Annotated in this window: 51 protein-coding genes and 3 pseudogenes (2 of these 54 cut by a window edge); 20 read left to right on the forward strand and 34 right to left on the reverse strand. The window is 60.5% G+C overall.

The genetic code is table 11. The features are described from left to right. Together D3879_RS13310 and D3879_RS13315 are read right to left on the reverse strand one after the other, a co-directional pair. Nucleotides 1-487, reverse strand: the beginning of a protein-coding gene (locus D3879_RS13310) for an alpha/beta fold hydrolase (RefSeq protein ID WP_119954693.1). Its footprint begins 533 nt before the window's first position; 487 of the gene's 1,020 nt are visible here — the first part of the coding sequence; the start codon lies at nt 485-487; its stop codon lies beyond the left edge, outside the window. A 420-nt stretch (nt 488-907) separates the two neighbouring features. Next, nucleotides 908-2,086: pseudogene (locus tag D3879_RS13315) on the reverse strand (5-methyltetrahydropteroyltriglutamate--homocysteine S-methyltransferase); the annotation flags it as partial. 225 nt (nt 2,087-2,311) lie between these two features. Between D3879_RS13315 and metR the strand changes: the two are divergent. Next, the gene (gene metR, locus D3879_RS13320) at nt 2,312-3,229 is read left to right on the forward strand and encodes a transcriptional regulator MetR (protein WP_119954694.1); all 918 of its coding nucleotides are present in this window, start codon (nt 2,312-2,314) and stop codon (nt 3,227-3,229) included. 116 nt (nt 3,230-3,345) lie between these two features. Here metR and D3879_RS13325 read toward each other — a convergent pair whose 3' ends face one another. Both D3879_RS13325 and D3879_RS13330 read right to left on the reverse strand, forming a co-directional pair. Further along, nucleotides 3,346-4,446 (reverse strand): polyamine ABC transporter substrate-binding protein, encoded by a 1,101-nt coding sequence (locus D3879_RS13325; RefSeq protein ID WP_119954695.1) that lies wholly within the window; start codon nt 4,444-4,446, stop codon nt 3,346-3,348. Between the two features lie 123 nt (nt 4,447-4,569). Then, a complete protein-coding gene (locus tag D3879_RS13330) occupies nt 4,570-5,385 on the reverse strand; it encodes a carbon-nitrogen hydrolase family protein (protein WP_119954696.1) in 816 nt (271 codons plus the stop codon). 135 nt (nt 5,386-5,520) lie between these two features. Between D3879_RS13330 and D3879_RS13335 the strand changes: the two genes are divergently transcribed. Continuing rightward, nucleotides 5,521-6,315 carry a helix-turn-helix transcriptional regulator gene (locus D3879_RS13335; protein WP_119954697.1) on the forward strand — a complete coding sequence of 265 codons (795 nt, stop codon included), beginning with the start codon at nt 5,521-5,523 and terminating at the stop codon, nt 6,313-6,315. A 267-nt stretch (nt 6,316-6,582) separates the two neighbouring features. Next, nucleotides 6,583-6,954 (forward strand): nuclear transport factor 2 family protein, encoded by a 372-nt coding sequence (locus D3879_RS13340; protein WP_119954971.1) that lies wholly within the window; start codon nt 6,583-6,585, stop codon nt 6,952-6,954. A 337-nt stretch (nt 6,955-7,291) separates the two neighbouring features. Here the strand turns inward: D3879_RS13340 and zapE are convergent, their stop codons facing one another. The 5 genes and pseudogenes from zapE to D3879_RS13360 form a co-directional block, all read right to left on the reverse strand. After that, entirely contained in the window at nt 7,292-8,419 is a 1,128-nt protein-coding gene (gene zapE / locus D3879_RS13345) for a cell division protein ZapE (protein WP_119954698.1), read from the reverse strand. Nucleotides 8,420-8,963: 544 nt separating this feature from the next. Then, complete coding sequence (locus D3879_RS13350) at nt 8,964-9,641, reverse strand: transglutaminase-like cysteine peptidase (protein WP_119954972.1); 678 nt, start codon at nt 9,639-9,641, stop codon at nt 8,964-8,966. 572 nt (nt 9,642-10,213) lie between these two features. Further along, nucleotides 10,214-10,561, reverse strand: a complete 348-nt coding sequence (locus D3879_RS26305) for a hypothetical protein (protein ID WP_147411140.1) — start codon at nt 10,559-10,561, stop codon at nt 10,214-10,216. A gap of 85 nt (nt 10,562-10,646) precedes the next feature. Continuing rightward, nucleotides 10,647-10,724, reverse strand: a pseudogene (locus D3879_RS13355) (hydrolase); the annotation flags it as partial. A gap of 38 nt (nt 10,725-10,762) precedes the next feature. After that, a pseudogene (locus D3879_RS13360) lies at nt 10,763-11,041 on the reverse strand (pirin family protein); the annotation flags it as partial. 226 nt (nt 11,042-11,267) lie between these two features. Between D3879_RS13360 and D3879_RS13365 the strand changes: the two are divergent. After that, entirely contained in the window at nt 11,268-12,512 is a 1,245-nt protein-coding gene (locus D3879_RS13365; protein ID WP_119954699.1) for a flavin monoamine oxidase family protein, read from the forward strand. A gap of 199 nt (nt 12,513-12,711) precedes the next feature. Here the strand turns inward: D3879_RS13365 and D3879_RS13370 are convergent, their stop codons facing one another. Together D3879_RS13370 and D3879_RS13375 are read right to left on the reverse strand one after the other, a co-directional pair. After that, on the reverse strand, nt 12,712-13,497 hold the full coding sequence (locus tag D3879_RS13370) for a TOBE domain-containing protein (protein WP_119954700.1): 786 nt from the start codon (nt 13,495-13,497) through the stop codon (nt 12,712-12,714). A 324-nt stretch (nt 13,498-13,821) separates the two neighbouring features. Next, nucleotides 13,822-15,180 (reverse strand): OprD family porin, encoded by a 1,359-nt coding sequence (locus D3879_RS13375; protein WP_119954701.1) that lies wholly within the window; start codon nt 15,178-15,180, stop codon nt 13,822-13,824. A 590-nt stretch (nt 15,181-15,770) separates the two neighbouring features. Between D3879_RS13375 and D3879_RS13380 the strand changes: the two genes are divergently transcribed. Genes D3879_RS13380 through modC form a run of 4 tightly spaced genes read left to right on the forward strand, consistent with a single transcriptional unit; the run spans nt 15,771 to nt 18,602 of the window. Further along, entirely contained in the window at nt 15,771-15,929 is a 159-nt protein-coding gene (locus tag D3879_RS13380) for a TOBE domain-containing protein (protein ID WP_119954702.1), read from the forward strand. Nucleotides 15,930-15,975: 46 nt separating this feature from the next. Then, nucleotides 15,976-16,731, forward strand: a complete 756-nt coding sequence (gene modA, locus D3879_RS13385; protein WP_119954703.1) for a molybdate ABC transporter substrate-binding protein — start codon at nt 15,976-15,978, stop codon at nt 16,729-16,731. A 19-nt stretch (nt 16,732-16,750) separates the two neighbouring features. Next, on the forward strand, nt 16,751-17,431 hold the full coding sequence (gene modB / locus D3879_RS13390; RefSeq protein ID WP_119954704.1) for a molybdate ABC transporter permease subunit: 681 nt from the start codon (nt 16,751-16,753) through the stop codon (nt 17,429-17,431). Between the two features lie 37 nt (nt 17,432-17,468). Further along, a complete protein-coding gene (gene modC, locus D3879_RS13395; protein WP_119954705.1) occupies nt 17,469-18,602 on the forward strand; it encodes a molybdenum ABC transporter ATP-binding protein in 1,134 nt (377 codons plus the stop codon). 32 nt (nt 18,603-18,634) lie between these two features. Here the strand turns inward: modC and D3879_RS13400 are convergent, their stop codons facing one another. After that, nucleotides 18,635-19,510, reverse strand: coding sequence for an NmrA family NAD(P)-binding protein (locus D3879_RS13400; protein WP_119954706.1), 876 nt, complete (start codon nt 19,508-19,510; stop codon nt 18,635-18,637). Nucleotides 19,511-19,685: 175 nt separating this feature from the next. Between D3879_RS13400 and D3879_RS13405 the strand changes: the two genes are divergently transcribed. Continuing rightward, a complete protein-coding gene (locus tag D3879_RS13405; protein ID WP_119954707.1) occupies nt 19,686-20,672 on the forward strand; it encodes an AraC family transcriptional regulator in 987 nt (328 codons plus the stop codon). A gap of 104 nt (nt 20,673-20,776) precedes the next feature. Here D3879_RS13405 and D3879_RS13410 read toward each other — a convergent pair whose 3' ends face one another. The 4 genes from D3879_RS13410 to D3879_RS13425 form a co-directional block, all read right to left on the reverse strand. Then, nucleotides 20,777-21,598 (reverse strand): aldo/keto reductase, encoded by an 822-nt coding sequence (locus tag D3879_RS13410; RefSeq protein WP_119954708.1) that lies wholly within the window; start codon nt 21,596-21,598, stop codon nt 20,777-20,779. Between the two features lie 78 nt (nt 21,599-21,676). Beyond that, nucleotides 21,677-22,111, reverse strand: a complete 435-nt coding sequence (locus D3879_RS13415; protein ID WP_119954709.1) for a VOC family protein — start codon at nt 22,109-22,111, stop codon at nt 21,677-21,679. 248 nt (nt 22,112-22,359) lie between these two features. Beyond that, complete coding sequence (locus D3879_RS13420; protein ID WP_119954973.1) at nt 22,360-22,758, reverse strand: VOC family protein; 399 nt, start codon at nt 22,756-22,758, stop codon at nt 22,360-22,362. 225 nt (nt 22,759-22,983) lie between these two features. Then, on the reverse strand, nt 22,984-23,664 hold the full coding sequence (locus D3879_RS13425) for a class I SAM-dependent methyltransferase (protein ID WP_119954710.1): 681 nt from the start codon (nt 23,662-23,664) through the stop codon (nt 22,984-22,986). A gap of 162 nt (nt 23,665-23,826) precedes the next feature. Here D3879_RS13425 and D3879_RS13430 point away from each other — a divergent pair, with 162 nt between their 5' ends. After that, nucleotides 23,827-26,934: a transglycosylase domain-containing protein gene (locus D3879_RS13430; RefSeq protein ID WP_119954711.1), complete on the forward strand. Its 3,108-nt coding sequence runs from the start codon at nt 23,827-23,829 to the stop codon at nt 26,932-26,934. Between the two features lie 446 nt (nt 26,935-27,380). Here D3879_RS13430 and D3879_RS13435 read toward each other — a convergent pair whose 3' ends face one another. The 4 genes from D3879_RS13435 to D3879_RS13450 all read right to left on the reverse strand — a co-directional run bounded on the left by D3879_RS13435 (nt 27,381) and on the right by D3879_RS13450 (nt 34,066). Then, nucleotides 27,381-27,671, reverse strand: a complete 291-nt coding sequence (locus D3879_RS13435; RefSeq protein ID WP_119954712.1) for a GYD domain-containing protein — start codon at nt 27,669-27,671, stop codon at nt 27,381-27,383. Nucleotides 27,672-28,040: 369 nt separating this feature from the next. Beyond that, nucleotides 28,041-29,558, reverse strand: a complete 1,518-nt coding sequence (putP, locus tag D3879_RS13440) for a sodium/proline symporter PutP (protein ID WP_119954713.1) — start codon at nt 29,556-29,558, stop codon at nt 28,041-28,043. Nucleotides 29,559-29,779: 221 nt separating this feature from the next. Further along, complete coding sequence (putA, locus tag D3879_RS13445) at nt 29,780-32,950, reverse strand: bifunctional proline dehydrogenase/L-glutamate gamma-semialdehyde dehydrogenase PutA (RefSeq protein ID WP_119954714.1); 3,171 nt, start codon at nt 32,948-32,950, stop codon at nt 29,780-29,782. Between the two features lie 363 nt (nt 32,951-33,313). Continuing rightward, the gene (locus D3879_RS13450) at nt 33,314-34,066 is read right to left on the reverse strand and encodes an AraC family transcriptional regulator (RefSeq protein WP_119954715.1); all 753 of its coding nucleotides are present in this window, start codon (nt 34,064-34,066) and stop codon (nt 33,314-33,316) included. A 157-nt stretch (nt 34,067-34,223) separates the two neighbouring features. Between D3879_RS13450 and lon the strand changes: the two genes are divergently transcribed. The 6 genes from lon (at nt 34,224) to cmoB (ending at nt 40,978) form a co-directional block, all read left to right on the forward strand. Next, nucleotides 34,224-36,617 carry an endopeptidase La gene (gene lon / locus D3879_RS13455; protein ID WP_119954716.1) on the forward strand — a complete coding sequence of 798 codons (2,394 nt, stop codon included), beginning with the start codon at nt 34,224-34,226 and terminating at the stop codon, nt 36,615-36,617. 149 nt (nt 36,618-36,766) lie between these two features. After that, the gene (locus tag D3879_RS13460) at nt 36,767-37,165 is read left to right on the forward strand and encodes a protease inhibitor I42 family protein (protein ID WP_119954717.1); all 399 of its coding nucleotides are present in this window, start codon (nt 36,767-36,769) and stop codon (nt 37,163-37,165) included. A gap of 504 nt (nt 37,166-37,669) precedes the next feature. Further along, nucleotides 37,670-38,308, forward strand: coding sequence for a lysoplasmalogenase (locus D3879_RS13465; protein ID WP_119954718.1), 639 nt, complete (start codon nt 37,670-37,672; stop codon nt 38,306-38,308). An 84-nt stretch (nt 38,309-38,392) separates the two neighbouring features. Continuing rightward, on the forward strand, nt 38,393-38,965 hold the full coding sequence (locus D3879_RS13470) for a hypothetical protein (RefSeq protein WP_119954719.1): 573 nt from the start codon (nt 38,393-38,395) through the stop codon (nt 38,963-38,965). A 313-nt stretch (nt 38,966-39,278) separates the two neighbouring features. After that, nucleotides 39,279-40,022 (forward strand): carboxy-S-adenosyl-L-methionine synthase CmoA, encoded by a 744-nt coding sequence (cmoA, locus tag D3879_RS13475; protein WP_119954720.1) that lies wholly within the window; start codon nt 39,279-39,281, stop codon nt 40,020-40,022. Then, the gene (gene cmoB / locus D3879_RS13480; protein WP_119954721.1) at nt 40,019-40,978 is read left to right on the forward strand and encodes a tRNA 5-methoxyuridine(34)/uridine 5-oxyacetic acid(34) synthase CmoB; all 960 of its coding nucleotides are present in this window, start codon (nt 40,019-40,021) and stop codon (nt 40,976-40,978) included. The genes cmoA and cmoB overlap by 4 nt, the downstream gene beginning before the upstream one ends. Before the next feature lie 66 nt (nt 40,979-41,044). Here the strand turns inward: cmoB and pdxJ are convergent, their stop codons facing one another. The 11 genes from pdxJ to rpoE form a co-directional block, all read right to left on the reverse strand. Next, nucleotides 41,045-41,791, reverse strand: coding sequence for a pyridoxine 5'-phosphate synthase (gene pdxJ / locus D3879_RS13485; protein WP_119954722.1), 747 nt, complete (start codon nt 41,789-41,791; stop codon nt 41,045-41,047). Further along, nucleotides 41,784-42,482, reverse strand: coding sequence for a DNA repair protein RecO (gene recO / locus D3879_RS13490; RefSeq protein ID WP_119954723.1), 699 nt, complete (start codon nt 42,480-42,482; stop codon nt 41,784-41,786). The genes pdxJ and recO overlap by 8 nt, the downstream gene beginning before the upstream one ends. A gap of 3 nt (nt 42,483-42,485) precedes the next feature. Then, nucleotides 42,486-43,388, reverse strand: a complete 903-nt coding sequence (gene era, locus D3879_RS13495; protein WP_119954724.1) for a GTPase Era — start codon at nt 43,386-43,388, stop codon at nt 42,486-42,488. Then, entirely contained in the window at nt 43,381-44,070 is a 690-nt protein-coding gene (gene rnc / locus D3879_RS13500; protein ID WP_119954725.1) for a ribonuclease III, read from the reverse strand. Before rnc ends, era begins: the two co-directional genes overlap by 8 nt. Beyond that, complete coding sequence (locus tag D3879_RS13505) at nt 44,067-44,444, reverse strand: DUF4845 domain-containing protein (protein WP_119954726.1); 378 nt, start codon at nt 44,442-44,444, stop codon at nt 44,067-44,069. Before D3879_RS13505 ends, rnc begins: the two co-directional genes overlap by 4 nt. 105 nt (nt 44,445-44,549) lie before the next feature. Continuing rightward, nucleotides 44,550-45,404, reverse strand: coding sequence for a signal peptidase I (gene lepB, locus D3879_RS13510; RefSeq protein WP_119954727.1), 855 nt, complete (start codon nt 45,402-45,404; stop codon nt 44,550-44,552). Nucleotides 45,405-45,409: 5 nt separating this feature from the next. Then, on the reverse strand, nt 45,410-47,209 hold the full coding sequence (gene lepA / locus D3879_RS13515) for a translation elongation factor 4 (RefSeq protein WP_119954728.1): 1,800 nt from the start codon (nt 47,207-47,209) through the stop codon (nt 45,410-45,412). Nucleotides 47,210-47,361: 152 nt separating this feature from the next. Beyond that, a complete protein-coding gene (locus D3879_RS13520) occupies nt 47,362-48,792 on the reverse strand; it encodes a DegQ family serine endoprotease (protein ID WP_119954974.1) in 1,431 nt (476 codons plus the stop codon). Between the two features lie 487 nt (nt 48,793-49,279). Further along, nucleotides 49,280-50,233, reverse strand: coding sequence for a MucB/RseB C-terminal domain-containing protein (locus D3879_RS13530; RefSeq protein ID WP_119954729.1), 954 nt, complete (start codon nt 50,231-50,233; stop codon nt 49,280-49,282). 8 nt (nt 50,234-50,241) lie between these two features. Then, nucleotides 50,242-50,844: a sigma-E factor negative regulatory protein gene (locus D3879_RS13535; protein ID WP_119954730.1), complete on the reverse strand. Its 603-nt coding sequence runs from the start codon at nt 50,842-50,844 to the stop codon at nt 50,242-50,244. A gap of 31 nt (nt 50,845-50,875) precedes the next feature. Then, on the reverse strand, nt 50,876-51,457 hold the full coding sequence (gene rpoE / locus D3879_RS13540; RefSeq protein WP_119954731.1) for an RNA polymerase sigma factor RpoE/AlgU: 582 nt from the start codon (nt 51,455-51,457) through the stop codon (nt 50,876-50,878). 378 nt (nt 51,458-51,835) lie between these two features. Between rpoE and nadB the strand changes: the two genes are divergently transcribed. Continuing rightward, nucleotides 51,836-53,452, forward strand: a complete 1,617-nt coding sequence (gene nadB, locus D3879_RS13545) for an L-aspartate oxidase (RefSeq protein WP_119954732.1) — start codon at nt 51,836-51,838, stop codon at nt 53,450-53,452. On the opposite strand, the gene D3879_RS13550 is transcribed toward nadB, so the two are convergent. Continuing rightward, entirely contained in the window at nt 53,421-53,873 is a 453-nt protein-coding gene (locus D3879_RS13550) for a protein YgfX (RefSeq protein WP_119954733.1), read from the reverse strand. The two genes, nadB and D3879_RS13550, sit on opposite strands and share 32 nt — an antisense overlap. After that, complete coding sequence (locus tag D3879_RS13555; protein WP_119954734.1) at nt 53,857-54,111, reverse strand: FAD assembly factor SdhE; 255 nt, start codon at nt 54,109-54,111, stop codon at nt 53,857-53,859. Before D3879_RS13555 ends, D3879_RS13550 begins: the two co-directional genes overlap by 17 nt. Nucleotides 54,112-54,234: 123 nt before the next feature. On the opposite strand from D3879_RS13555, the gene ygfZ reads away from it, so the two are divergent. From ygfZ to D3879_RS13570, 3 genes are all read left to right on the forward strand, one after another. Then, nucleotides 54,235-55,176: a CAF17-like 4Fe-4S cluster assembly/insertion protein YgfZ gene (gene ygfZ / locus D3879_RS13560; RefSeq protein WP_119954735.1), complete on the forward strand. Its 942-nt coding sequence runs from the start codon at nt 54,235-54,237 to the stop codon at nt 55,174-55,176. A 71-nt stretch (nt 55,177-55,247) separates the two neighbouring features. Then, entirely contained in the window at nt 55,248-56,084 is an 837-nt protein-coding gene (locus D3879_RS13565) for an HDOD domain-containing protein (protein ID WP_119954736.1), read from the forward strand. 70 nt (nt 56,085-56,154) lie between these two features. Next, entirely contained in the window at nt 56,155-56,910 is a 756-nt protein-coding gene (locus D3879_RS13570; protein ID WP_119954737.1) for a substrate-binding periplasmic protein, read from the forward strand. Here the strand turns inward: D3879_RS13570 and D3879_RS13575 are convergent, their stop codons facing one another. After that, on the reverse strand, nt 56,911-57,324 hold the 3' portion of the coding sequence (locus D3879_RS13575; protein ID WP_119954738.1) for a sensor histidine kinase. Its footprint extends 984 nt past the window's final position; 414 of the gene's 1,398 nt are visible here — the last part of the coding sequence; the start codon falls outside the window, past its right edge; the stop codon is at nt 56,911-56,913. It abuts the gene before it with no gap.

Here is a 57,324-nt window from a genome sequence, read left to right on the forward strand (position 1 = left end):
GCACCCGACCAGGAGCCATATCGGCCATGTGCTGGGCGATCATGCCACCCATGCTGGCACCCAACACATGGAAGTTTTGCACGCGCAGCGCATCCATCAGGCTCAGCGCGTCGCTGGCCATATCGCTCAGTTGATACGGCGCCGACACCGACAAACCGACCCGGTAACGCAGCACTTCATACGTCAGGTTGATCGTCGGGGCTGCGTGTGTCCAGGTCGACAGGCCGACATCGCGATTGTCATAGCGGATCACCCGGAAACCTTGCTCGCAGAGGGCTGCGACCACTTCATCCGGCCAGTGAATCAATTGCCCACCCAGGCCCATGACCAGCAACAGGGCTGGGTCAGAGTCGCGACCGATACTCTGGTAGGCGAGACTCACCTCGCCCAGGTCGGCCAGTTGGGTCGGTACATTGACCTCACAGCGAGATGCCGCAAAAGACGGCACGCCGCACACCAGTGCAGCCAGGAAAAGTAGCGCACGCATAGAAAACACCAAAACGCAGAACCCCAGTAGGACGCGAGTTTGGTGATATTCATTCGGGCGCGCTGCCACAGAACCATGACAGTTTGATGAAGATTGCCGAATGGTCATTCCGGCAGTGATTCTGTAGGGCGTTAAAACCTGTAGGAGCAGGCTTGCCCGCGAAGCTTTTGCTTGAAGGGCTTCGCGAGCAGAGCTCGCGCCGACAAGAGCAGCAGCCATGCTCAACGTTTTTATTTGCGCCGGTGCCTGACTCCGTAGGCTGGGTAGAGCGCAGCGAAACCCCGCGTCGTGCAATGCTGGGTTTCGCCAAAGAACGGCTCTACCCAGCCTACGAGCCTGCTGGATTCCCACCTGCGCGGGGAATGACGGTCAAGCCACTTGGCTGCGCAATTGCCGCGCCGCCGCGACCATGTTGATCAGCGCTCGGCTCGCCTGCACCGCACGGCTTTCGGCCAAGGCCGCTTGCACGGTGGGGTCTTCCGGCGCGCTCAGCGCCTTAGCCAGTACGGCGACCTCGCTACACTTCTGCACAGCGAAGGCCAGCCAACTGCTCAGTTCGGCATCCAGCCGATCTTCACGGTTCAGATCCACCGGGCTATGCAACAACGAGCAGGAACCAGCCACCCAGAGGTTAGCGCCGAAGCGCAGTTGTGCCTCCTGCAGTTGCGCCAGGGCCTTTTCCAGATCGCAGCGCCAGACGTTGCAGCCATTGACCACGCCCAGCGACAAGACTTTGTAGTTCGGCAGCCGATCGAGCACCACCGCCAGTTGCTCCGGCGCGCGTACCAGATCGATATGCAGACCTTGCACCGGCAGCCCTACGGCCAGCCCGAGGTTGTCTTCCAGGCCGCCGAAATAGGTGGCGATCAGCTTTTTCAGCGGTGAGAACTGCAACAGGTGATAGGCGCGCTCGAAGGCGTTTTTCCAGTCTTGCGGCAAGTCCAGCGCGAGGATCGGCTCGTCGACCTGCACCCATTCCACTCCCTGCCCGGCCAAGCGGCCGAGGATTTCACCATAGAGAGGCAGCAGGCGCTCGAGTAGATCCAGCTTGTCGAAGCTGTCGCCTTTGGCTTTGCCCAACCACAGGTAAGTCAGCGGGCCGATCAGCACCGGCTTGACGCTATGGCCCAGCGCGTGCGCCTCTTCGACCTCTTCGAACAGCTGTTCCCAGCTCAGCTGGAACTGTTGGTCATGGCTGAATTCAGGGACCAGGTAGTGGTAGTTGCTATCGAACCACTTGGTCATCTCTTGCGCATGGGCGCCGCCGCAGGTTTGGCTGCTCTTGTTACCAACAGCGCCGCGCGCCATGGCGAACAGGGTATCCAGGGTCGGCAAGCCGGCTTGCGGGCGAAACCGCTCGGGGATCACGCCGAAGCACAGCGAGTGCGTGAGCACCTGGTCGTACCAGGCGAAATCGCCCACCGGCAGCAGCTCGATGCCGGCGTCTTTCTGAACCTGCCAATGGCGGGCGCGCAACTCACGGCCCACCGCACGCAAGCCGGCTTCGTCGAGATCGCCTTGCCAATAGGCTTCCAGCGCCTTTTTCAGTTCACGGTCGCGACCGATACGAGGGAAACCAAGGTTGTGAGCCAGGGCCATGACAAAACACCTCCATGCAAATGATGGAAGCATTGTCGACAGGCACCGCACCATGAGACAAACTCAACGTATTCGCGTTGATCGATAGATTAATTCATGATTAGCTTTTTTTAACCCGTAGGAGCGAGCTCTGCTCGCGATGCTTTTGCGTTGCCTGCATTCGCCAGCAGACCTGGCTCCTACAAAGAGCTCGACGCATACCCATATCACCATGAGGTTCGCTGCATGCTGGAATTTCGCCACCTCAAAACTCTGCACGCCTTGCGCGAGGCCGATAGCCTGGTCGATGCCGCCGAGCGCCTGCACCTGACCCAATCCGCCCTCTCCCACCAGTTCAAGGAACTGGAAGAGCGCCTGGGCATGCCGTTGTTCGTGCGCAAGACCAAACCTGTGCGCTTCTCCAGCGCCGGCTTGCGCCTGCTGCAATTGGCCGATGCGCTCTTGCCACAGTTGCGCGCCGCCGAGCGCGACATGGCGCGACTGGCGGGCGGCACCGCCGGGCGTCTGCACATGGCGATCGAATGCCACAGCTGCTTCCAGTGGCTGATGCCGACCATCGACCAATTTCGTGATGCCTGGCCGGAAGTCGAGCTGGACCTGGCCTCGGGCTTCTCCTTCGCGCCACTGCCGGCCCTGGCTCGCGGCGATCTGGATCTGGTGGTGACATCGGACCCACTCGAATTGGCCGGCATCACCTATGTGCCGCTGTTCACCTACGAGGCCATGCTTGCGGTGGCCAACCAGCACGGGCTGGCGAACAAGCCGTACATCGTGCCGGGCGACCTGGCCAAGGAAACCCTGATCACCTATCCGGTGGAACGCGACCGTCTGGATATCTTCACCCGCTTTCTCGAACCGGCCGATATCGAACCGGCGCAAGTGCGCACCTCGGAGTTGACGGTGATGATGATGCAGCTGGTGGCTAGCGGGCGTGGTGTGTGCGGCCTGCCGAACTGGGCGCTGCATGAGTACAGCTCGCGTGGCTACGTGACAGCCAAACGCCTCGGCGACAAAGGCCTGTTCGCCACGCTGTACGCCGGCATCCGCACCGACATGCTGGATGCGCCCTTCATGCGCGACTTTCTACTCACCGCCAAGGACACCTCCTTCTCCACGCTGGAAGGAGTCAGCGCGGCGCGATAATGGCTGACCGGCCGTGAAGCCGTGGCGGATGGGTTAAGCCGCAGGCCGTACCCATCCTTGCGCGCGGAATGATGGGCGTCGCTGCGCTCAACCCATCCTACAAACTGGCAGGCCAATCAGTTTCCGGTCTTAACCCTGCTCCAGACGCGGGTGCGCACTCGCTCGGCCTTGTGCGGCAGGGGCTCAAGGGCGAACAGCGTGTCCATGACCGCTTTCGAGGGATATACCCCCTGGTTCTCGCGGATCTCCTGGGAGACCAGGGGTGTGGCGTCCTTGTTGCCGTTGGGGTAGCCGAGGAAGTTGGAGGTATCGGCGATCACATCGGGGCGCAGCATGTAGTTGATGAACGCCTTCCCCTCCTGCGGATGCTGCGCATCCTTGAGCAGTACCAGGTTCTCCACCCAGACCGGCGCGCCTTCGCGCGGGATGCGGTATTCGATGCGGCGCCCGTTCTTCGCATGCTTGGCTGTCTGCTGCGCCTCGAATACGCCACCGGCCCAGCCCAGTACGACACAGATATTGCCATTGGCCAGATCGGAGATGAACTTGGAGGAGTCGAAGTAGCGAATGTGCGGGCGCAGCTTGAGCAGGAGCTCCTCCGCCTTGCGGTAGTCCCCCGGGTTGGTGCTGTTGGAGGGCAGGCCGAGGTAGTGCAGCGCGATGGGCACGATATCGCCAGGGCCGTCGAGCATGGCCACGCCGCACTGGCTCAGCTTGGACAGGTTGTCTTCCTTGAAGATCAGGTCCCAGGAATCGACAGGCGCACCCTCGCCGAGAATCGCCTTGACCTTGTCCACGTCATAGCCGATGCCGGTGGTGCCCCACAGATAGGGAACCGCGTAGCGATTTCCGGGATCGTTGACCTGCAGTTTGGCGAGGATTTCTGGATCCAGATGGGGCCAATTGGGCAGCTGGTCGCGATCCAGTTCCATCAGCACGCCGGCCTTGATCAGGTTCGGCAGGGTGCTGTCGGTGGCGACCACCACGTCATAACCACTACCGCCGGTCATCAGCTTGCTCTGCATCAATTCGCTGCTGTCGAACACGTCATAGACCGTGTTGATGCCCGTCTCTTTCTGGAAATTCTTCGTCACGTCCGGGCCGATGAAGTCGTACCAGTTGTAGATGTGCACGGCCGGGGCATCGGCCAGGGCCGTGCTCAGGCCGAGGCTGAACAACGAAGCCAGGGCGAATTTCATACTGCGGGTCGGGTTCATTTGGATCTCCTGAGCGGTAGCTTGATCTGGCGGGCCTTGCCGAGGGCTGCCCTCCAGATTGGCTACTGCTGCTGCGCATTGTTGGTTGTGGTGGTGGAGCCGAAATCGGCGCAAAGCCTGGGCTCAGGGAATCAGCAGTTCGCGGCGGCCATCGGCATGCTCGATGCGCTCGCCGGGCAGGATCAGGCGCTGGTCGTCCAGGTAGTCGTAATCACGGCGGGCGGCCTCCAGCTGGCTCAGATCGAGCTCGACGCCGAACTGGCACTCTTCGCGGCCGGCTTCGCTGAGCATCCGGCCAAAGGGATCGACCACTGCACTGCCGCCGGCGAAAACCAGGCCGCCATCGCCCTCGCCCACCCGATTGACCATCAGCGCAAAGGCTTGGTTTTCCTGGGCGCGCGCCATGATCGCGGTGCGGTGCGTGGGACCATAGGGGTCCATGTTGCCGTTGGTGACTATGATCAGCTCGGCGCCCAACTGCGCCAGCGCACGGGCAGATTCGGGGAACTCGATGTCATAACAGATCAACATCCCGACCCGCAGACCGTTCCACAGGCCGGTGGAGTAGCGATCCCCCGGAGAGACCAAACCACGCTCGTCAGGCCACAAATGAGTCTTGCGATAGCGCAGCGCGATGCCTTCCGGGGTGATCAGCAGCGTGGTGTTGTAGTAGCGGCCGGCATCCACCTCGGCGACACCGATGACCACGGCGACATTGCGCTCGCGCACGGCGCGTTGCACCGCCTGTACGGTCGGCCCATCCAGCGGCTCGGCCACCTGGGCGACGGTCTCGGCACTGGGAAAACCCATCAGCTGGGTTTCCGGGAAGACGATCAACTGGGTATCGATCGCACTGGCGGCGATGGCGTCCAGGGCGCGTTGCAGGTTGTAGGCGGTATCAGCGTCACGACCGGCAAGCTGAGCGAGTTCGACCTTCATGGGTATACCTTCTTGTAGTTATTCAACTCAATGACCCGCGCCGGCCTCGCCAGAACCGCAGGTATGGAGGCAGTATGCGCATCAGGTGCGCACGGGGTAATTACGCGGGCGTGGTAACCCAACAGGGGTAGAGGTATGACTCTCTCGCTACAGGACATCGCCTGGCATCGCTCGGTCGGGCAACTGATCGAGGCGTTGGACAAGCCGAATTTCTGGACGTTGCTGGTACGTCTGCTCGGCCAGTATGTGACGTTCGACAGCTGGGTGGTGCTGCTCTTCAGCTCCGAACTGCGGCCCCAGGTGTTCGCCGAATGCCCAGGCGTTGGCGGTGGCCCCGATCCGCTGTTTCAGGATTATCTGAATGGTCTGTACCTGCTCGACCCCTTCTATATCGCCAGCCGCGAACAGGCGCAGACCGGTTTCTTTCACCTTGCCGAAGTGGCCCCGGAATACTTCGAGCAGACCGAGTATTACCAGCGCTACTTCCGCCTGAACGTGGTGGCCGATGAGATTCAGTTGAACTGCCAACTGGATGCCGACCGCACCCTGTGCCTGTCGCTGGGCTCGACCCAGCGATTCACAACCGAACAGATCGCCTTGCTCTCGCTGATTCAGCCCTGGGTGATCGCCCTGCTGCGCCAGCGCATGCCGTTCGAGGAACTGGCACCCACTCAGCAGCCACAGCCCGCCGCGCACTGGCGAACGCAGTTGGAAGCATCGGTCAGCCAGCTCAAAGGCGCGCAACTGACCGTCCGCGAGTTGGACGTCGGGCGCCTGATGCTCAGTGGCTGCTCGAGCAAGGAGATCGCCCGCAAGCTGGATATCTCCGTGGAAACCGTGAAGGTCCACAAAAAGCACATGTACAGCAAACTCGGCATCAAATCGCAGTCCGAGCTGTTCTCGATCTTCCTCCAGGCACAGGGCGCCTGACAGGGTTAGGGGTTTCACCCGTATATGGACGCCTCCCGGTTTGCGCGGGCAGTTTAAGTAGGCCGGGGGCAACCCCAGCTGGCCTGGATCACGTGCCCATGTCTCTTACGCACGGCTATCGGTCAAAAGCGACGTGACCTCATTTCACCAAAGATCTTTCGCGCACGATGCTAGTCTTTCAGATTGGCCAGTCCTTGGAAGGACTGTCGATCAACCTTAAAGACACAGTGCTTGGCGAGAGCACCCAGGATGTCAGGGGTGAATGAAATGACTATTCACACGACAGACAAAGAAGACATTAACCTCGTGGTCCGCAATTACGTAATAGGCATGGTATCAGCAGACGAAGCCTTATTGCGGCAAGCCTTCCATCCCTCTTGTTACATCATCGGCCACTATCATGGAGCGCTTGAGTGGTTATCCCTTGATGACTTCGTTAGCGCCATCAAGATTGAAGGCCCAGCCGCAAGTGATGCAAAACCCTTTTGGGAGATAAAATCCGTAGATATCACGGGCGATGCCGCCGCTGTAACAGTAGTCGATGATTATATCGGGATGAGATTTACAGATTACTTATCGCTGCTAAAAATAAATAATCGCTGGGTCATTATCAATAAGCTTTATTACTACCATGACTGAGAAACCCAAAGCAAACCGAATAAAAGATCTCAAGATCATGACTTTATACAAGTCCTAGCAACTCTCTGAAAGCCAAGACCGGCGTCTTGGCTTTTTTATGCTCCGGCTAACCAACCAGCGTTTAATGACCTTTCGATCGACCGCATCGAAATACAACTTTTGGCATCTGCTCGCATAGCGACATATGCGATAAGCCGAGGTAATACCAGCCTGAATTCCAAAGAGAAAGAGCCAATACCGTATCTAAGACAGTGCGCGTCGATAGTTCCCACGCTCTGGTGTGGGGACTGTAATAGGTGCGACCGAAGCTGGCTAAGATCTTTAAGTGAAAGCCGGGTCAGGCTCTACAAAATCGTTGTAGCTGCATTTCCCGCAGGCGACTGAGGGTGCGGCGGAACGGAAAGGACAGATACCCCTGGGTGTACAGTTCCCCCAGCGGCACCTGGGCTTCCAGGTAGAGCGGAACCCGGCGGTCGTAGCATTCATCCACCAGCGCAATGAAACGCCGCACGCTATCGTCATGCACGGACAGTTCGGGCAGCTGACGATCACCGGCAACCACCCGCTCTACCCCATCTTCAGTGCCTCGGGCAATCTTGGCCGCTCTTTGCCGGCCACTCAGATTAGGTACATCGCTAAGCAAAATGGCCGAGAAGCGATCGCACAAGACAATGAAATCCAAGGCAGACAGTGGCTGCTCGCACAGGTCGGCATAGCGACACCAGATCACTTGCTCACTGTGCTGCATCACTGAAATGGGCCGGCGCCCAAGTACAAGGGGCTCGGCAGTAGCCTGCCGGCCTGCGGTCAACCGCCTGAAAACCTCAGTCAACACGCTTGGTTGGCCTGGATTTGCGACCCAATAGCGCTGATGTTCTGCGCCCGGATGCAAGCGGTGATCCTGCCCGCCATCTACACCAACAACCTGCATATAACGGTTAATGGCGGCAATGGCCGGCAGAAAACGCTGCCGATTGAAACCATCGGCATACAAGTGTTCTGGTGGCTGGTTTGACGTCGCGACCAGCACCACCCCCTGCTCGAACATCACCTGCAGCAGCCGACCTAGGATGATTGCGTCGCCAATGTCACTGACAAACAACTCGTCAAAACACAGCACGCTGACCTCTTCACTCAGCTCGCGGGCCAGCGCCTGCAAGGGATCTGCCGTGCCGGTCAACTGGAATAGGCGCAGGTGCACCCAACGCATGAAGTGATGAAAATGCTGCCGCCGAGCAGGTACGCGAAGGCTCTGGTGAAAGCGATCCATCAGCCAGGTCTTGCCGCGCCCGACCGGCCCCCAGAGATAAACCCCGGCCACCGACTTCGCTCGGCTGCCGTCCTGATGTAAGGCCTGATGGCAGCTTTGCAGCAACCTCGCTGCCTGCCATTGAGCTTCATCCGACTTGAAGCCATCCTGGTCAATGGCCTGCTGATAGGCAGCCAGGGGGGACACGACATTCATATTGAAAAGTAACCGCTCAATAATCCCCACCTGTTGATAGCGGGGGTAGTGTTTTACAGGGCCGCGACTGGCATTCACACCCACGGCGGCAACGCTACTTGGTACTTAGCAAACCCGCCACTGCAACGCGAGACAATTACTGCGCGACCATGATTTCGCGCGAGCGGCGCTGCTATTCCTCGTAAGTCAGAGTGTCACGGTTGAGTCGCTAGGTAAGCCAGCCTCGCGACGGGGACTGTTGAAAACATGCAGGGCGGCCTCTCAGCACGCCAACGAGTCTCTACCTTGTAGAAACTCCTACTACAGCCTCGAGGCAGTATCCGGTCTTATTCACCTAGGAAAGGTCGGGAACAGTGCGTTGGGCTTCAGGCCCAATACCCAGCGCAACCAGGCTCCGAGCGAAGCACCAAAGACAATAAGCCCGGAATAGGCTGGCGCCATTACCACAAGAAACTTCACGATATCGGTCGTCGAACTGAGAGTGCTATTGAGCTAGCCCGCCAAGTGACAGTGGACAAGTTAGGTCATCCCTACTTATGGAGACTCAACCCTGCTCCGCAGTGAAGCCCTCTTGCCGCATCTTTTGCAGCAGCGCCTGCCAATAAGGCAGGTGCTCCGTATCTCCAACGCGCTTAAGACCTTCTGCCTTAACAAAATAGAGCCCTTTGGCATCAAAGGCATAGAGCAGCGACAAATCCTGTCGTTCAGAAGCGGGGAGGATGCTATTGATCAGGTTGTCCAGCACTAGAGGCTCGGCGGCCGGCGTTGCGTGGTAGGTCACCACCATGTGCGCCTGGTTCAGCTTCAGTGCTTTGGCATAGGTGATCCGCAGCTTTTCCTCGGGTACACCCAGTTGGCGCAGGGTGAAATACTTGACCAAGGAAAAGTCCTCGCAGTCCCCAGCCCCTTTGACCAAGGTCTCGATCGGCGTCGCCCAATAGTCGCTCTGCTTCCAGAGAACGATGTCGCCACTGAAACGAACATGACGGTTGAAGTACTGGTTCACCGCCTTCAGTTTTTCCATTTCAGGTAGGTGCCGACTGCTCTCGATCAGGTCGCTCCAGGAGAGGAGGTGATCCGTGGCTGGACTCATTCGCCCGTAGCGCTTTTCCGCCTTGCGAAGGATCTTTTCGAAACTCCAGCTTGCCTTAGCTTCGGCCGTGCCAAAGAGCAAGCTTCCGCTAAGAGTCGTGACTACGACCGCCCGCCACAAAGCACACATGTATTTGGACTGAGAGACTTGCTGGAGCAACAGGATAGATCTCCGTGAATGCGGCCATGGCCGGGTTCAACTTAGCGGATCAATCCATTGAGATAATGATGAGGATCGTGCTTTCTCAAACAGTTCTGTGGCGGGTCTACCGTCCAGAACACTGCCATTTTTCCTCAACAAGCCGACTCACGCGCCGCGTGTCTACGCACCTGAGTAAGGTAATTGGTTAAAACTTGATCACAATAGCGTCATTTCAAGCTATTGATCAACATTCCACCGTCGGATTGACGATGGGGCGAGTGGTTTGCAGAACTCATCGAGCTGCAGGGCTGCGCTCTAAAGTAGGGGCTGGCGGAAGCACAGCCGTCCTGGCCGCCGGAAATCCCAAAGCCTGGGTCTAGCGGCGATCCCGCACCACGCTGATCCACATGGAGCTGAGTCTGGTGTTGTCGCGCAGGCCATGTTCGCGCAAAGCTCCTTCTGACATGCTCCAAGATCGGCTTGGTTAAGCCTCGGTCAGATTTTACCGCTCCAGGCGCTCGGAACTCGCTCTGAGCGCCTGGAGCGCTAAGTCTCCTCACTCAATGCCCGTATTCGATCCTCTGTTGGTGGATTAGAGATTTGTACTGGGGTGCCGGTCCCTTGATCGGCTGTGCATCATCGGGCTCAACCTGCGGGCCGGCAGCAGTGGGCTGCTCTTCGAGCAGTTGGGTAAAGCGCTGACTTTCATCCTCTCTTGCTCGAGCTTGGGCAACATCATTATTAAGCATGCGATATTGCAACAGGCGATCACTGCCGTTTTCCGCCAGTAAGTAGGCAGGCTCCTGCTCGAACGATGGGAGCGGCGCGCTGGTTGCTTGCCCCGAGGTGGTGGCTGCAAGTGCCACCAATAGGCCGCTGAAGGCCGTTACGCTGAATATCGACTTCATGGTGTCATCCTCCATTCCCCCCCTACCCCTGAAATTAGACGGATGAATGAGGGGGTTTGTTACAAACCCATTTCGCGGTCTGATGGGCGGTACTCCTCCAGGCCAAGCACACACTGGTGAGAGTGCCGGCGATGACCAAGGTCTTCTTTCCGGTCGCTTTGACTGGCCTGGCGCAGCCATCTTGTCGCGGGTCAACTCGGCGGAGTGGAATTCCTCGTGCAGGATTCCTGAGGTTGCCGCCATCCACTGCACGTCACCAGGGCCGATCAGGCCGCCACTGCCTGTCGAGTCACTGTGCTCCAGTTCGCCTTTGTAGACGATGGTGACCGTCCCGAAGCCGCGATGAGGGTGCTGGCCAACACCACGCGGGCGCTGCGCCGGGGCGGAGTCCTGTGGCCCTGCATAGTCGAGCAGTCGAAAGGGGCGAATGTGTTTGCCGAGGCTGTCGCAGGAAGACCGAGGCTGTGTAAAAACGTAAATCCTGGATGTTTTAGGGGGTACTTGCCCCCATACCCAAGTGGAGAAAATCGCTTGTAGCGCCTTACAGGAGGTCGGTTTTCTACCAAGTTGATCTCTCTGGGCGTTTTTACACAGCCTGGGCCATTAGCAGACACTCACCAAATCAGGCTGCAGACTAGGCATCACTCTGGAAAAGCTCTGCATAGGCGCCTAAGGTCAGTGACCTTTCATCTCGCTGGTTGACCACATGAAGACGCTAGCTCGTATCCCTACGGCGTGGCATGTAACCCGCTGGTATGCAGATCCCTATAGTCGTGGCGCCTACAGTGCGCTCTTGCCTGGCTGCCGAGCTGAGCATAGAGAGATACTTGCACGCCCCGTTGATGGCCGCCTCGTATTGGCAGGTGAGGCAGTAAACCCACAGAACCCTGGTATGACTCATGGCGCCTGGGACAGTGGTGTGGCTGCTGCCCAATGCGCCCTCGCCGCCGGAGCTCGCCGAGTTATTGTCATAGGTGCCGGCTTTGCAGGGCTTGCCGCAGCGTCGAGCCTATCGGCAAAGGGGGTTCAGGTAATCGTACTGGAAGGGCGTGATCGCCTAGGTGGGCGAGCACATACGGCATCTTTGGGGCAGATGCGGGTGGACGTCGGCGCGGCATGGCTACAACAGTTCGAGCACAACTCGCTTGCTCGGTACGCGGAGTCTCTGGGTCTTGCGATGGTTGAAACGGACTTTTCCCAGCCTCTCTCGGCGGCATCTGATGGCTACCTGCCGGATATCGATGCGGCCTACGAGGCCCTCAAGGCTGGGGTTGATCGCAGCCTGCCGCTGAAAGATGGCGTTGCTCAGTACCTGACTTCGCTTTCAGCCGCCGAGTGTCGTGCCGCTCGGTATGCCATTGATGCGAACCTGATTTCGGAAGCAGGGCTGCCACTCGACCTGCTCTCTCCGGATGCCTTGGACGAGCCGGGTGTGGGAAACGGCGATCGCTATCTGCCTCAGGGATACATCCAACTCGTCGAGCATGTAGCCAGGGGACTCGATATACGGCTTGAGCGTCCGGTGAGCAGCATCTCCTGGAACGAGCAAGAGGTTAGGGTTGAGGGCGAAGTGGGTGATTTCTGCATCTGTACTGTTCCTGCCGGCGTGCTGAAAGATCTGAAGTTCACACCGGGATTACCCACCGAACATCAGCAGGCGCTTTCCTTTCTTGGCATGGGGATGATTGAGAAGGTCGTTCTCCAGTTCGGCGAACGCTGGTGGCCGGTATCTCAAAGCGGTTATCTGCGCTGGTTCGACACCCCGGCCAATTGGGGCGAATGGCTTGATCTGACTGATGGCGTGGGCGTTCCAACGGTGGCCGGACTGATTGCGGCGGATGGGGTTGCTCGTCACTACCATGCGCAAAGCGACTATCAGGTTGCCTTGGCTGCTGCTGAGAAGCTTTCGGCCTGGGCAGACACTCTGAACTCGGCGATGCCGGGCGGGTAAAACCCGCATCGTTGCCTATGCGCGATTTTGCAGGGTCGATTTCTTCCTCTCAACCTGAGCGGGCGGTAAAAGCGAGCTTTTCAACACTCGCCCCAAGGTGGACGTTCGGAACTCCTCGCGCGGGGCCAGGCATGCGCCGTATCGACATCGATGATGTTGGCGAATGAGCGCTACGCTCACGCCCAATGACTAAGTCGCTCTAAAACCTGCCCAGAATGATATGAGAAGCCTTGATAAGGGCTGCTACCGGCTTGCCGATGCTGAGTTCAAGGCCATCTGCATGCTCATTGCTCAGTACCGCGGCAATGTGCGCCCCGCCCGGCAGTTCAATCTCCACCTCGGTTTCAGCGGCGCCCCGTATTGTCTGCCTGACTTCGCCGCGCAGCAAATTGTCCGATGGATCATTGGGTGCAAAGTCGGAGTCAACCAACAGGACCCAAGAGGCTTTTATCAGCGCGTAGATGGCCTCCCCTACCTCGAGTCCAAGACGTTCCGTGCTGTCGTTCGTAATCGAAGCGAGCAAACGATCACCGCTGTCTAAATGGAACTCAACCTGATCATTGACCTCGCCTCGCTGAATCGAGCTGACCTTGCCGAACAACTGGTTACGCGCACTGGTTTTCATGCGCAACCGCTCCATGATCTCGAGAAAGGATGAGATCCCGGCATCCTCACCCAAGCGTTCGAGAAAAAGCTGATGCTCTCGCTCATAGCGATGGAAGGCTTCGATCAAGGCATGTCCGGCTGGCGTCAAGCGGGTCCCGCCACCGCCCTTGCCACCGGCACTGCGCTCGACGAGCGGGCTGCCGGCGGCGGCATTCATGGCATCGACAGAGTCCCAGGCGAACTTGTAGCTCACGCCCACGGCTTTCGCTGCCTGGCTGATTGAGCCTGTGCTGTCGATCCGCGACAGCAATGCGATACGCCTTTCCCCGGCCAGGTCCTTGCCGTTGTGCGTGATCCAGAAACGCCCTTCCAGCTTCATCGTATGTCTGCGAGTAGTGGTCCCGCTGGCATCTTACCACCGGGACCCGTACTTACTTCGCGATGGATGGGTGCCTCACATCCGATAACCTTCCGCCCTCTTTTTCGCCCTACCCGTTGCGCGCTCGAACACAGTACCGGTCAACACATTGGCATAAAAAAACCGGGCCCTGGGGCCCGGCGGGGATGATTGGTAGGGTGGGCTTCAGCCCACCGATACAGGGTGCGTGGTGGGCTGAAGCCCACCCTACTCCACTCGATTTCACGCTTGGAAGCCCGGCCTTGCGGGCCGGTTGTTGGGCATCGTCTTCGGCTCAGCAGCAACCTACAGCAGGGGCAGGGTATAGCTGACAATCAGGCGGTTTTCATCCTGATCGTTCTGGGTCGCCACGCTGCTGCGCAGGACCGCATTGCGCCAGGAGAAACCGACCCCTTTGAAGGCGCCACCCTGCACCGCGTAGTCCAGGCGGAAGTCGCGCTCCCACTCGGACTGATCACCGGTTTTCGAGTCGATGTGGTCGCCCTTCAGGTAGGTGATCACGGCTTTCAGGCCCGGCGCTCCGGCCTTGGCGAAGTCATAGGCATACTCGCTCAGCCAGGTGCGTTCGCCCGCGCGCGCGAACTTGCCGATCTGCCGGTCGGTGATCAGGTACGCCGTCGCCCCGTCGCCCTGATCGAGGTAGGGGAAGTTGCTGTCGCCGGCGACTTGCTGATAACCGGCGCTGAGCGCGTGGCTGCCCAGGCTGTAGGTGAACAAGCCACTCCAGGTGCGGTTGTCGACTTCGCCGCTGTGGCGGTCGCCGGTGTTCCAGAAACCACTGCTTTTGAAGCCCTCGTTACGACCGCTGAGGCTGCTGTTCTTGCCATCGGAGCTGCTGTTGAAGTAGCGCAGGTCGGACTTCAAGCTGCCCGCCGGCAAGGCCAGGGTGTGGGTCAGGCCGAGGAAATGCTGTGTGTAGAAATCTTCCAGGTTGCCGTAGTAGTACTGCGCCAACAGGTCCTTGCTGATTTTGTAATCCGCCCCGGCGTAGTAGAAGGTGTTGCTGAACTGCGGATTATTGGTGCGGTTGTTCGCCCCGCCGATCGACAGGCTGTCGCTGTTGCTCGAACTACGGCCTTTGGCATGTTCCAGCTGGCCGCCGATCAGGGTCAGGTTGTCGATCTCGCCGGAGCTGATCTGGCCACCTTCGAAGGTCTGCGGCAACAGGCGACCGTCGTTGTAGGTCACCACCGGCAGCTTCGGCAACAGCGTGCCGAGCCGTGCTTCGGTCTTGGAAATCCTCGCCTTGCCGGTCAGCCCGAGGCTGCTGAAATTGTCCACCGCCTCGCCATTGCTCTCGGTCGGGAACACCGTGCCGCTGTAGCTGCTGCTGGTCGGGTTGTAATGCCTGCCTTTGCCGGAATCCAGTTTGACCCCGAGCAGGCCCAGGGCATCGACCCCCACCCCGACGGTGCCTTCGGTGTAGCCGGAGGTGTAGTTGAAGATGAAGCCCTGGCCCCACTCTTCCTGCTTGTTCGGCGTGGTCGCGGCCTTGTTTTCCCGCGCGACATTGCGGTTATCGGTGTTGATGTAGAAGTTACGCAGGCCGAGGCTGGCCTTGCTGTCTGCGATGAAGCCGGCGGCAGTGGCCTGTTGAGTCAGGATGCCGAAAGCGATGGCCAGCGCCAGGGTGGATTTTCTCATTTCTAAAGCTCCAAAGTTCTTATTGGTGTGTCCTGGCTACAAGCCTTTCCCCTGCACACCACCCGCTGTCGTGCAGCAACCCTGGCGAGGCGGCGGCCTCAGAGGGGGCACGATGCTCAGGTTGTTTTCCTATCGCTATATCTTGTTGAATATAGCGATAGACAAACGCCATGATCGCTGAGGTCTCAGCTGTCACTGATTAGGGATGGTTACGAGCGCTTTGAACGCTCAGAAAGTGCCAACAAGCGCAGGACGGCGTGCATAACGCCAAAACTTGACTTTAAAGTCAATTATTTTCAAGATGCGGAAATTCGACATCGGGTGCCTGTTCGCTGCCGAACAGCTGCAAAGGCTGACACCGCATCCCGAGTCATCGAGGCAGTGACTTTGCTGCCGCCAGCCAGGGTGCCGTGACCAAGGCAACAACCTCTTCGCCCGCTGTTAGGCCGAGGGTTCAACACCCTGCAACGTGACGGTGAAACAACTTGTCACCGTTTGGCTGAGTGAACGACGCCGCCAGCCGGAGTGCTGAAAGCTCCTTTGAAAATTGCGTGTACGGGGTTTCCCCCTCTGTACTTTCGAGGTCATACATGGCGCTATATAGTCAGCTACATAGCGGTATCGGGCGGGGACGCAGCATCACGGCAATCGTCACCCAGGCCAGTTGCGAGGTGCTTGGGCTCATGCCTGGCATGCGAGCTTGTGCCTTCTTCAAAGCGTCAAGCGTGATTCTGGCTCGCGATGCCTGAAACACGCCCTGTGTTCTCAACGATCCACAAAAACAAGGAGCAGTCCATGATTCATCGTATGTCTCGCCTGGTTGTCGCACTGTCAGCCAGCATTGCACTTAGCAGCGCGCTGGCCGAAGAGGTTCAAGTGGCCGTTGCCGCCAACTTCACCGCACCCATTCAAGCGATTGCCAGCGACTTCGAGAAGGATACCGGCCACAAGCTGGTTGCCGCCTTCGGAGCCACTGGTCAGTTCTATACCCAGATCAAGAATGGCGCGCCCTTCGAAGTTTTCCTCGCGGCTGATGACAGCACGCCGGCCAAGCTGGAAAGCGAAGGCGATAGCCTCGCCGGCTCGCGCTTCACTTATGCCGTCGGCACCCTGGCCCTGTGGTCGGCAAAGGACGGCTATGTCGACGCCAAGGGTGAGGTGTTGAAGAAAAACCAGTTCAAACACCTGTCCATTGCCAACCCGAAAGCCGCACCCTATGGCTTGGCCGCCACCCAGGTTCTGGAAAAACTGAACCTGAGCAAAGCGGTGGCTCCGAAGATCGTCGAGGGGCAGAACATCACTCAGGCCCTTCAGTTCGTCGCCAGTGGCAATGCCGAACTGGGCTTCGTTGCTCTGTCGCAGGTCTACAAGGACGGCAAAATAACCAGTGGCTCGGCCTGGATAGTGCCTGCGGAGCTGCATGATCCGATCAAGCAAGACGCGCTGATCCTCAACAAAGGCAAGGACAACCCTGCTGCCAAGGCTCTGGTGGAATATCTCCGAGGCCCGAAAGCCGCTGCTGTGATCAAATCCTACGGTTACCAACTTTAAGTCCGGGAGATAGTCCGCGATGCCACTTACCAGCGCCGATTTCGCTGCGATCTGGTTGACCCTGCAGTTGGCATCGCTGACTACGGCCTTGCTGCTAGTCATCGGCACACCCATTGCCTGGTGGCTGGCACGCACCCATTCAAGGATGAAAGGCCCCGTGGGCGCAGTAGTCGCGCTACCTCTGGTGCTGCCTCCAACCGTGATCGGCTTTTATCTGCTGGTCACGATGGGGCCCCACGGCTTTATCGGGCAGCTCACCCAGAGTCTGGGGTTGGGCACATTGCCTTTCAGCTTCGCAGGGTTGGTTGTGGGCTCGGTTTTTTACTCGATGCCCTTCGTCGTACAGCCCATTCAAAATGCCTTCGAAGCCATTGGTGACCGCCCCCTGGAGGTAGCGGCTACGCTGCGGGCAAGCCCCTGGGACACGTTTTTCTCAGTGGTGCTACCGCTGACCAAACCAGGTTTCATCACGGCATCGATCCTCGGCTTCGCGCATACCATCGGCGAGTTTGGCGTGGTGTTGATGATCGGCGGGAATATTCCCGAGAAGACCCGAGTCGTCTCGGTGCAGATCTTCGATCATGTCGAAGCAATGAATTACGCCCAAGCCCACTGGCTAGCCGGCGGCATGGTGGTGTTCTCTTTCCTGGTGCTGCTGGCGCTCCACTCCAGTGGGCGGATGAAACCGGCTGGACGCTGATGCGCGTAGAACTGATTTATCAAGGGATCTTCCAGGCATGAGCAGTACCTCCATTACGGCCCCATCGCTCCTCGACGAATCGTCAGACGGTCAGATTCATGCTCGTTTTCGCGTGCCTTATCCTGAATTTTCTCTTGATGTCGACTTGCATCTCCCTGGCCGCGGGGTTACCGCGCTGTTCGGGTATTCGGGCTCTGGCAAGACCACTTGCCTGCGCTGCGTCGCCGGGCTGGAGCGCGCGGCAGAAGGCTATCTACGGGTCAATGGCGAGCTGTGGCAAGACAGCAGCAAGCGCCATTTCCTGCCCCCTCACAAGCGTGCGCTGGGTTATGTATTTCAAGAAGCCAGCCTGTTCGAGCATCTTTCCGTGCTGCGCAACCTGGAATATGGCCTGAAGCGCATAGCCGCGAACGAGCGGCGGGTGGCGCTGGAGCACGCGGTGGATCTGCTGGGTATCGAGCACTTGCTCGACCGCATGCCCGCGCGCCTTTCCGGTGGCGAACGTCAACGCGTCGGTATCGCCCGCGCCCTGCTCACTAGCCCGAAATTGCTACTGATGGATGAGCCACTGGCAGCCCTCGATCTCAAACGCAAAGGCGAAATACTGCCTTATCTGGAACGCCTGCATGACGAACTGGATATCCCGATTCTTTATGTCAGCCACTCGCCAGATGAGGTCGCCCGCCTGGCTGATCACTTGGTCTTGATGGATGAAGGCAAGGTGCTGGCCAGCGGCCCGATTGGTGAAATCCTCGCTCGCCTGGATTTGCCCATGGCGCGCGGCGAAGAGGCGGGCGTGGTGATCGAAGGCCTGGTGACGGGCTACAACCCGGTTTATCAGCTGCTGAGCCTGGGCTTTCCGAACAGCGCCATGAGCGTCCAGGTCGCCCACTCGCCAGTCACGACAGGCAAACACATGCGCTTCAAGGTTCAGGCTCGTGATGTGAGCTTGAACCTGGAAAAGCCAATGCACAGCAGCATTCTGAATTTGCTGCCGGTCACCGTAACCGCTGAAGTGCCCGCGGATAACGCAGCCCACGTGTTGGTCCGCCTGGAGATGGAAGGCACGCCGCTGCTGGCCCGAATCACTCGCTATTCGCGTGATCAGCTTGGCCTGCACATCGGCCAGCGATTGTGGGCACAGATAAAGTCGGTAGCCCTGCTGGCATAGCTGCACGATCCAGCCAATCACCGGCTCCGGGGCTAAACGCTAGCAAGCTCCTCAACGAAATCCTCGAATCGGGTGGGTGTAGTGCTCTCGGGCTTGCGGCCCTCGCGGGACTTGACTCGCCTTTCGTTAAAGGCCTGTGCCAACTCGGCAGACAGGCTGGCGAGGTTCTCGGAGAAACCCGCCTGCTGGAGCGCCTCGACCAACTCGGTGTAGGAGAGCTGCACATACGCCAGGTCAGGCTTGCCGAGGCGCGCCCCGAGGATGCGCGTGGCCTCGGCGTAGGTGAGGTCACGTGGCCCGAGCAGTTCGCGCACTACGACGCCGCTCCAGTTGCGGTCCCTGAGCGCCTTTGCTGCGACCTCGGCGATATCGCGCGTCGCGATCATCGGGATCGCGACATCGGCTGCTACAGCGTCGCCGTTGATACCTTGCTCCTTGATGAACCCAAGAGCTCCGTAGAAGTTCTCGAAGAGCGCCCCCGCACGCAGGATGAGTACGTTCGCGCCCTCAAGCCCGCGCAGCCGCGCCTCTTGCGCATGCAGGCTGACGATCGGCCCGGTGCCCGAAGGCAGGTCCGCCCCGACACTGCTGAGGGCAACGACATGACGGGTGCCGCTGTCGTGCAAGGCCTTCACGATGGCCTCGCCTTGCGCTTTCTGCGCGGCGTGGTAGTCGATCGTCTGCACCTCGTATGGCAACAGCGTGTAGACCGCATCCGCGCCGCGGAAGGCCTTCGTCAGAAACGCAGCGTCGGTCGGGTCGCCGGCAAGCACTTGTGCGCCGGCGCGGGCCAGCCCGGCAAGCTTGCTCTCCGAGCGCCCGAGAGCGCGCACCTGCTCGCCCGCTTGCAGTAACAGCTCGGTGATTCTCTTTCCGGTATGACCGGTGGCGCCCATCACAGTGATCATGTCGTCCTCCTCATGGCTTCGAGCCTTCGGCAGATGCCTTCGGTCTCTCGTTCATTTGCCTAGCGTCCAGTCTCGGCTCAGGAAGCAGGACTCTCAATGACTCCGAGTCGCTGATTCATGCTCATTCGTCCAGAGGTTCTGGACGGTTCAACGGCTGACGCGCAGATTAATCCCCATGAATGATCAAGACGTATGGGCACCAGTGGATCCGCTCGGCGAAGCACTGCACTTCCTGCGGATGAGTGGCGCCTTCTATTGCAGTTCCGAGTTCACGGCTCCGTGGGGGCTTGCACTGCCCTTAATGCAGCAGTGCCTGATGTTCCACGTCGTCACTTCAGGCCGGTGCTGGCTCGAAGTCGAAGGCAGCGACCCCCTGCTGCTGCAGCCGGGAGATCTGGCGCTCGTGCCGCATGGCGAAGGCCACCGACTCACGAGCGAGCCTGGCATTGCCGCCGCACCGCTGTTCGATCTCCCTCGAGAGGGCGTCAGCGAACGTTATGAAATCCTTCGGCACGGCGGAGGTGGTGCGGCCACGACTCTCGTCTGCGGTGCCGTGCGCTTCGATCACCCGGCTGCGCATCAGCTTGTCAGACTCCTGCCTAGGGTGATCAGCGTCGAGGCATCGAATTCTCCCCAGGTGGACTGGATCCAAAGCACGCTGCGTTTCATCACGGCCGAAGCCAAGGCGCTGCGGCCAGGCGGCGAAACGGTCATCACCCGCCTCGCCGACATTCTGGTGATCCAGGCCATCCGAGCGTGGATCGAGCGCGACCCAAGTGCGCAAACAGGCTGGCTCGGCGCGCTCCAGGACAAGCAGATCGGCCGCGCCATTACGCTCATCCATCGCGATCCGGCGCGCGCATGGACGCTGGCATCACTAGCGGGCGAGGTCGCGATGTCACGCTCGGCATTCGCCGCGCGCTTCACCGAGCTCGTCGGCGTGCCCGCGATGCACTACGTGGCGCGCTGGCGAATGCACCTTGCGTTGAGCTGGCTCAAAGAGAATGACGCGGGGATCGGCGATCTGGCGAGCCGCCTCGGCTACCAGTCCGAGGCGGCGTTCAGCCGGGCCTTCAAGCGCTTCATCGGCGTCTCGCCAGGCGCGATCCGGCGCAACGCAGGCGCGGCATACGCTGGCAGCGAGATAGCTTATGGGGGATAGTTTCATTTCAAGAGCGCGTTGATCGGCTTGCGCGTGTCCTCTATTGCCGATCGCCGCCACTCACCAGCATTTCCTGCACGTGCTGGAAGACAGCTGCGCAACGCTCAGATCACGGCCAATGGCTGCTTGCGCCTGGGCGAGGGAAACGCCACATCGAGACGTTGCAGATCGTCCGCGTCTAGGCAAAGGTCCAAGGCGGCGGCGTTGTCGCGTACATGCGCCAGCTCAACCGCCTTGGGAATCGCGATCACACCTGGCTGCTTAAGCAGCCAGGCCAGCGCCACCCGTGCCGGGGTGGCCGCATACCGTTCGGCGACCTCGGCCAGCGCGGGATGCCGTAGCAGGCGACCGCCCTGCCCGACCGGACAATAGGCCATCAGCGGCATCCGTTGCGTCTGGCACCAGGGCAGCAGGTCGAACTCGATGCCACGCGCCTCCAGGCTGTACTGCACCTGATTGGTCACGCAGGCCGGGTTGTCCAGTTCGTGCATATCGTCGAGATCGAAATTCGACACGCCCCAACGGCGAATCTTGCCCTGCTCGCGCAAACGCTCGAAGGCTTCGACGGTTTCCTCCAGCGGGTACTGGCCGCGCCAGTGCAACAGGTAAAGGTCGATCACCTCGGTGCCTAAGCGCCGCAAGCTGCGCTCACAGGCGGCCGACACACCTTTACGGCTGGCGTTGTGCGGGTAGACCTTGCTGACCAGAAAAACCTGATCGCGCAAGCCACGGATGGCCTCCCCGACCACTTGTTCGGCACCGCCTTCGGCGTACATCTCGGCCGTGTCGATCAGGCTTAGACCCAGCTCGATACCCTGGCGCAGCGCGACGATCTCACGGCCGCGCTGCGCCGGTTGCTCCCCCATGTGCCAGGTACCCTGACCAATCACCGGCACCCGGGTGCCAGCCAAATCAACTGTGCGCATGCACTACCCCATGTGGTTTCAGTTCAAGTCGGGGCTGAGACAGGCGCGCCTTCACCCCAGCCTTTAATCGGCAAGCGATTAAGACTCATCCCAAGGGTCGTAGGTCCCAAAACTCCAGACATGCCCTTCCAGATCGCGGCAGCTGAAACCGCGGCCTCCGTAGTCTTCGTTTTTGAGCTCGATGACGATGTGCGCACCGGCTGCCTGCGCCTGGGCATAGATGGCATCGGCATCGGTGACCACCATATAGAGACTCTGGGTATTGCCGCCGACCTGATCCGGCTGGCGCATCAACCGGCCGTAAGCGGACGCCGTTTCATCAGCCGAACCGAGCATCAACATGCCATTGCCGCAACTCAGCTGCGCATGGGCGATGCCGCCGCGCTCATCGGGCACCACCAGATGCTCCTCAAAGCCAAACGTACGACAGAGCCAGTCGATGGCGGCAGGCGCATCGCGGTAGCGCAGGCAGGGAATCAGGTTGGCGCGGGTGGGTTTGGCAAAGACTGACATGGCGACCTCTCAGGAGCTTGTAGATTATCGGACTCAGGCTCAGAAGCTGTTTTCAAAATCGTCGAGCGAAGGTCAGGCAAGGCGCAACGTAGCGAAGCGGAGTAACAGCCGTAGGCTGGCCCGCAGGGCGAACGTAGTGAGTCAAAATGGCTGAGGACGCGGAATATACGAGCTGTAAATGAGCATTCCGAAGCCATTTTTAACGCAGCATCACGCGCGAAGCCCGTAGACAATTTGAAAGCAGCTTCTCAGGACACTTCAGCGTAGCCGCGCCCCTGCCATTGCAGCAGGCAAAAACCATGACCGAAGGGATCGGCAAAAGTCGCGATACGCCCCCACACTTCGCCGCGGATAGCGCCCTCGCTACGCGCCCCGGCGGCCAAGGCCCGGTCACAGGCTGCCGGCAGATCATCCACGACGAAATCAAGGTGCAGAGGCGTCCAGTGTCTGCGGTAATCGCGCTCGTCACCTACGCAGGCCGTGCTACCGGCGGGGTTGTGCAGGAGATAGAGAGGCGCCGGCCCGCCCAGCAGTTCGGCAACGTCACCGTCGAACAAGCGACGGCTCAGCCGCAGGTCCAGGGCTTGAGTGTAGAAGGTGATCGCCGCATCCAGATCCGGCACGTCGATATTCACTAGCCATTGCATAGCGGTACCTCGCAGGCTGCCAATACCATCCATTTAAGGGCAACTGTAGGTTGGCGCTGAACACAGTGATGCCCAACATGGAGTCGCCTTGCGACTCCTGTGCCCTGGCTCGCGCGTGAAAGCCCGGCCTTGCAGCCGGTTTGGGCATCTCCTTTGGCTCAGCACCAACCTACGCGCCAACGAGTTTGTGCCGGCGCAGAGGGCGGAGTCGGCCTCGGCGTAGGTTCAGCGTTGGGCGGAGGTCAGCAGCAGCAACAATGAAACCGGCTGCTCGCTATCCGGGTGCAGCGGCTCTTGCAACCACTGCAGGCGCCAGCCGGTTTCCGCGAGCAGCGTCAGCCAGGACTCCAGCGTGCGGAAGAACCAGGGCATCGGCTCATTGAAGCCTTCACCGAAACCGGCGAAGGTCTCGACCCGCCAGCCATCCTGGTAAATGCCTTCGCCACGAGCACTCCAGGGGTGGATGGTCTGGATCAGCAAGGACCCGCCCGGCGCCAGCAGCCCATGCAGGGAGCGCAAGACCGGCGCCAGGGGCTCTTCGAGCAAGGCGAAATTACAGACCAGCACCTCAAAACGCCCAAGCATGGCCGCCTGCGCCTCAAGCTCGGCATAGCCGCAGACCCGGTAATGCCCCGAACACACCGCGCGGGCGACCTCGATCAGCGGCGCCGAGGCATCCACCCCGACCGCTTCGATACCATGTGCCATCAGCCCGCGGCACAGCCACCCTTCGCCACAGCCGATATCCAACACTCGCTTCGGCTCGCAGGCCAGTATCGCCCGCAAGATCGCCGCATCCGTTACCAGCCGCCGGCTTTCAATCCGCTGCTCGCGCACAGCCGCCGTCCACGCATCGGCATTGGCCTGCCAGCTGAAGTTGAGCTGTTCACGATGATCGCGTTGCATAGGGCACTCGGGGCGACTAAGAGGCTGTTCATGATCTGCTCGCGAGATCGTGAACAGCCTCTGAAACCATTGCAATTAAAACGTTAGCTGGATTCTAGGCGAGCTGACAGCGTCTAAGCTCTTAACAAATGCGAGCAACACGCGTACCAGGGCCAAGCAAATATGGGCGCACGATGGCAATCCGACGCAGAGCAGGCTGAGCTCCCCGCGCACAGCCTCCCCGAAGTTTCTTTGCCCGTGGCGAAGCCCCGGTCAAAAACCCGCTGGTTGTTCTGGATACTGCTGTTGTTACTGCTGCTGGTGGCGCTAGCTGTGCCGCTGAGGGAGGAAATGCAAACGGCCAAATACCAGGCCCGAGAATTCAGCCGCTACGCCGCCACTCTCAGCTATAGCGTGCAACCCGGCCCCAGCGACTCCATCCACTTCCCCCAGGATGGGCCATTCGACAAGCGCCTTGGCTACGCCTACATGCCGCTGATGCTGGAGCGCCTGCAACGACGCGACTACCTGATCCTGAAACAAGCGCACTTTTCCCCGGCCATGCTCGACTACGGCAAACGCGGCTTCTTTGTGCCCTACCAGGAGAAGCTCCAAACCGGATTGGACATCACCGACTGCAGGGGGCTGCCGCTCTACACCTTCCGCTATCCACAACAGTTCTACTCGAGCTTCAGCAGCATCCCGCCACTGGTTGTGCGCAGCCTGTTGTTTATCGAGAACCGCGACCTGCTGACCACCGAACAACCGCTGGCCAACCCGGCGGTGGACTGGCCGCGTTTCACCCTGGCGGCCCTCTCGCAAGTGGGCAAGAAGCTTGAGTTGCAGCAGCAATCCGCTGGCGGCAGCACCCTGGCCACACAGTTGGAGAAGTATCAACACTCGCCGGATGGGATGACCGTTTCGGCCAAAGAAAAACTCCGGCAGATGATCTCCGCCAGCGTCCGCGCTTACCGAGGCGGGCCGCAGACCCTCGCCGCCCGCGAAACTATTGTGCGCGACTACCTCAACAGTGTGCCGCTCTCTGCCGCACCCGGGTATGGTGAAATCCACGGGCTGGCCGATGGCCTGCGGGTCTGGTACGGCGCCGACTTCCAGGCGGTGAACCGCCTACTCGACCCGCCGCAATCACCCGAGGCTAGCATTGCGCAGCGCGGCCTGGCTTTGCGTCAGGTGCTCTCACTGATGATCGCCCAGCGGCGTCCGTCCTATTACCTGGCGCAGGGCCGCAGGGAGCTGGCCGCCTTAACCGATAGCCACATTCGCCTGCTGGCCCAAGGTGGCGTAATCGATAACGCACTGCGCGAGGCTGCCCTGGCTAGCCATGTCACCTTCCGCGATTTAGTCCTGCAGCCCACGCTGCAACCCGTTGAGAGCAACAAAGGCATCAGCGTCGCCCGCAGCCGCCTTGCCGGCTTGCTGAATAAGCCGCTGTACGACCTCGACCGGATGGACCTGGCAGCCACCACCACACTGAACGGCGAGTTGCAGCAAGCCGCCAGCGCCTACCTGCGCAAACTCGCCGACCCCACCTTCGCCGAGCAGATCGGCCTGTTTGGCGAACGCCTGCTATCCGCAGAAAAAACCCAGGACGTGCGCTACAGCTTCACCCTCTTCGAGTTAACCGCCGATGGCTCGCGGGTGCGGGTGCAGACCGACAGTACCGACCAGCCCTTCGATATCAACGAAGGCAGCAAGCTGGAACTCGGCTCCACCGCCAAGCTTCGCGTGCTCACCACCTACCTGGAAATCATAACCGAGCTGCACCAGCGCTTCGCCGGGCAACCGCCGGCCGAGCTGCGCAAACTTAAAGTTGAAGTCCCCGAGCAGGATCGCCTGAGCCGCTGGGCCGTCGACTATCTGGCCAGCAGCAAAGACCAGAGCCTGCCGGCCATGCTCAACGCCGCGCTGGAACGGCACTACTCGGCCAGCCCCGGCGAGAGCTTCTTCACCGGCGGCGGGCTGCATACCTTCAGCAACTTCCGCCGCGAGGACAACGGCCGCAACCCGACGCTTCGCGAGGCGTTGCGCGAATCGATCAACCTGCCGTTTATCCGCCTGCTGCGCGACCTGGTGCGCTACAGCACTTACCAGGCACCGAACAACAGCGCCGAACTGCTGAAGGACGACCGCGACCCGCGCCGCCAGCTCTACCTCAGCCGCTTCGCCGACCGCGAGGGCACGGTGTTCCTCCTGCGCTTCTGGCGCAAATACCAGGGCAAAAACGCATCGGAGCGCCTCGACACCTTCCTCGACGGCCTGCGTCCTACCGCCACACGCCTGGCGGCGGTGCACCGCTACCTGATGCCGGAGGTCGATGAAGCGACGTTTGGCGCCTTTATCAACGCCCATCTGCCGCAGGAAAAGATCGGCGACAAGCGCATCAACGAGCTGTACAACAAATACGGCCCCGGCGCCTACAGCTTGCCGGATCAGGGCTATATCGCCCGCGTGCACCCACTGGAGCTGTGGCTGCTCGGCTACCTGCTGCAACACCCGCAGGCCAGCTTCAAGGACGCCGTGACCGCCAGCGATTTCGAGCGCCAGGAAGTCTATGGCTGGCTGTTCAAGAGCCGCCACAAGGGCGCCCGTGACAGCCGCATCCGCATCATGCTGGAGGTCGAGGCCTTCCTCGATATCCATCGGCGCTGGCAGCGGGTCGGCTATCCCTTCGACCACTTGGTGCCATCGCTAGCTACTGCGATTGGCAGTTCCGGCGACCGCCCAGCGGCGTTGGCCGAACTGATGGGCATCATCCTCAATGACGGCGTGCGCCAACCGACCATTCGCATCGACAGCGTGCACTTCGCCGCCGAGACCCCCTACGAAACCAGCCTCGGCATCGATCCAGATCGCGGCCAACGGGTGCTCCCGGCGGAAGTCGCCGCAGCCCTACGTGAGGTGCTCTCGCAAGTGGTCGACAGCGGTACCGCCCGGCGCCTGCAGGGCAGTTTCACCCTGGCCGACGGCACCCCACTGACCCTCGGCGGCAAGACCGGCACCGGTGACAACCGGATCGAAGCCGTCGGCTCCGGTGGGCGTATCCTCAGTTCACGTGCCATCAACCGCACCGCCACGTTCGTCTTCTACCTCGGCAGCCACCACTTCGGCACCCTCACCGCGTACGTCCCCGGCCGCGCGGCGGAAGGCTTCCGCTTTACCTCGGCGTTACCGGTACAGGTGTTGAAAGGCATGGCGCCGACTCTCCAGCCGTACCTGGAACCAAACGGCAACACGCGGTGCCAGTCCCCCCTACAAGTCAGTGGAAAATAACCAGGTTGAAGGTCGCCGCAGCCTTGTAGGGTGGGCTTCAGCCCAGCACAAACCTTATATCGGTGGGCTGAAACCCACCCTACGTGACTAGCGCGACGGCTAAGCACGCGCGGGGGGAATTCTGCGGCCAGCAACTCCCAGGCAAAAAAACCGGCCCAACACCCAGAGGATGAGGACCGGCGAAGCACTATCGGATCGGCTGTACCTGTTATGCGTCTGCTGCAAAACACTCAGGCAGGGGCAGGTTCTAAGAAACTGTTCAAGATCGTCGCGAGCGCAGGTCAGGGCCGCACCCGTTCCCTACGGGTAGCGGCATTCCCCACATCCATGTGGGTCACAAGGCGTAACAACAACAGGTGAGGAAGCGGAGTTTACGAGTGGTAAATGAGCATTCCGAGCCTGTTTTCAACGCAGCATGGCCAAGCGCAGCAGATATTGAACCGCTTCTAAGGCATGTTGCCGATGATTCGCCTGATCTCTTGCTCAGAGAACCCGCGCAGCGTCTGCGTCCGCACATTGCCAAGCGAGCCTGCTTTCAGTAACAAGGTGGTTGCGGCCTCATCGGCCCCCTCGACAATAAGCACCAAGTCGTAATTGCCGACGGTCCAGTAGGCGGCCTTGACCGTGATGCCGAGCGTCTCTGCCATTGCCTTGAATGCTTGGTAACGATCCGGTGAGTCTTTGACCGTCCGGATGCCCTGATCGGTGAAGTTCGCTAGCGTGATGAAGGTTGCCATGGTCTCACCCCTGTTCAGGTAGATTGATGGCGGTCACTGGGTCGGCAGCGATTACCTGGAAGAGGACCGCCATTCATCCAAATCCGCGAGTCCGACCGCACCTTTGGGCCTGTTTCTGCCATATCCCTACTCGGGCCCAGGCCGCTGCTCCGCTCCGGCAGAGCATCTTGGTAGGAATAGCAGCCCACTGCACCACACGCATGACCGCTGATCCACTGAGGCAAAAAAAAACCGGCCCAACACAACAAGGTGTGGGCCGGCGAAGCACAATCGGTCGCACGCACGGTGCCTGAGCCGCAAAGAGTGGAAGACACTCCCGCCCCAGGCTGAAACGGCAGCTGAACGACCAGTCAGCTGCCGCTGGATGGCTTAACTGACAGCAGGAGCTCCCTGGACGCCGTTGTGAGCTTCCTGATACTCCTGCTCGGCTTCGGCGAAACGCTTCAGCATGGCCGCCGAAGGGGCCTTGCCCAGCAGGCTGAACACCAGGATGGAGATGGACGCGAAGATGAAGCCCGGGATGATTTCGTACAGGCCAAGCCAGCCGAACTGCTTCCAGACGATCACGGTGAGAGCACCGACCAGCATGCCGGCCAGTGCGCCGTTGCGGGTCATGTTCTTCCACACCAGGGAGATCAACACCACCGGGCCGAAGGCAGCACCGAAGCCCGCCCAAGCGTAGGAAACCAGGCCGAGTACGCGGTTTTCCGGGTTGGAAGCCAGCCAAATGGAGACCAGCGCCACCAGCAACACCATGGCACGGCCGACCCAGACCAGTTCGAGCTGGCTGGCATTTTTCCGCAGGAAGGATTTGTAGAAGTCTTCGGTCAGGGCGCTCGAGCAAACCAGCAACTGGCAGCTCAAGGTGCTCATCACCGCGGCCAGAATGGCCGACAGCAGCACACCGGCAACCCAAGGGTTGAACAGGATCTTCGCCAGTTCGATGAATACCCGCTCCGGGTTTTCGCCCACAGCGCCGCCGACTTCCGGGTGCGCTGCGAAGTAGGCGATGCCGAAGAAGCCAACGGCGACGGCGCCACCCAGGCACAGAATCATCCAGGTCATGGAGATGCGGCGTGCGGCCGGGATCGATTTCACCGAATCCGCCGCCATGAAGCGCGCGAGGATGTGCGGCTGGCCGAAGTAGCCCAAGCCCCAACCCATCAGCGAGATCACGCCAACGAAGCTGGCGCCCTTGAGCATGTCGAAGTTGGTGGCGTCATTCAGCTCGATGGCGGCGAAGGTCGGATCGATACCGCCGGTCGCCAGCATTACCACGATCGGGGTAAGGATCAGCGCGAAGATCATCAGCGATGCCTGCACGGTGTCAGTCCAGCTGACAGCCAGGAAGCCACCGACGAAGGTGTAAGCGATGGTCGCCGCAGCACCTGCCCACAGCGCGGTCTGGTAAGACATGCCGAAGGTGCTTTCGAACAGACGCGCGCCTGCCACGACGCCGGAGGCGCAGTAGATGGTGAAGAACACCAGGATCACCACCGCGGAGAAGATACGCAGCACGCGGCTGTGGTCTTCGAAGCGGTTGGTGAAGTAGTCCGGCAGCGTCAGGGCGTTGCCGTTGTGCTCGGTCTGCACGCGCAGACGGCCGGCGACGAACAGCCAGTTCAGGTAAGCGCCGACGATCAGACCGATGGCGATCCAGCTCTCGGACAGGCCGGACATGTACACCGCGCCCGGCAGACCCATCAACAGCCAGCCGCTCATGTCGGAGGCACCAGCCGACAGTGCGGTTACAAAGCTGCCGAGGCTACGGCCGCCGAGGATGTAATCGGACAGGTTATTGGTGCGCAGATAGGCAAAAAGGCCGATCAGTACCATGGCTGCGATATACACCACGAAGGTGATCAGCATTGGAGTGTTAGCAGTCATTGGGGGACTCCCCTCTCATTTGTTTTTATTCAGGCAACGGGGATAGGCCCGCACCCTTGATTGGCAAACGGCGTCGCTTGTGGCGAACGCCTGGTACGCCCTCCCCGTTAAGGGAAAAAGCGGAAGTGAGGGAGCAGTGATGCCCCTCACCCTACAACGTGCTCAGTTGGTGGTGCGTAGGCTGGGTAGAGCGAAGCGAAACCCAGCCTACGTGTCGCTGATTATTCCGCGTCGACGAGTGATAGCAGCGAGGCGTTACCACCCACCGCGGTGGTATTCACCGAGGTGCTGCGCTCGTTGGCAAAGCGCAGCAGGTAGCTTGGGCCGCCCGCTTTCGGGCCGGTGCCGGACAGGCCGCAACCGCCGAAGGGCTGCACACCGACCACGGCACCGATCTGGTTGCGGTTGACGTAGAGGTTACCGACCCGCGCCAGCGACTCGATGCGCCGTGCGGTTTCTTCATTGCGGCTGTGTACGCCGAGGGTCAGGCCATAGCCGGTGGCGTTGATTGCGCCGACCACTTTGTCCAGATCCGCAGCTTCGAAGCGCACGATGTGCAGGATCGGGCCGAAGTTCTCTTTCTTCAGTTCGTTGATGCCGCTGATTTCGAACGCCACCGGGGCGATGAAATGGCCATCCAGGCCAGCAGGCAGAGTGGCTTCGGCAATCAGCTTGCCCTCGCCTTTCAACTGGGCAATGTGCGTTTGCAGGCCAGCCATGGCTTCAGCGTCGATCACCGGGCCGACATCGCTGGTGATCAGGTTCGAGGCACCGACTGTCAGCTCAGCCATGGCGCCTTTGAGCAACTCGATCACGCGGTCGGCGATATCCGCTTGCACATAGAGCACGCGCAGGGCCGAGCAACGCTGGCCGGCGCTGGTGAAGGCGGAGTGCACGGCATCATTGACTACCTGCTCAGGCAGCGCGGTGGAGTCGACGATCATGGCGTTCTGGCCACCGGTTTCGGCGATCAGAGCGGCGATCGGGCCGTCTTTCTCGGCCAACTGGCGGTTGATGATCCGTGCGGTGTCGGTCGAACCGGTGAAGCACACACCAGCAACGCGGGCATCTCGGCAGAACACGCTGCCGAGAGTGGCGCCGTCGCCTGGCAGGAAGGCAATCACGTCGGTCGGCAGGCCGGCCTCGAACAACAGTTCCAGCGTGCGCGCAGCGATCAGGCTGGTCTGCTCGGCCGGCTTGGCCAATACGCAGTTACCGGCAACCAGTGCGGCGCTGATCTGGCCGAGGTAGATCGCCAACGGGAAGTTCCACGGGCTGACGCAAACGAAGATGCCGCGGCCTTCATGGAACAGCTCGTTACGCTCACCGGTCGGACCATGCAGCTCTTCACGGCCCAGACGCAGGCGCGCCTGCTGGGCGTAGTAGCGGCAGAAATCCACGGCTTCGCGGACTTCGTCGATGCCGTCTTGCAGGGTCTTGCCGGCTTCCAGGGTGCACAGCGCCATCAGCTCGCCGCGCTGCGCTTCGAGCAAATCCGCGACGCGCTCGAAAATCGCCGCACGCTGCTCCACCGGGGTCGCGTTCCAGCGCGGCCAGGCCGCCGCCAGAGCATCCAGCGCCTGACCGGCCTGGGCGGCGCTGGCGAACTGGGCAGTACCGACCAGCCTGCTCAACTCGTAAGGGCAACGCACTTCTTGCGCGGTGCCAGGCAGTGTCTGCCCGTTGATCACCGGTGCGGCTTGCCATTGACGGTTGAGGTGCGGCTGATAGGCGAGCTCAAGCTCATTCCAGGACTGCTGAATGTTCATGTTGATGCCTTGGGAGTTTTTCCGCGCGGGGCCGAACAGGGCCGGCGGGAGGGGGATTTTGTCGTTTGCGAGGCTTTTGAATTTGCGCAGTTGCGTCACCGGATGATCGATCAAGGACTCGACCGGAATGCTCGGATCGACCAACTGGTGCACGAACGATGAGTTGGCGCCATTTTCCAGCAGACGCCGCACCAGGTACGGCAGCAAGTCTTTATGCGCACCAACTGGCGCATAAATGCGCACGTTCTTGCGGTGTTTCTCGATGATCGTGTCGTACAGCGCATCGCCCATGCCGTGCAGGCGCTGGAATTCGAACTCGCGGTCACTGGCCATCGCCAGGATGCAGCTCACGGTATGGGCGTTGTGGCTGGCGAACTGCGGGTAGATCACCCCACGGGTGAAGTCCGAAAGCAGGAAGCGCGCGCAGGCCAGGTAGGAGGTGTCGGTGCCTTCCTTGCGGGTGAACACCGGGTAACCATCCAGGCCCCACTGCTGCGACTGCTTGATCTCGCTGTCCCAGTAAGCGCCCTTGACCAGGCGCAGCGGCATCTTCGCGCCCAGCTCTTTGCCCAGCAGCGTCAGCCACACCAGCACCGGCAGGCAACGCTTGGAGTAGGCCTGGACTACCAGGCCGAACTCACCCCAGCCGGCGATCGCCGGGTCGCGCATGAGCTTCTCGAACAGCTCCAGCGACAACTCGAGGCGGTCGGCTTCTTCGGCGTCGACGGCGATGCCGACGTTCAGCTTGCGCGCCCGGATCGCCAGCTCGCGGACATTGGCGAACAGTTCGGTGAGCACGCGCTCACGCTGCGCCACTTCATAGCGCGGGTGCAGGGCGGAAAGTTTGATCGAGATCGACGGCTTCGGCCCTGGGCCGACCTGCGGCTCGGCGCCGACAGTGTCGATGGCCTTGCGGTAGTCGGCCATGTACTTCTCGGCATCTGCAGCGGTCAGCGCCGCTTCACCGAGCATGTCGAAGGAATAGGTATAGCCCTGTTCGCGGCACGGACGGCCGTTCTTCAGCGCTTCACTGATGCTGCGGCCGAGGACGAACTGCTTGCCCATCAGCTTCATCGCCTGGTTCATCGCCGCGCGAATCACCGGCTCGCCGGAGCGTTGCACCAGCTTGCTCAGCACGCCGCCGGGCTTGCCGGTGCTGGCGCCATCCAGGTTGACCACCTTGCCGGTCATCACCAGGCCCCAGGCCGCGAAGTTGACCAACACGTTGTCACTCTTGCCGAGGTGACGATCCCACTCGGCGGCGTTCAGCTTGTCGCGGATCAGCGCGTCGGCGGTGGCGGCATCCGGTACGCGCAGCAGAGCCTCGGCCAGGCACATGAGCATCAGCCCTTCCTGGGTATCGAGGCTGTACTGGCGAAGGAGTGCGTCGAGGGTATCGACGGCGTTGTCCCGGCTACGAACGTCTTCGATCAACGTCCGGGCGCCGCTGCGGATAGCTGCGATGCCAGATTCACCAGGATCGGCGAGCTCGAGGAGCTCTGCGAGATAGGCTGCCTCGTCAACGCTGTAATTAGCGCTGATGACAGGGAAAAAATCGGCGGCCTTTTGGGAGGAGATCCGGGTAAGGAACTCGCCCTGCAAGACGTGACTGGCTTTGAACATCACGCCCATCCTCTTGTGGAGACTGTTGTTATGGAGACTGTTATGGAGACTGTTGCGATGGAAACCACTGTTATGGCGACCACTGCTATGGGTCTAGCTCAGTGCTGCTGCTCAGGCCAAATAACACTTCGGCCTAAACGAACGCGACTGTGCAAGTGGATGGCGGAATTTAGTGGCACAGGCATGACAGGTTCTTGCAAGAACCTCTGGAGTTTTTGCAAAAAGCTCTATTCAAGGGAACTTCCGCCCAGAGGCACGCTGTATAACGCCAATCCGCTCGTTCATTTGCATGCCCGGCGACTCGACCATGGAGCATGCTCAGAACCCGCAACGGCTACAGGTGGAACTCGGCAGCGGGGCGACTCACTCAGCGCCGCGCAGGCGCTTGGGGGTCAGGCCGAGGTAGCGGCGCATCGCCGTGGTCAGCGCGCTCTGGCTGGAGAAGCCGCACTCTTCGGCGATGCGAATCAATGGCAGAGCGCTCTCGCGCAGCAAACGCGCGGCACGATCAAGGCGGGTTTTCAGCAGGTATTGGTGCGGGGTGAGGCCGACGCTGTCTTTGAACTGCGCATGGAAATGGCTGGGGCTGAGACAGACCACCTGCGCCAGCTCGGCGACGCTGATGCGCCGCGCCAGGTGCTCGCCGATATAGGCATCCAGCCGCTCGACATTCAGCAGGCCCACCGTCCGGTTCGTCTGCTCGCCAAATAAGCGCAGGTGCAAGGCCCGCAGCAGTACGCCGCCGAGGGCGCGGGCCAGTTGCGGATCGCTGCCATAACGGGCCAATTCGGCGCCGGCGTAACTCAGCAGGTTCTGAAAATCCGCGTCCAGCGCCGGGTAGCGCGGGGTGTCGAACAGGTGGCCGAGCAGTTCCAGGTCTTCCGCCGAGTTGCCCTGCTCATCCAGATCGAGGATCAACATGCGGTTGTCGCCAACCCCGGCGAACTGGTGCTCGGCATCGCCAGGCACCAGGCAGGCGCGCATCCGACACACCTCACCACCGCGGCCATTGACCTCGAACTCGGCGCGGCCAGACAACGACATCACCAACTGGTGATGGTCATGGGCATGTTCGTGGGCTTGGTCGTCCAGACGGATCAGGCGTGCGTTGAGCATGGCGGCTGCTGGTCAAATTTTGCGCATTTTACGGGAGTACGCGGGTATTTCCCAGCAAACACCGACCAGCGCAAAGGCGGCGTTCGCAACCGCGTGGGATTGAATTACTTCGACCGCCAACCCATCTACCCTTCATGTAGTCATGACAAGGTGCCGCATGAACGATCAGCACATTACCCCGGATATCGTCGACGACGACACGCGCCCCCACAGCCAGAGCCTGACCCTGCCCGGCCAACGGCTGCCGGAACGACTCTATGTGATCCCCATCCACAACCGCCCGTTCTTCCCGGCACAGGTGCTGCCGGTGATCGTCAACCAGCAGCCTTGGGCGGAAACCCTGGCGCGTGTGGTCAAGACCGAGCACAAGAGCCTGGCGCTGTTCTATATCGACACCCCGCCGACAGATGCCAGCGGCTTCGACCCGGATAACCTGCCCGAGCACGGCACGCTGGTGCGCATCCTCCATGCCACCGAGGAAGGCGGAAAGTTGCAGTTTATCGCCCAGGGTCTGACCCGCGTGCGCATCCTCGGCTGGCTCAGCCATAAACCGCCCTACCTGGTGGAGGTCGAGTACCCGCAAAGCCCGAAGGAATCGAGCGATGAGGTGAAGGCCTACGGCATGGCATTGATCAACGCGATCAAGGAATTGCTGCCCCTCAACCCGCTGTACAGCGAAGAGCTGAAGAATTACCTCAACCGTTTCAGCCCGAACGACCCCTCGCCGCTGACCGACTTTGCCGCCGCCCTGACCAGCGCACCCGGCGCCGAGTTGCAGGAAGTACTGGACACCGTGCCTATGCTCAAGCGCATGGAGAAGGTGCTGCCGCTGCTGCGCAAAGAGGTGGAAGTGGCACGCCTGCAGGGTGAGCTGTCGGCCGAGGTCAACCGCACCATCGGCAGGCACCAGCGGGATTTCTTCCTAAAGGAACAGCTCAAGCTGATCCAGCAGGAACTGGGCCTGACCAAGGACGACCGCAGCGCCGATATCGAGCAATTCGAGCAGCGTCTGGAGGGCAAGACCCTGCCCGAGCAAGCACACAAACGCATCCTTGATGAGCTGAACAAACTGACGATCCTCGAAACCGGCTCGCCGGAATACGCCGTCACGCGCAATTACCTGGACTGGGCCACCGTTATTCCCTGGGGCGTTTACGGCCAGGACAAGCTCGACCTCAAGTACGCGCGCAAAGTGCTAAATCAGCAGCACGCAGGGCTCGACGACATCAAAGAGCGCATCCTCGAGTTCCTCGCCGTCGGCGCCTTCAAGGGCGAGATTTCTGGCTCCATCGTGCTGCTGGTGGGCCCTCCGGGAGTCGGCAAGACCAGTATCGGCAAATCGATCGCCGAAACCCTTGGCCGTCCGTTCTATCGCTTCAGCGTCGGCGGTATGCGCGACGAGGCGGAGATCAAGGGCCACCGCCGTACCTACATCGGCGCTCTACCCGGCAAGCTGGTACAGGCGTTAAAGGACGTCGAAGTGATGAACCCGGTGATCATGCTCGACGAGATCGACAAGCTCGGTGCCAGCCACCAAGGCGACCCAGCCTCGGCGCTGCTGGAGACGCTCGACCCGGAGCAGAACGGCGAATTCCTCGATCACTACCTGGATCTGCGCCTGGACCTGTCCAAGGTGCTGTTCATCTGCACCGCCAACACCTTGGATTCGATCCCCAGCGCGCTGCTCGACCGCATGGAAGTCATCCGCCTGTCCGGCTACATCGCCGAGGAAAAACTCGCCATCGCCAAGCGCCACCTGTGGCCCAAGCAACTGATGAAAGCCGGGGTGCCGAAACAGCGTCTGGCGATCAGCGACAGCGCGCTGCGGGCGCTGATCGAAGGCTACGCTCGCGAGGCAGGCGTGCGTCACCTGGAGAAACAACTGGGCAAACTGGTGCGCAAGGCGGTGGTCACGTTGTTGGAACAGCCTGATGCGAAGCTGAAGATTGGCCCGAAGGACCTTGAGGGCTACCTCGGCATGCCGGTGTTTCGCAACGAGCAGGTGCTCTCCGGCGTCGGTGTGCTCACCGGTCTGGCCTGGACCAGCCTGGGCGGCGCCACCTTGCCGATCGAGGCCACGCGCATTCACACGCTGAACCGCGGCTTCAAGCTCACAGGCCAGCTCGGCGAGGTGATGAAGGAGTCGGCCGAGATTGCTTACAGCTACATCAGCTCGCACCTGAAGGATTACCAAGGCGACCCGACGTTCTTCGACCAGGCCTTCGTCCACCTGCATGTGCCGGAAGGCGCGACGCCGAAGGACGGCCCCAGTGCGGGCATAACCATGGCCAGCGCGCTGCTCTCGCTGGCGCGTAACCAGGCGCCGAAGAAAGGCGTGGCGATGACCGGCGAGCTGACCCTCACCGGCCATGTCTTGCCGATTGGCGGAGTGCGCGAGAAGGTCATTGCGGCGCGGCGGCAAAAAATCTTCGAGCTGATCCTGCCGGAAGCCAACCGTGGCGACTTTACCGAGCTGCCGGACTACCTCAAGGAAGGCCTGACCGTGCACTTCGCCAAGCGCTATGCGGATGTGGCCAAGGTGCTGTTCTGATCGTAACGGCAGGTTTGTAGCCCGGCTAAACGTACGACGGGGGTCATCCAGGGTTGGATTCCGGGCAACCCGCCGCACGATCCAGGCTACGAATGTTCAGTGCCTTGAGGTTATGCTGGCGGCCAGTGTTAGACTGACAGGAACTGTTTATGACTGCTGCCCGCCTGCTCTTACCCCTCACTCTCAGTCTGCTCGCCGCCTGCGCGCAGCAGCAGCCAAGCAACGTCACGCTGCAACAGAGCCAGCAGGACGAATGCCCGCTGGACCTACACAGCGGACAACAGCTGACCCTCACCCTGGCCAGCAATCCCACCACTGGTTTCCGTTGGGAAGTGAAGGACGCCGCGCCTGGCGTGCTGCGCAGCCTGGGCCCTGAGGTCTACAGCAATCCGGAAGACGCCGGCCTGGTCGGCAGTGCCGGACAGTCAACCTGGCGCTTCCAGGCCACCAACCCGGGCGACGGGCGCTTGCTGCTGCTCTACCACCGCCCCTGGGAAGTGGATGTCGCACCGGCCAAGACCTTCGACTGCCACATCAGCGTGAAATAAAGAGTTCTGTACCTGTTAAATGCTCAGCCGGGCTGTAGCTCTTCGTAGGAGTGAGCTCTGCTCGCGAAAGCCCATCACGCCAAAGCATTGCGGACGAGAGACAGCCTGTAGGTTAGAGCTGAACGCAGTGATGCCCCCCCCCCACGCGACTCCCCGTGCTCGGTCTCGCGCTTGGCAGTCCGGCCTTGTAGACCGGTTGTTGGGCATCGCCTACGGCTCAGCAGCAACCTAGGGTTTTTGCGCAGCCTCCCAGACAAAACGGCGGTCCCGTAGGTTAGCGCTGAACGCAGTGATGCCCAACAAGGAGTCGCCCCGCGACTCCCGGCGCTCGGCAGCCTACGTGAAAGCCCGGCCCTGCTGGCCGGTTGTTGGGCATCGCCTACGGCTCAGCGCCAGCCTACGCCTTGCACGGCGCGATTTGAGCCTGCACCTGACGCGTGTCGCCTGTGGTTCGACGCCATGGCCGGGCATAGTCGCCACTCAAGCAACCGTTGAGGATCGAATATGCGATGGCTGATAGTGGCGTTGATCGGTGCACTGGCCTTTCTCTATGGGCGGGCAAGCGACTGGGCGCAACCCTGCCTGCTGGCTAAACCTATCCCGGTGATCGCCTTGCTGCTCTGGCTGCGTAGTGCGCCAGCGGGTCTCTATCGACGCTGGATCAGCCTCGGCCTATTGTGCTCCCTGGCTGGCGATATGCTGCTGGAATGGCCGGCCGACCTCTTCGTCTTCGGCCTTGGCGCTTTCCTGCTGGGTCACTTGGCCTACCTGTTCGCCTACCTGGGCGACAGCCGTCGCCTCGCGCCGGCGGCCCTGCTCCTCGCCGCGGCGGCAGGTGCCGGCATGTTCACCACGCTCGCCAGCAGCGGCCTCGGCCCGCTGCTGATCCCCGTAGCGGTGTATGCCCTGGCCATCAGCGCGATGCTCTGGCGCGCCCTGGCGCGGATCGGCACGCCAGGCGTGAGTAGCACCTCGGCTTGGCTTGCGGCCGGGGGTGCGGCACTGTTTGTGCTGTCCGACAGTCTGATCGGAATCAACCGTTTTGTTACACCTTTTGTCACCGCGCCGTACGCCATCATCCTCAGCTATTGGCTGGGTCAGTGGGGCATCGCTGCCTCGGCGATTCACCGTCTGCCGCGTTGATCTGCCGACTCAAAAATGAAACGGCAGCCGCTCGTTAAATCGTCTATAGCAAATAGGGAGAGAACTGAAATCAGGGGGAACATCATGAGCGGCGGTCGGTGTAGTACGTTTGTGGTTCTCTCGGCAGGATTACTGGCTGGCTGCGGTAGCCTGCTGCCGAGCGAGCATGCGGAGACCCTCTCGCCCTTCGGTGATTATACGGATACCGAAATTCGCTTTTCCCAAGCCGCGCCAGGTAAGACCACTCGCCCTGAGCTGTTCTCCCTGGGATTCGATCCGCTCACCCAAGGCAATGGGCGCATGCTGTCGTTTATCGACGTGCGGCTGATGTTCGTCCAACCCAATATACCCTTGTCCTACTTGCCGGACGGCATAGTCAAATGCCTTGAGGCCAAGGATCGCTGCATCGGCTATGCCTTCGAGTTCTCCAAGACCGATACGCAACGTGTCGGCAGCTTCTGGGCCGACGTGCTCAACTTCAGCAAGAATCGTGCGGTGCAAGGCTGGGCCTTCCGCGCAGTCTTCGTGCTGGTAGACGACACCCTGGTGCACAAAGTCAGCAGCGGAGAACCGAACATCCGCCGCATTGATTCGAAAAAGAACCCCTTGGGACCGATTCAGGGCGCTGGCGAGTTCTTTTCCGACCAGTTGAAGTGATGGTAGTTTGGCTAGAAGCTGCTCAAGATCGTCGCGAGCGCAGGTCAGGGCCGCACCCGTTCTCGAAAATGCTCCCGGCATTTTTCCTACCTCCCCCATCCATGGGGTCGCCTACGGGTAGCGGCATTCCCCACATCCATGTGGGTCACAAGGCATAACAACAGCAGGCGAGGACTCGGAGTTTACGAGTTGTAAATGAGCAGTCCGAGCCTGTTTTCAACGCAGCCAGGCCAAGCGCAGCAGATATTGAACAGCTTCTAAGGCCAGTCTTGGCTAAAATGCCGGCCTCATCGTCATCGCCTTCGGAACCCCCGTGAGCAAAGAATCCGACCGCCTCTTCGCACAACCACTACCCCTCGTTCAGGACTTCGCCTTCAACGAAGCCGTGGTGCGGGTGTTTCCGGACATGATCAAACGCTCCGTACCGGGCTACCCGACCATCGTGGAAAACATCGGAGTGCTCGCGGCACAATTCGCCCAGCCGCACAGCGTGCTGTATGACCTCGGCAGCTCGTTGGGCGCGGTCACGCAAGCTCTGCGCCGGCATGTGAAGAGCGAAGATTGCCGGGTCATCGCGGTCGACAACTCCAGCGCCATGGTCGAACGCTGCAGTGAGTATCTGCACGCGCAAGACTCGATGTTTCAAGAGTTGCTGCCGGTCGAGGTCATCGAGGCCGATATCCTGCGCCTGGAGTTCCAGCCGGCTTCGCTGGTGGCGCTGAACTTCACCCTGCAATTTATCCAGCCCGCACAACGCTTGCCTCTGCTCAGCCGGATTCGGCAGGCCCTGTTGCCGGGCGGAGCACTGATCCTCTCGGAAAAATTGCGCTTCAACGATGCCGAAGAACACGCGCTGCTCACCGAACTGCATATCGCCTTCAAGCGCGCCAATGGTTACAGCGAGCTGGAAATCGCCCAGAAACGCAGCGCGCTGGAAAACGTGATGCTTCCCGATAGCCTCGAAGAACACCGTGAGCGCCTGCTGGCCGCCGGCTTCAGCAAAGTCGTGCCGTGGTTCCAGTGCCTCAACTTTGCCTCACTGATCGCCCTGCCATGATTGACCTTGCCCCCCTCGCCTGCCGTCTGGCGGACAGCCCCTTGGCCAATTGGGCTGCCGGCCTGCAACAACAGCTGGACAGCAAACTGGAGATTGGCCACGGCGACCTCGAGCGCTGGCAAGGCGCACTGGATGCGTTACCCCCGCTGACGCCGAGCCAGGTCGAACTGCGCGAATGCTTTCAACTGGACAGCGACTGCGATGAAACCAGCCGCGCGCAGTTGCGTCAGGCGTTGCTTGGTCTATCGCCCTGGCGCAAAGGGCCGTTCGAGTTATTCGGCGTGCATATCGACACCGAATGGCGCTCGGACTGGAAGTGGGAACGAATCGCGCCGCACCTCAATCTCAGTGGTAAACGCGTGCTCGATGTCGGCTGCGGCAACGGCTATTACCAGTGGCGCATGATCGGCGCCGGCGCCGAAAGCGTGATCGGCATCGACCCCAACTGGCTGTTCTTCTGCCAGTTCCAGGCGATCCAGCGCTATCTGCCGGAGCTGCCGGTCTGGCACCTGCCGTTTGCCCTGGAAGAGCTGCCGGAAAAGCTCGAAGGCTTCGACACCGTGTTCTCCATGGGTGTGCTCTACCACCGCCGCTCGCCCATCGACCATCTGCTGGCGCTGAAAGACTGCCTGGCCAAAGGTGGCGAACTGGTGCTGGAAACGTTGGTGGTGGCCGGCGATGCCCGGCAGGTGCTGGTACCGGAAGACCGCTATGCGCAGATGCGCAACGTCTGGTTCCTGCCCTCGGTACCGGCGCTGGAACTGTGGCTGCGCCGTGCCGGCTTCGTCGATGTGCGCTGCGTCGATGTCAGCGTCACCAGCATCGAGGAGCAACGCAGTACCGAATGGATGCGCTATCAATCCCTACCGGACTTTCTCGACCCCGGCGACCACTCACGCACCCTTGAAGGCTTGCCCGCGCCAATGCGGGCGGTACTGGTGGCGCGTAAGCCTTGATAAGAATGGATTGATCGCAAGCGACACTCACCTTCCCTCTCACCACCGGAGAGGAGCCAGGTAGGCTCAACCGCGTGCAGCGGCTGCGACGATCAGCTGTTTCATCTCCGCCACGGCCGCTTTAAAACCAACGAACAAGGCGTGCGCAACGAGCGCGTGGCCGATATTCAGTTCATTGATGCCGGCGATTGCGGCTACTGGCTCAACGTTGTGATAGTGCAGGCCGTGGCCGGCGTTGACGATCAGGCCATGGGCCAGAGCGCAAGCCACGCCATCGCGTATGCGCGCCAGCTCACGCGCAGCTTCAGCGGGAGTATGGGCATCGGCATAGCGCCCAGTATGTATCTCGATCGCCGGTGCACCGACCCGCTTGGCCGCTTCGATCTGCCGCTCATCCGCATCGATAAACAACGAAACCTCACTGCCCACGTTACCCAGGCGCTGCACCGCTGCGCGGATACGTGCTTCCTGCCCGAGCACATCCAGACCACCCTCGGTGGTCAGCTCGGCACGACTTTCCGGCACCAGGCACACGTGTTCGGCGCGAATGCTCTCGGCGAAAGCGAGCATTTCTTCGGTTACGCCCATTTCGAAGTTCATCCGCGTCTGCAGGGCGTCCTTCATGATTCGCACGTCACGTTCCTGGATATGCCGACGATCTTCACGCAGATGTAGGGTGATGCCATCGGCACCTGCCTCTTCGGCATCCAAGGCCGCCTTCAACGGATCGGGATAGCGGGTGCCGCGGGCTTGGCGCAGGGTAGCGACGTGGTCGATGTTCACACCCAAAAGAATGCGATTGGCGTCAGTCACGGGGTGGCTCCTTCAAGGTCATGAACAACTCGCGGCTGACTAAAGGTCGGCCGCCTAAATGGGGGGCGAGGGCCTGGCGCATCAAGCGCTTGGCCGCAGCCAAGGCGCCTGGGGCAGACCAATCGGCGTCGGCCATTGCCAGCAGCTCCGCACCGTGGAACAGGCCCGGTTGCAGCTGCGCCACTGGTTCCAGACCGGCATCCGGCTGCAAACGGTACAGTCCATCCGGCGCAATCGGTTGGCCGCTGAGATCCTCAGCCAGGGCAAAACCATAACCCAGCTCATCCAGCAGACGCCATTCGAATGCACGCAACAGCGGCTCCAACGGCCGGCCGGCCGCCAGCGCCGCCAAGGTCGCGCTGTAGTGTTCGAACAGAATGGGATGCGGGTCTTCCGCCGGCAACAGGCGGATCAGCAACTCGTTCAGATAGAGGCCACTGAACAGGGCATCGCCAAGCAGCCAGCAGGGGATACCGGCGCTGTCCAGGCGGCCAACGTTTTTCAACTCGCCACGGCCGCGGAACTCGACTTCCACTGGAACGAAAGGCCGCGCCAAGGTCCCAGCCTTACCGCGCGCGCCACGCAATACTGCCCGCAGACGCCCCTGTGGGGTAAGGAAGTCCACCAGCGCGCTGCTTTCGCGGTAGGCCCGGCTATGCAGGATAAAAGCCGGTTGCGCGCTGCTTAGCATGGGTTAAATGTCGGAGTAGCCCAGCGATCGCAGAGCCCGTTCATCGTCGGACCAGCCGCCTTTGACTTTGACCCAGAGATTGAGCATCACCTTGGAGTCGAACAGTACTTCCATGTCCTTGCGGGCGTCCATGCCGATGCGCTTGATCCGCTCGCCTTTGTCGCCAATGATGATTTTCTTCTGCCCATCGCGCTCGACCAGGATCAGCGCGTGGATGTGCAGGGTTTTGCCCTGCTGCTTGAACTCTTCGATTTCCACCGTGATCTGGTACGGCAACTCGGCACCCAGCTGACGCATGATCTTCTCGCGCACCAACTCGGCCGCGAGGAAACGGCTACTGCGATCGGTGATCTGGTCTTCCGGGAAGAAGTGATCGTTCTCTGGCAGATGCTTAGCGATCAGGCCTTCCAGCGCGTCGAGGTTGTGCCCATGCTGCGCAGAGATCGGCACGATTTCCGCGTTTGGCAGTTGCTGCTGCAACCACTCCAGGTGCGGCATCAGTTCAGCCTTGTCTTCGATACGGTCAGTCTTGTTGATCGCCAGAATCACCGGGCCTTGGACATACTGCACACGCTCGAGAACCATCTGGTCCTCTTCGGTCCAGCGGGTACGGTCGACCACGAAGATCACCACATCGACGTCTTTCAACGCCGCCGAGGCGGTCTTGTTCATGTAACGGTTGAGGGCTCGCTCACCATTCTTGTGCATGCCGGGGGTGTCGACGTAAATAGCCTGGACATTGCCCTCGGTCTTGATCCCCAGCATGTTGTGGCGGGTGGTCTGCGGCTTGCGCGAGGTGATCGCCAGCTTTTGCCCGAGGATATGGTTGAGCAGCGTGGATTTGCCCACGTTGGGGCGGCCGACGATGGCGACATAGCCACAGCGTGTTGCAGTTGAATCAGTCATGGCCGTTCTCCACGCCGAGGGCAATTAGTGCTGCCGCTGCCGCCACTTGTTCGGCGATACGACGGCTGGCACCCTGCCCTACGGTCTTGTCATTCAATAAGGTGATCTGGCATTCGACGACAAAGGTTCGGCAGTGCGGCTCGCCCTGGATATCCACCACCTCATAGCGCGGTAGCTCACAGGCGCGCGACTGGAGGAATTCCTGCAGACGGGTTTTCGGATCTTTGTTGGTGTCCACCAGCGTCAGGCCATCCAGTTCAGAGGTTAGCCAAGCCAGCACCCGCTGGCGCGCGGCATCCATACCGGCATCCAAGTAAATTGCGCCGATCAGGGCTTCCAGCGCATCGGCCAAAATCGATTCCCGCCGAAAACCACCACTCTTCAGCTCACCGGAGCCGAGACGCAGATACTCCCCCAGGTCAAAACCGCGAGCCAGTACCGCCAGGGTCTCACCTTTCACCAGCCGCGCGCGTAAACGCGACAACTGGCCTTCGCGCGCCAGCGGAAAACGCTCGAATAGCGCTTCACCGGCGACGAAGTTGAGAATGGCATCCCCGAGAAACTCCAGGCGCTCGTTATTGCGTCCGGCGAAGCTGCGGTGGGTTAGCGCCAGGATCATCAGTTCCTGGTCTTGGAAGGTGTAGCCGAGCTGACGCTCGAGGCGGCTTAGCGATGCGCTCACGGCATACGCACGCGGAATTCTTTGTCGAAACGCGCCACCAGATCGAGGTTTTCTATCAGGGCTTCACGCTTTTCGTATTTCAGGTGAGCGCGGAACTCGTTGTTCTCAACTTTCACCACGAGTGCCTTTTCCATATCCAAATCCCGGATGCTATTGACCTGCATGCCTTTGCTGACGTGCGCGTAAAACTCACCAACACTGCGGATCTCTGCGGCTTTATCCGTTTCTACCGAAGTAATGATTTTTTCCAGCGACATGTAGTCCAGGTAATGCGGAATCATCTTGAACGCCGTGCTGGCAAAGAAAGCCACCACTGCCAACGCCATCAGCCAACCTAGAACCGACAAACCTTTCTGCGAACGCGCAAATGTCATGATCGACCTCAAATGTCAGTGTTATTGGAATGTCTTAAACCGCACGGGCAAGACTATATATAGCGTGCGGCGCCGTATTGAACAGCGCCGCAAATATTCGAAAAGTCAGCGGATCAGGCCAACTCGGGAGAAGTTCGGCAGGTTGTGCAGTTTCGGATCGGACCAGCTCAACCATACCGAGAAGGCTTTGCCGACAATATTCTTGTCCGGCACCATGCCCAGTAAGTTCTTGGGGATCTTCGGATCATTCCAATAACGGCTGTCGTTGGAGTTGTCACGATTGTCGCCCATCATGAAATAGTGCCCTTGCGGCACCGACCATTCACGGCCTGGCTCGGCGCGGTAACGGTTCATTTCCTTACGGATCAGATGCTCAGCGGCACCCAGCTTTTCCTGGTAAAGCACGGCACTGCCCAACGAGCCCGGCTCATCACCGATGAGCTGCTCCGCTACCGACTGGCCATTGACGAACAGGCGCTTGTCACTGCTGTAGCGAATCTTATCGCCAGGCAAACCGACCACCCGCTTGATGTAGTTGATGTTCGGCTCGCTCGGGTAGCGGAACACCATCACATCGCCGCGCTGCGGGTCGCCCACCTCAATCACCTTGGTATCCAGCACGGGCAGGCGGATGCCATAGGCGAACTTATTGACCAAGATGAAATCGCCCACTTCCAGCGTCGGCTTCATCGAGCCGGAGGGAATCTGGAACGGTTCAATCAAGAAGGAGCGCAAGACCAGAACGATGGCCAGTACCGGGAAGAACGACTTGCCGTACTCCACCAGGAGCGGCTCCCGGCTCAGTTGCTCGAGCACTACCTCGTCTGGCTCACCGACCTGGCCTTCATAAGCGGTGATCGCGGCTCGCCGACGCGGCGCGAGCAACACCAGATCGAACAACGCCAAGACGCCGCAGACGGCCACGGCGATGACTAACAACAGCGGAAAATTGATCGACATAGTCCTTAACCATCCAACCTGAGCACCGCAAGGAAGGCCTCTTGTGGAATCTCCACATTACCCACTTGCTTCATCCGTTTTTTACCAGCCTTCTGCTTCTCCAGCAGTTTGCGCTTACGGCTCACATCGCCGCCGTAGCACTTGGCCAATACGTTCTTCCTGAGCGCCTTGACAGTCGTACGCGCGACAATCTGCCCGCCAATAGCGGCCTGAATGGCCACATCGAACATCTGCCGCGGGATCAACTCTTTCATCTTCTCGGTCAATGCGCGGCCTTTGTAGTGCGCATTGTCACGATGCACGATCAACGCCAAGGCATCGACCTTGTCACCGTTGATCAGCACATCCAGCTTGACCAGGCTGGCCGACTGGTAGCGATCGAAGTGGTAGTCCAGCGAGGCATAGCCTCGGCTGGTGGACTTCAGACGGTCGAAGAAGTCCAGGACCACTTCGTTCATCGGCAAGTCGTAGGTCACCTGTACTTGAGTGCCGAGGAACAGCATGTCGTGCTGCACGCCACGTTTTTCAATGCACAGGGTAATAACGTTACCCAGGTGCTCCTGCGGAACCAGAATATTGGCCCGCACGATGGGCTCGCGCATGTCTTCGATCGCCGACAGATCCGGCAACTTGGACGGGTTATCGACGTAGATCGTTTCACCAGTCTTGAGCAGCAACTCGAAAATAACCGTCGGCGCGGTGGTGATCAGATCCAGGTCGTACTCGCGTTCCAGACGCTCCTGAATGATCTCCATGTGCAGCATGCCGAGGAACCCGCAACGGAAGCCGAAGCCCAGTGCGTCGGAGCTTTCCGGGGTGTATTGCAGGGAAGAGTCGTTCAGCGTGAGCTTTTGCAGGGCTTCACGGAAGTCTTCGAAGTCATCGGAGCTGACCGGGAACAGACCAGCGTAGACCTGCGGCTGAATGCGTTTGAAGCCTGGCAGCACGTCGACATCCGGCGTGGAGCTCAAGGTTAGGGTGTCACCCACTGGCGCGCCGTGAATGTCCTTGATACCGGCGATGATGAAGCCTACTTCGCCGGCTTTCAGGTCAACGGTAGCAGTGTGTTTCGGGTTGAATACGCCGACGCTGTCCACCAAGTGAATCTTGCCGGTGGATTTGACCAGAATCTTGTCGCCCTTCTTCACGCGGCCGTGACGCACGCGGACCAGCGAGACTACGCCCAGGTAGTTATCGAACCAGGAGTCGATGATCAGCGCTTGCAGCGGGTCTTCGATGTTGCCGGTCGGCGCAGGAATGGTGTGCACCAGGCGCTCGAGCACTTCATCGACGCCCAGACCGGTCTTGGCACTGCAGGTCACCGCATCGGTGGCATCAATACCGATGATTTTCTCGATTTCTTCTTTGACGCGGTCTGGATCGGCCTGCGGCAGGTCGATTTTGTTCAGCACCGGCATGACCTCAAGGCCTTGCTCGATAGCGGTGTAGCAGTTGGCGACCGACTGGGCCTCTACGCCCTGACCGGCATCGACCACCAACAACGCACCTTCACAAGCCGCCAGCGAACGGCTGACTTCATAGGTGAAGTCAACATGGCCCGGGGTGTCAATGAAGTTCAGTTGGTAGGTAATCCCATCTTTGGCTTTGTAATACAGAGTAACGCTGTGGGCCTTGATGGTGATCCCGCGTTCACGCTCCAAGTCCATGGAGTCCAGAACCTGAGCTTCCATTTCGCGCTCGGCCAGGCCACCGCACATTTGAATGAAGCGGTCAGCCAGGGTCGACTTGCCATGGTCAATGTGGGCGATGATGGAGAAATTACGGATATGACTCAGGTCACTCACGGATCAACACTCAAAAAGGCCGCAGGCAGACTGCCCGCCGAAAAATAGCCGGGAAGTGTACCCGATCAGCGCCTGGGGCGTCACGTTCAGCTGCCGACCGGCGCCCATGAAAAAGGGCGGTCAAGACCGCCCTTTTCGCCTACCCAGCTGATTTATTCGGCCAGTTTGAAGGTAATAAAGCTAGCCCGCGCCTCGCGTAGAACACGCATTGAGACCGAGCGATTTTTCGGCAAGGCCTGGGCCACCGAGGTGAAAGTCTTAGCTGAGTCAATCGCCTGATTGTTCAGATGAGTGATCACATCGCCCGGACGCAGACCGATCAGCGCGGCTGGACCCTCCAGCACCTCTTTGATCACCACGCCACCCTTGAGATCCAGGCTCTTTTTCTCCTCGACGGTCAATTCAGCAACCCTGACCCCCATCCGGTTACTGCTGCGCTCTGCCTCCGGCGTACCGCTCGCGGCAAGCTCTTCACCCTCTGCCGGCAAGGCGCCGACTGTCAGTTGCAGCGTCTTACGAGCGCCTTCGCGGACCACTTCGAGGTTGGCTGTGGCGCCCGCCTTCAACCCCCCAACCAGATGCGGCAAATCGGCAGACATGATGATCGGTTGGCCATTCAGGCTGAGAATCACATCCCCCACCTGCAAGCCACCTTTGGCTGCGGGACCATCCTCCAGCACCTGAGCCACCAGCGCGCCAGCCGGCTTATCCAAGCCGAAGGACTCAGCCAGGTCCTTATTGACCTCCTGAATCACCACACCTAGCCAGCCACGACTGACCTTGCCTTCGGTTTTCAGCTGATTGGCCACATCCATCGCCACATCGATCGGAATGGCAAAAGACAAGCCCATAAAACCGCCCGAGCGAGTAAAAATCTGCGAGTTGATCCCAATCACTTCACCGGTCAGGTTGAACAGAGGTCCGCCGGAGTTGCCCGGGTTGATCGCCACGTCGGTCTGGATAAACGGTACATAGCTTTCATTCGGCAGGCTGCGGCCCTTGGCGCTGACAATGCCGGCAGTCACCGAGTGATCAAAGCCAAACGGCGAACCGATAGCCAACACCCAGGCGCCCACTTTCAGATCATCCGACTTACCCAGCTTGACGATCGGCAGGCCCTTGCCTTCGACCTTGAGCAGCGCCACATCGGTACGCGGATCGGCGCCGATCAACTTGGCTTCCAATTCACTGCGATCGGACAAGCGCACGATGATCTCATCGGCACCAGTCACCACATGATTATTGGTCAGCACATATCCATCGGCCGAGATGATGAAGCCCGAACCCAGCGATTGCGCCTCACGCTGCCGACCATTGCTTGGATTACGCGGCGCTTGCGGCATGTTGCGTTCGAAAAACTCACGAAACATCGGCGGTAGACCTTCCAGGTCCGGCATTTGCTGTTGACCAGGACCTGCTGCTATCCGCTCCGGCACTTTCTGCCGGGTGCTGATGTTCACCACGGCCGGTGCAGCATCCTCGACCAACGCGGTAAAGTCCGGCAATTCGGCGCGCGCGACCGCCGCCTGACTCAGCAACAACAGCGTGAACAGCACAGACAGACCAGATTTCAGGCTAAGCATCGACATTCAGCTCCCATCCAGAACCAGCAAAATAAACTCAGAACGAGCCAGCAGGCTCGGCGAGCATGGCGCGCAACACAAGTGGCTGCAACGCAGGATCGTCTGCGCTGCAGCCACTTCGCCGACGCAGCGCAAACCAGACCAAGGCGAAACCACCCAGACCTGCAAAAATAACCCAAGACTCATCCAGCGTCAGGCGCTCCGCGAGCATGCCCGCAGCGAACAATCCGAATTATGGCAATAGATAGACCAGCAGCGAGGCACACACCAGCGAATTCTCGCACCCTCTAATCACCACGGCATCACCGACATCTCGCTGCAAATCAGAGCGGCCGGACACATAGCCACGCCGACGCCCAACCCCAGCCTGCTCACTAAGCCCCGACCGCAACTGGTATTTGCCGAACCACTGGAACAGGTGCTTTTGCGCGATGTCTCGACCCAAACCGCACCAGTCTCGACTGTAACCCTTGCCCCGACTCTTCGATCATGGCGTAGCTTTCGCCTCGCCCGCACGCATCGACAAAGCTACACGCTCAGCGGTACCCAGGGGAATCTCGCCAACCACGGTAACCATCACATCACCATCAGCCGTCGACATGCGTTTGGATACAGCCACGGTCGGCCCCAATTGGCTACGCGCATCTTCCACCGTGGCACCGTGCAGCGGCTCAAGAAACACCGAGAAACGTGCCAAGCCATCGCCATACATCAAGTACGCGACAGGCTCGGCCGAAGCTGGGCTACGGCGCGCCAGGACGCTATTCAAGTTGAAGCCCGGCGGCAACCATTCCGAACGCCAGGCATTCGGCTCTACGGCTTGCACCTCGGCAAAATGCACAGGCTGACAATCAGCGCTCGGCTGCAACGCGCTATCCAGCGGGACGGTAGTATCTAAACTAGAAAACTGAAAGCGCTCAAGCAGCTGCCCTTTCTCATTCAACAGCAAGGATTTCAACGGCAGGCCAGTCTCACGATCCAGGTGCAACTCGAAACCATAACGATGTTGATCACGCGGCAGAACCGCCAACACCACGGCTGCACGCCCCGCCACCCGGGACTTGCCGATGATGCGCAGGTCATACCAGGCGGAGAGCTGTTTGGGATTCAGCGCTCGGGCCGGCCAAGCCTGGCCATCAGAGACCTGATCAGCCAAGGCACCACTCACACATTGAGTGCGGCCGTTCACCCGCAGCACTTCCTGAACCGGGCCATCCAGTTGTAACAAGCGCTCACGCACTTCGCCGTCATCGGCGCTGTCAACCCGATGCCAAATGCTATGAGTGGAGAAACTACCGTTACGCTCGTAGACGAACGTTCCTTGGAAATTTTGCCGCTGTTCCGCCTCGGCGAGGCGGTTCAGCCAATCTTGCGCATCAGCCGCGTAAACCGGCAGAGCCAGCCAGCTTCCCAGCAGGAGAGATAAAGGGATGGCGCGCATGATCCTCCTCAGCGGTTTTCCAGGCTGGCCGCACGGGCATAAGGCAGCACGCTGTCGGTACCGCTCATGGCCGCCTGCTGCGCATGTTGACGCAGGTAGGTCGGCAGACGCTGCTCATGCCAGCTCAACTGAGCCTGCCGAGCGGCATTTGCCTGTGAGACCGGAGCCTGCTCAACACCCTCACTATAGCCGGCCAATACCGCAGAGCCTTGCATCTGCGGCATCGCCAGCGTCGGCTGTACGCCCTGTTGAGCCAACTGGGTGCCGGCGACCTCATCCTGGTTATACAAACGCACACCCGCCAACACCGCCAGCGTGACCGAGGCGGCCACCGCCAAGCGGCCAAGAGTGCGCCAGCGTGCCGGCAGCGCGGCGGCAGGTGCGACAACCGGAACGACCTCATCGGCCAGCGCTGCCGAAACCGCCGCGGCAATATCCAAGCGCGGTTCGAGCAACTCTTTATGCATGACCGCGCGGGCGATCTGGTATCGCGACCAGGTAGAGCGTAACTCCGCGTCGTCACTGGCGTTGAGCACGCGACGCAATTCCAACTCATCCGCCTCGTTATCCATTACCGCGGACAGCGATTCCTGCAGGGCTTCACGACTCATGGCGGTTCCTCTCTTGGCTAGCGCCGCTGTCTCAGGCTTCCTGCAACAAAGGTTGCAGGACTTTATCAATGGCTTCCCGCGCTCGGAAGATACGTGAGCGCACAGTCCCCACCGGACATTGCATCACGCTCGCAATGTCCTCATAACTTAGACCGTCAAACTCGCGTAAGGTCAGAGCCGTGCGCAAGTCTTCAGGCAACTGCTGGATGGTTCTATGCACCGCGTGCTCGATCTCATCCCGCAGCATCAAACGTTCCGGCGATTCAATGTCCTTGAGGGCATGATCGCCCTCATAGAACTCGGCATCCTCGGCACTTACATCACTCTCTGGTGGCCGCCGACCACGCGACACCAAGTGGTTCTTCGCCGTATTAATGGCGATGCGATACAGCCAGGTGTAAAAGGCGCTGTCACCGCGAAAATTAGCTAGTGCTCGATAGGCCTTGATAAAGGCCTCCTGGGCAACGTCCTGAGCTTCATGAGGGTCGTGCACGAAGCGCACTATCAACCCGAGAATCTTGTGCTGATATTTCAGCACCAACAGATCAAAAGCCCGCTTGTCGCCACGCTGCACCCGCTCGACCAACTGCTGATCATCTTCCTGGGTTAGCATGAACACTCCTCGTTAAGTTCGGAGGGGTGCTGCACCAGCAAGCGAATCGTCTTGCCAAGATAGACTCGGGTCTTGCGCAAAAGTTCTCCCCCTCCAAACAAGCTTCCGTACAGAAACGCATCTGTCTTGCACGGAGTCGCGCAGCACGACATAGCAGCCGGCTGCGCGGATAATCTTGTCACCGGTCTTTGGCGCAGTGATAACGTGCGACATGAGCCACAGACACCACAGCGAAACCGGCGTTATCCCTTTTGGGTAACCGCTTATGGAACCTGGGAGACTAAGAAAGTTCCCAAGCACCATGCACAGTCATAAGCCCGCTATTGTGCCGCCCACCCCACCTATATACTAGGGGCCGCTTTTTTGCGGAATCCGAACATGAGCCAACATTATCAGCACGACGTCCTGGTCATCGGTAGCGGCGCGGCCGGCCTGACTTTAGCCCTCACCCTGCCCGCCCACCTGCGCATCGCGGTGCTCAGCAAGGGCGACCTGACTAACGGCTCGACCTATTGGGCGCAGGGCGGTGTGGCGGCTGTGCTGGATAATGCCGACACCGTCGAGTCGCATGTCGAGGACACGCTTAACTCCGGCGCCGGGCTCTGCCGTGAAGATGCCGTGCGCTTCACCGTGGAGCACAGCCGCGAAGCAATCGAATGGCTGATCGAGCAAGGAGTGCCTTTCACCCGCGATGATGAGACCGCGCGCGAGGATGGTGGCTTTGAGTTTCATCTGACCCGCGAAGGCGGCCATAGCCATCGGCGTATCATTCACGCGGCCGACGCCACCGGCGCCGCCATCTTCAACACCTTGCTGGATCAAGCCAAGCAACGCCCGAATATCGAGCTGTTGGAGCAACGCGTCGCGGTCGATCTGATCACCGAGCGCAAACTCGGCTTACCTGGGCATAACTGCCTCGGCGCCTACATCCTGAATCGCGCCAGCGGCCAGGTCGACACCTATCGCGCGCGCTTTACCGTGCTGGCCAGCGGTGGCGCCGCCAAAGTTTACCTGTATACCAGCAACCCGGACGGCGCCTGCGGCGACGGCATCGCCATGGCCTGGCGGGCCGGTTGTCGGGTCGGCAATATGGAGTTCAATCAGTTCCATCCGACCTGCCTGTACCACCCGAAGGCCAAGAGTTTTCTGATTACCGAAGCCATACGCGGCGAAGGTGGATTGCTCAAGCTGCCCAATGGCGAGCGCTTCATGCAGCGTTTCGACCAGCGGGCCGAGCTGGCTCCACGCGACATCGTGGCGCGGGCCATCGACCATGAGATGAAACGCCTCGGCGTCGACTGTGTGTACCTGGATATCAGCCACAAGCCGGCGGACTTCGTGAAGTCGCACTTCCCGACGGTGTATGAACGCTGCCTGGACTTTGGTATCGACATCACCCGCGAGGCTATTCCTGTGGTGCCGGCCGCGCACTACACCTGCGGTGGCGTAGTCGTCGACCAGCACGGCCAAACCGACGTACCGGGCCTCTACGCGATTGGCGAGACCAGTTTCACCGGCCTCCACGGCGCCAACCGGATGGCCAGCAACTCGCTGCTGGAATGCTTCGTCTATGCCCGCTCGGCGGCCGCCGACATTCTCCAGCAATTGCCGCACACCCCGGCGCCGCAAGCGCTGCCGAGCTGGGATGCGAGCCAGGTAACCGATTCTGACGAGGACATCATCATCGCGCACAACTGGGACGAGTTGCGGCGCTTTATGTGGGACTACGTGGGCATCGTGCGCACCAACAAGCGCCTACAGCGCGCCCAACACCGGGTACGCCTGCTACTGGATGAAATCGACGAGTTCTATAGCAACTACAAAGTCAGCCGCGACCTGATCGAGCTGCGCAACCTGGCGCAAGTCGCCGAACTGATTATCCGCTCGGCCATGCAACGCCACGAGAGCCGTGGCCTGCACTACACCCTGGACTACCCGGACCAGCTGCCCGAAGCACGCGACACTATTCTGGTGCCGCCCATCTACGGCGAGTGAATTTCAGCCGAACCCGCAAGCGCCGATGAATCTCCGGCGCCAGCGCATCGCGCGGGATACACAAACCTTGTACCCGCCACTCGCCCGCCAGACGAAAGCGCAACACCACCGCCAGCGGCAATGCCAGGCTATCCGGGCGCAGCTGCACTGCTTGCCAGCCTTTCTGCGCATTCCACAGCTGCCAGCCGTCGGCGTCATGGCGCAGACCACAAAACGCCTTCGCGTTGCTCAGCAAAATCTGCCGTGGCAGCACCCAGGCCGCATGCGCCAGACACAACAACAGCCCGAGCAAACGCGCCCAGAGTGGGATTTGTGCGAAAACCAGCGCGCCCAACGCACAGACCTGTGCCGCCAGATAAACCGCCAGCAGCTGCCGAGAGGCGCGCCAGCGGCATTCGAAGACCTTACTTAGGCTGGACACGATCCAGAATCATCCGAACCATACGGCGCAAGTCGGCGTCTTCCGGCTCGCCACGCTGCATGAACCAGCCAAACATGTCCTGATCCTCGCACTCCAGCAGTTTGCGATAGCGCTCCCGATCTGCCGCGTCGAGGTTGGGGTAAACCTCCTTGACGAAGGGCACCAACAGCACATCCAGCTCCAGCATGCCGCGGCGGCTGTGCCAAAAGAGTCGGTTGAGTTCAATATCGTCGACCATGCGAGCGGCTCCTTCAAAATAGGCCGGCAGTATAGCGGCGCCGTGGGCTCACCGGCACCCGCTGACAAGCTCTTGGCTGAGCCCTATGATGAGCCCCCCAGACTTTTTACTCAGCGATTCTCAATGGCCGACTCCGCTTTCTTCTGCACGCTGTCCCACGAGGGCGTTCTCGCCGTCCGTGGCCCTGACGCCAGCAAGTTTCTCCAGGGCCAACTGACCTGCAACCTCAACTACCTTAACGACACCACGGCCAGCCTCGGCGCCCGCTGCACGCCCAAAGGGCGCATGCTGTCGAGCTTTCGCATCCTGACGGACGGCGACGGTTATCTCCTGGCGATGGCCGGCGAACTGCTCGAGTCGCAGTTAACCGAGCTGCAGAAATACGCCGTATTTTCCAAATCCAAACTCGGCGATGAAAGCGCCCGCTGGGTGCGCTTCGGCCTATCCGGGGCCGATGCAGTGCTGGCCGAACTGGGCCTGGAGCTACCGCCGCAAGCCGACCACGTGGCGCGCGGCAATGACTTGATTGCCATTCGCCTGGCCGACGGCCGCGCCGAGCTCTGGGCTCCCGCCAGCACCGCCGCCCCCCTGCACGCCCGCCTCGCCGCGCACTTGCCGCAAGCGCCGCTAAATAGCTGGCTGCTCGCCCAAGTGCGCGCCGGGATCGGTCAGGTGGTGGGCGCTACGCGCGAGCTATTTATCCCGCAGATGCTGAATTTGCAGGCCCTCGGCGGCGTCAGCTTCAAGAAAGGCTGCTACACCGGCCAGGAAATCGTCGCGCGCATGCAGTACCTGGGCAAACTCAAGCGTCGTCTATACCGCTTGAGCCTGGGCGCCGGCGAACTACCGGCGCCAGCCACCGAACTGTTCTCCCCGGTTCACCGCTCGGGTGTCGGCGAGGTGGTGCTGGCAGCTCACGCGGAACACCGCATCGAACTGCTCGCCGTGCTGCAGGAAGATGCGGTGAGCGACGGCCGCATCCAGCTCGGGACTGAAGAAGGCCCAGCGCTCAGCTTGTTGGAACTGCCGTACACGCTGGACTCCAATCGCGAGATCCAACGCTAAGCCGACTTAACCAGGCTGCCAATTTTCCAAACGCCACCTTTTCCAGAGCCGCTTTTCCAAGAGAAATGCCCATGAGCAAGCTTGCCGACAAAGTCCAACAGGAACTGATTCAGGCCATAGACAATGACGAACTGGTGCTGCCGACCCTGCCGGAAGTGGCACTCAAGGTCCGCGAGGCGGCGGAAGACCCGGATATCAGCATTCCGGCACTGTGTAAGGTGATTGGTAACGATGCGGCACTGACCGCGCGCATCATCAAGGTGGTAAACAGCCCGCTGCTGCGCACCAATCGGGAAATCACCGACCTGCAGATGGCGGTCAGCCGCCTGGGCATCAACTACACCTGCAACCTGGCCACCGGCCTGGCAATGGAGCAGATGTTCCAGGCCACCTCCGATGTGGTCGACCGTAAGATGCGCGAAGTGTGGAATAAAAGCACCGAAATCGCCGGTATCAGCCATGTCCTCTGCCGTCACTACACCCGTCTGATGCCTGATCAGGCGACTCTCGCCGGCCTGATCCATCAGATCGGCGTCCTGCCGATCCTGACCTACGCCGAAGAGCACGACGAGCTGTTGTCCGACTCCATCAGCCTCAACCATGTGATCGAGAAGATTCACCCGATCATCGGCGACAAAATCCTCCGTACCTGGGATTTTCCTGAGCTGATTGCCACGCTGCCCAGCCAATACCTGGACTTCAGCCGCAATTCGGCCAAGGTCGATTACGTCGATATCGTCCAGGTCGCGACGCTGCAGAGCTACCTGGGCAGCGAACACCCGTACACGCAGTTGGACTGGAGCAAGGTGCCCGCCTTCGCCAAGCTCGGCCTCGACCCGAGCGCCGATTTGCAAGCGGATGAAGACCTCTCCGCCGCCATGGAAGCGGCGATGAGCATGCTTCAGTAGCCGTCCAGCGGGCGCAGTGCCGAATCCGTCACTAGACTGAAATCAGTTCGGTGTCGCTGGAAATCCCGGCATGCGCCCTTTTCTCCTCCTGCTTTCCCTAGCGTTCAGCGGCCTCCTGGCGGCCGCCGAGGTCACCCTGACCAATGGCGAGTGGCCGCCTTATCTCGGCCAGCAGCTGCCGCACTACGGGGTCGCCTCGCGCATAGTCGCCGAGGCCTTCGCTCTGGAGGGGGTCGAGGTGCATTGGGAGTTCTACCCCTGGGCGCGCGCCTTGCAGATGGCCGAACGCGGCCAACGCGTCGGCACCGCGGTCTGGACGCACAGCCCGGAGCGGGAGCAGAGGTTTTTCATCAGCGAGCCGGTGGTGGAAAGCGCCTATCACTTCTTCCATCGCAAAGACCGCGCCTTCGACTGGCAACGGCTGGACGACCTGCGCGGCCTGCGCATCTGCGGCACCCTCGGCTACAACTACGGCGAGCCCTTCCAGCAGGCCGAGCGTGACAAGCGTCTGCAGGTGCGCCGCCTGCCCAGCGACGAGCTGTGCTTCCGCCAACTGCTGGCCGGGCGCATCGATGTATTCCCGATGGACAAGGTGGTCGGCTTCGCCATGCTCCACGAGCACTTCAGCGCCGCCGATCGGGCCCAGCTGAGCGTCCATCCCAGGGCGTTGCGCAGCGATCCCCTGCACCTGCTGCTGTCGCGCGAGGTGCCGGGTAACGCCGAGCTAATGGTCCGTTTCAACCACGGCCTGGCACAGTTGCGCGACAGCGGCAAAGTCGCCCAATACCTGCTGGACGCGCAGCAGCCACTGAGCCTTGCGCCCTGATCAGTGCCCCTGGGGCGGGAACTCCACCCGTACTCGTAAGCCACCCCGTGCCGCGTCATGCAGACTGATCGTGGCCAGATGCGCACGGCAGATTTCCCCGACGATCGCCAAGCCCAGGCCGGCGCCGGCGCCAGCGCCCTGTGGATGGCGCCGGTAGAAACGCTCGAAGACTTTGTCGCGTTCATCTAACGGAATACCTGGACCATCGTCCTCCACCTCCAGCACACCAGGCTCCAGCACCCGCAAGATCACATTGCCGCCGCTGGGAGTATGCGCCAGGGCGTTATCCACCAAATTGCAGAGCAGCTCATTGAGCAGGGTCGGCTCGCCATGCAGCCACACCGGTTGCGCCGCCTCCAAGGCCAGGGCAATACCGCGGGCGTGGGCCAGCGGCGCCAAAGCCATACCCAGTTC

The organism is Pseudomonas cavernicola (genome assembly GCF_003596405.1).
In the GTDB taxonomy this organism is placed as follows: Bacteria; Pseudomonadota; Gammaproteobacteria; order Pseudomonadales; family Pseudomonadaceae; genus Aquipseudomonas; species Aquipseudomonas cavernicola.

Bases quoted from the DNA above. Each gene is read 5' to 3' on its own strand.
- D3879_RS13415 (WP_119954709.1), bottom strand. From the start codon at position 22,111: ATGTCAGTCTTTGCCAAACCCACCCGCGCCAACCTGATTCCCTGCCTG.
- recO (WP_119954723.1), bottom strand. From the start codon at position 42,482: ATGCTAAGCAGCGCGCAACCGGCTTTTATCCTGCATAGCCGGGCCTAC.
- D3879_RS13380 (WP_119954702.1), top strand. From the start codon at position 15,771: ATGGCGCTATATAGTCAGCTACATAGCGGTATCGGGCGGGGACGCAGC.
- D3879_RS13325 (WP_119954695.1), bottom strand. From the start codon at position 4,446: ATGAACCCGACCCGCAGTATGAAATTCGCCCTGGCTTCGTTGTTCAGC.
- D3879_RS13465 (WP_119954718.1), top strand. From the start codon at position 37,670: ATGCGATGGCTGATAGTGGCGTTGATCGGTGCACTGGCCTTTCTCTAT.
- D3879_RS13555 (WP_119954734.1), bottom strand. From the start codon at position 54,111: ATGGTCGACGATATTGAACTCAACCGACTCTTTTGGCACAGCCGCCGC.
- D3879_RS13400 (WP_119954706.1), bottom strand. From the start codon at position 19,510: ATGATCACTGTGATGGGCGCCACCGGTCATACCGGAAAGAGAATCACC.
- D3879_RS13375 (WP_119954701.1), bottom strand. From the start codon at position 15,180: ATGAGAAAATCCACCCTGGCGCTGGCCATCGCTTTCGGCATCCTGACT.
- D3879_RS13425 (WP_119954710.1), bottom strand. From the start codon at position 23,664: ATGCAACGCGATCATCGTGAACAGCTCAACTTCAGCTGGCAGGCCAAT.
- ygfZ (WP_119954735.1), top strand. From the start codon at position 54,235: ATGGCCGACTCCGCTTTCTTCTGCACGCTGTCCCACGAGGGCGTTCTC.
- D3879_RS13410 (WP_119954708.1), bottom strand. From the start codon at position 21,598: ATGCGCACAGTTGATTTGGCTGGCACCCGGGTGCCGGTGATTGGTCAG.
- nadB (WP_119954732.1), top strand. From the start codon at position 51,836: ATGAGCCAACATTATCAGCACGACGTCCTGGTCATCGGTAGCGGCGCG.
- rpoE (WP_119954731.1), bottom strand. From the start codon at position 51,457: ATGCTAACCCAGGAAGATGATCAGCAGTTGGTCGAGCGGGTGCAGCGT.
- D3879_RS13450 (WP_119954715.1), bottom strand. From the start codon at position 34,066: ATGCTCAACGCACGCCTGATCCGTCTGGACGACCAAGCCCACGAACAT.
- lon (WP_119954716.1), top strand. From the start codon at position 34,224: ATGAACGATCAGCACATTACCCCGGATATCGTCGACGACGACACGCGC.
- D3879_RS13335 (WP_119954697.1), top strand. From the start codon at position 5,521: ATGACTCTCTCGCTACAGGACATCGCCTGGCATCGCTCGGTCGGGCAA.
- D3879_RS13365 (WP_119954699.1), top strand. From the start codon at position 11,268: ATGAAGACGCTAGCTCGTATCCCTACGGCGTGGCATGTAACCCGCTGG.
- D3879_RS13435 (WP_119954712.1), bottom strand. From the start codon at position 27,671: ATGGCAACCTTCATCACGCTAGCGAACTTCACCGATCAGGGCATCCGG.
- D3879_RS13370 (WP_119954700.1), bottom strand. From the start codon at position 13,497: ATGAAGCTGGAAGGGCGTTTCTGGATCACGCACAACGGCAAGGACCTG.
- D3879_RS13330 (WP_119954696.1), bottom strand. From the start codon at position 5,385: ATGAAGGTCGAACTCGCTCAGCTTGCCGGTCGTGACGCTGATACCGCC.
- D3879_RS13350 (WP_119954972.1), bottom strand. From the start codon at position 9,641: ATGTGTGCTTTGTGGCGGGCGGTCGTAGTCACGACTCTTAGCGGAAGC.
- metR (WP_119954694.1), top strand. From the start codon at position 2,312: ATGCTGGAATTTCGCCACCTCAAAACTCTGCACGCCTTGCGCGAGGCC.
- D3879_RS13340 (WP_119954971.1), top strand. From the start codon at position 6,583: ATGACTATTCACACGACAGACAAAGAAGACATTAACCTCGTGGTCCGC.
- D3879_RS13505 (WP_119954726.1), bottom strand. From the start codon at position 44,444: ATGACATTTGCGCGTTCGCAGAAAGGTTTGTCGGTTCTAGGTTGGCTG.
- D3879_RS13430 (WP_119954711.1), top strand. From the start codon at position 23,827: ATGGGCGCACGATGGCAATCCGACGCAGAGCAGGCTGAGCTCCCCGCG.
- modA (WP_119954703.1), top strand. From the start codon at position 15,976: ATGATTCATCGTATGTCTCGCCTGGTTGTCGCACTGTCAGCCAGCATT.
- zapE (WP_119954698.1), bottom strand. From the start codon at position 8,419: ATGAATGTCGTGTCCCCCCTGGCTGCCTATCAGCAGGCCATTGACCAG.
- modC (WP_119954705.1), top strand. From the start codon at position 17,469: ATGAGCAGTACCTCCATTACGGCCCCATCGCTCCTCGACGAATCGTCA.
- lepB (WP_119954727.1), bottom strand. From the start codon at position 45,404: ATGTCGATCAATTTTCCGCTGTTGTTAGTCATCGCCGTGGCCGTCTGC.
- D3879_RS13420 (WP_119954973.1), bottom strand. From the start codon at position 22,758: ATGCAATGGCTAGTGAATATCGACGTGCCGGATCTGGATGCGGCGATC.
- modB (WP_119954704.1), top strand. From the start codon at position 16,751: ATGCCACTTACCAGCGCCGATTTCGCTGCGATCTGGTTGACCCTGCAG.
- era (WP_119954724.1), bottom strand. From the start codon at position 43,388: ATGACTGATTCAACTGCAACACGCTGTGGCTATGTCGCCATCGTCGGC.
- D3879_RS13460 (WP_119954717.1), top strand. From the start codon at position 36,767: ATGACTGCTGCCCGCCTGCTCTTACCCCTCACTCTCAGTCTGCTCGCC.
- D3879_RS13530 (WP_119954729.1), bottom strand. From the start codon at position 50,233: ATGCGCGCCATCCCTTTATCTCTCCTGCTGGGAAGCTGGCTGGCTCTG.
- D3879_RS13470 (WP_119954719.1), top strand. From the start codon at position 38,393: ATGAGCGGCGGTCGGTGTAGTACGTTTGTGGTTCTCTCGGCAGGATTA.
- D3879_RS13565 (WP_119954736.1), top strand. From the start codon at position 55,248: ATGAGCAAGCTTGCCGACAAAGTCCAACAGGAACTGATTCAGGCCATA.
- cmoB (WP_119954721.1), top strand. From the start codon at position 40,019: ATGATTGACCTTGCCCCCCTCGCCTGCCGTCTGGCGGACAGCCCCTTG.
- D3879_RS13535 (WP_119954730.1), bottom strand. From the start codon at position 50,844: ATGAGTCGTGAAGCCCTGCAGGAATCGCTGTCCGCGGTAATGGATAAC.
- putP (WP_119954713.1), bottom strand. From the start codon at position 29,558: ATGACTGCTAACACTCCAATGCTGATCACCTTCGTGGTGTATATCGCA.
- putA (WP_119954714.1), bottom strand. From the start codon at position 32,950: ATGTTCAAAGCCAGTCACGTCTTGCAGGGCGAGTTCCTTACCCGGATC.
- D3879_RS13520 (WP_119954974.1), bottom strand. From the start codon at position 48,792: ATGCTTAGCCTGAAATCTGGTCTGTCTGTGCTGTTCACGCTGTTGTTG.
- D3879_RS26305 (WP_147411140.1), bottom strand. From the start codon at position 10,561: ATGAAGTCGATATTCAGCGTAACGGCCTTCAGCGGCCTATTGGTGGCA.
- D3879_RS13405 (WP_119954707.1), top strand. From the start codon at position 19,686: ATGAATGATCAAGACGTATGGGCACCAGTGGATCCGCTCGGCGAAGCA.
- D3879_RS13570 (WP_119954737.1), top strand. From the start codon at position 56,155: ATGCGCCCTTTTCTCCTCCTGCTTTCCCTAGCGTTCAGCGGCCTCCTG.